Origin of the sequence: Devosia enhydra, assembly GCF_900119845.1 — a bacterium.
Taxonomy (GTDB): domain Bacteria; phylum Pseudomonadota; class Alphaproteobacteria; order Rhizobiales; family Devosiaceae; genus FPKU01.
In genome coordinates this window covers 276,387-332,814 of sequence record NZ_FPKU01000003.1, presented here as the reverse complement: position 1 = coordinate 332,814, position 56,428 = coordinate 276,387, and the positions used below count along the sequence as shown (strand labels likewise).

The window sequence follows — 56,428 nt, the reverse complement described above, 5'->3', positions numbered from 1 at the left end:
GTCGGCGAGATCGCGCACGAGCCCGGCCACATCGGCCTGCCCGAGCAGCGCCGGGGTTTCACGCACCGCCACCGCGCGCGGGCCGAAGCGTTCGAGCCCCAGCCCCAGCCCCTCGAGCACCGGAGCCGCCGCCGCCAGCCGCTCGCAATCCTCCTCCGGCAACTCCACGACCACCGGGATCAGGTGCCGCTGGCTGGCGATGCCGCCATCGGCCAGCGCGCGCTTCATCTTCTCGTAGACCAGCCGCTCATGGGCGGCATGCTGGTCGACCAGCACGAGGCCGGCGGGCGTTTCCGCCACGATGTAGTTTTCGAACATCTGCGCTCGCGCCGCTCCGAGCGGATGCTCGGCCACCGCGTCGGGCAGGGGCTCGGCGACGACCCGCGCCGAGGGTTCGGCGAGCCCGGCAATCCCGGCCTGCGGCGCACGAAACGCCGGAGAATAGCCTTGCGCCGGCGCGCGGAATTTCGGCTCGATATCGGGGTGCCAGCCCGTCGCCGCCGGTCGCGCCGCGTCCATTTCCGGGGCGCGAAAGGCATCGACCAGCGCCTCGCTGGTGCTGCCGCTGGCCCGATGCCCGGCCGCCGCCAGCGCCTCGCCCACGGCTCTGATCACCGCGCCCCGCACCCCGCCGGGGTCTCGAAACCGTAGCTCCGTCTTGGCCGGATGCACATTCACATCCACCTCGCCCGGATCGACCGATAAAAACAGCGCGATGGCCGGAAAGCGGTCGCGGAAGAGGTAGTCCGCATAGGCCGCGCGCACCGCACCCAGCAGCACCTTGTCGCGCACCGCCCGCCCATTGACGAAATAATGCTGTAAAAGGCTGTTGGCCCGGCTGAACGTGGGCAGGCCCGCCAGCCCCGCCACCACCACGCCATGACGCATCAGCCCCAGCGTCACGGCATTGGCCACGAACTCATCGCCCATCACATCGGCAAGCCGTGCTGCGAGCGCCCCCGGCCCGCTGCGCGCCGGCCAGTCCACCGGCATGCGGTCGGGCCCGTCGAGGCGGAACTGCACGCCCGGATTGGCCATGGCCAGCTTCTTGGCCACATCGGTGATGGCGCCGGCCTCGGCCTTGTCGCTCTTCAAGAATTTGAGCCGCGCCGGCACATCGGCGAAGAGATCGCGCACCTCCACGATCGTGCCCCGGTTCATCGCCTCGGGCACGATAGGGCCCGGCTGGCTGCCCGACACCGTGATCTTGAGCCCCGATGCCGCGCCCTCGGGCCGCGAGGCCACCGAAAGCCGCGCCACCGAGCCGATCGAGGCCAGCGCCTCGCCGCGAAAACCCAGCGTGCGGATATCCTCGAGCCCGTCATCGGCAAGCTTGGAGGTGGCGTGCCGCACCACCGAGAGCCGGAGATCGGCCTCGTCCATGCCGCAGCCATCATCGAGGATGCGGATCAGGCTCTTGCCACCGCCCGAAGTGGTGATGGTGATCCGCCGGGCCCCGGCATCGATGGCGTTTTCCACCAGCTCCTTGACGACGCTCGCCGGCCGCTCCACCACCTCGCCGGCGGCGATGCGATTGACGAGGTCCTGCGGCAACTGGCGAATAGGCAAGCGCGATTCTCCTTTGCGCCAGTATAGGCGAATTTGCCGGGCGCAGTCCCTCAGCCCCGCTTCTTCACCTCTCCCTGGGGGGCTTCGAGCCGTGCCGCAGGCCAAATCGCTCCGGTGGAGCGATTTGAGGCGAGAAGGCCATGAGAGCTACGCTCGAATGGCGCGAGGTCGGCCGAAGGCCGGGTGAGGGGGCCTTGCCGCAGCCTCGATGCCAGCCCTCAGCCCGCCAGCACCGCGATCACCGCCGCAATCGCCCCCGGCCCGCCGATCCGCGCCTGCCCGATGGCGCCGCGCCGGGCCCGCTCGGCGTCATCGCCCAGAAGCCGCGCCGCGGCGTCGGTCACCGCCTCGGGCGTGGCCGCAACGGTCAGCCGGGCCTCTCCGAACATCGCGGTCTCTTCGATCAGCCGCTTGCGCCTGTCGCCTTGCCGCATCAGGTGGATCACCGGTCGCCCGAGCCCGATCGCCTGCGTCACCGCCGTACCGGCCTGCCCGAGCACGAGGTCCGAGCCTTCGACCAGCGTGCCCAGCGCCCCGCGCGCGCAATGGATCTCATGCTCCCCCACAACGATCCGCCCCGCATCGGCCGCCTCGGCACCGGGGCCGGGCGGCACCGCCACCCCACCCACCGCAGCTGCCAGCGCGCCCAGTTCCACCCCATCGGCCAGTGCGAGGAAGAAATCGGGTTCGAGCCCCTCGGGCAGCGCCAGCAGGCCCCGGAGCTGGATTGAAAAGATCTCCGCCGCATCCGCCCGGCTGCCCGGCAAAAGCGTCACGGCGCGTCCCCGCCGCAGCCGCTCGGCCATGGCGAAGGGCGCGCGGGGCACCGTGTCCATCATCACATTGCCGGCAAAGCGCGCATCGATGCCGCCTTTTGCAAGGCTCTCGGCCAGGCGGGCGCTGCGGCAGAACACCGTGGCGCAGGTCCGCCTGGTGATCGCCTTTTCGAGCCCGCCATAGAGCCGGCCATGGCCCGTGCGATAGACATCGAGCCACACGATGCCGGCATGTCCGGTGAGCCAGCAGCCGAGCACGCCCATCATGTCGCCGATCACCAGCACGCGGTCATAGGCGTTCCGCGCCTGCCGCAGGAATGTGAGCCCCGGCGGAATGGTCGCGAGCCCGCCCGTCGCCACATCGCGCGCAACCGTGCCGGCCTTCACCCGCGAGCCCTGGCTCGCCAGCTCGGCACGGGGCCCCACCACCGAGCAGAGCCCGTCAAATGCCGCGCCCGGGCCCAGCGTCGGATAGGCTTCGGCATGGATCGAGGCGGGCAGGCGCGCGATAAGGGCTGCGGCGATGGAATCCTCGCCCATGCCGTTTGAAATCACCAGCAGGCGCCGCGCCGGCGCTGCCGGCATCGGCTCAGACCCGGCCAAGCCCGTGGCGGACAAACGCCTCATGGGCGGCCTTGGCGTCGACATAGGCTTCTTGCCGGTCGACATTCCAGTAGAGCAGTTCATCGAGCGGGATCGGCGTGCCGGTGATGGCGCAGCGCACGAAACTGCCCGGCCGCACCACGACATAATCGCCGTCGAGATAGCGGATCTGCGCCTCGGAGGGATTGAAGCTCTTGTCGAAAATGTTCATCGGCCGGCCTTTCTGGGCCTCCACATATAATGGAGACCGACCGCTATCAGAAGAGGCTTTGCTGCCGCGTCGTGCTGCCGGCATCGGGCGCCTCGCCCGCCTTGCGCGGCGGCTTCGGCTTGCCGCCGCCGCCCTCGATCACCGCGCCGATCTCGCCATCGGCAAATTCGAGTACCACCGCATCGCCCGGGTTGAGCCCCGCCTTGTCGCGCACGATCTCGCCGCCGCGCGTGACGAGCGCGAAGCCGCGCCGCAGCACGCCCTTGTGGCTCATGCTTTCGAGCAGCCGCCCCAGTCCCGCAACCCTGTCGCCCCGCCGCTCCAGCGTTCCGTGCAGTGCCGGCGCGATGCGACCGCCGGCCCGCTCGAGCCGCTCGGCGGCGTTGCCCAGCCGCTGCGACAGCAGATGCGGAGAGAGGCGCGGCGCCGTGCGCATCAGGCGGATCGATTTGAGCTGCGCCATGTGCCGCAATCCGGTGGCCAGCCCCGTCGCGGCGTGGTCGAGCCTTTGCCGCTTGGTGGTCAGCAGGTCCTGCGGACGCGGCAGGCCGGCCGCCGCTGCCCGCAACCTGTCGCGTGCCGAGCCGCCGATGCGCCGCGCTCCATGGCCCAGCCGCAGGTCCAGTTCGGCCACATAGCCGATGAGGTCGGCCCGCACCGGCACCGCCGCCTCGGCCGCCGCCGTGGGGGTGGGGGCGCGATGGTCGGCGGCAAAATCGGCCAGCGTCGTGTCGGTCTCGTGGCCCACCGCCGAGATCACCGGAATGGCGCTGCCGGCAATGGCGCGCACCACGTTTTCCTCGTTGAAGCCCCAGAGATCCTCGATCGAACCGCCCCCGCGCGCCACGATCAGCAGGTCGGGGCGGGGGATGTCGCCCTCCGGCAAAAGCGCGTTGAAGCCCGCGATCGCCGCTGTCACTTCGGCGGCCGAGGTCTCGCCCTGCACCCGCACCGGCCACACCAGCACATGGGAGGGGAACCGGTCGTCGAGCCGATGGAGGATATCCCGGATCACCGCGCCCGTGGGCGAGGTAATGACCCCAATGACGCGCGGCAGATAGGGCAGCGGGCGCTTCCGCTCGCGATCGAACAGCCCTTCGGCCGCCAGCGCCTTGCGCCGCTCCTCGAGCAGCGCCATCAGCGCGCCGACGCCGGCCGGCTCGATCTGCTCGATGACGATCTGGTATTTCGATGATTTGGGATAGGTGGTGAGCCGCCCCGTGGCGATCACCTCCAGCCCCTCCTGCGGCTTGAAGCGCAGGCGGGCAAAGCTCGTGCGCCACACCACGGCATCGATCGCCGCATCGGCATCCTTCAAGGTAAAATAGGCGTGCCCCGAGGCATGCTGGCCGCGAAAGCCCGAGATTTCCCCGCGCACCCGCACATGCCCGAACACGTCCTCCACCGTCCGCTTCAGCGCTCCGGCGATCTCCGAAACGGTATAATCGCCAGCATTGGTCAGCATGTCGCTCATGGCCCCGTCCTGCGCCATTAGGGGTGCGGGGTCAAGGGTGGGGCAGGGGGCCACTTCCCTTCTCCCCTCGTGGGAGAAAATGGCCCGCAGGGCCGGATGAGGGGTTCACCCTCTCGGCCCGAATCGTAACCCTCACCTCGCCCCCATGGTTCGGGACGCGCCGTGCGGCGTTCCTCACCATGAGATCGGGCTCATCCGGCCTCCCACAGCGTCTCATTCAGCTCTCGGAGAACCTCATTCTGAGGAGCCCCGCAGGGGCGTCTCGAAGAACGAGGTTCGGGCACTCACAACTCCCCGCTCCCCCGCCCAGAGCGCTCGCGCCCTTGTCCTTCCCCCGGTTTCATGCAAAAGCCCCTCCACGGGCCGGCGAGAGCCCCAGGGGAGGCCAAACCTTTGCGTGGTGGGGGCCAGATGCGGGTACTGGTAATCGGATCGGGCGGGCGCGAGCATGCCCTGTGCTGGGCCATCGGCAAGTCGCCGCGGCTGCGCAAGCTGTTCTGCGCGCCCGGCAATGCCGGCACGGCAGCGGTCGCCGAAAATGTCGGGCTCGATATCGATGATCCGCAGGCGGTGATCGCCTTCTGCGCCGCCGAGCGCATCGATTTTGTCGTCGTCGGTCCCGATGCGCAGGTCGTGGCCGGCCTCGGCGACAGGGTGCGCGGCGCCGGCATCGCATGCTTCTGCCCCAGCGCCGAAGCCGCCCGGCTCGAAGGTTCGAAAAGCTTCACCAAGGCGCTCTGCGACGAATTCAACATCCCCACGGCCCGCTACGCCCGCTTCGATGCCGAAGCCCCGGCGCTGGCCTATATCCGCAGCCAGCCCGTGCCCATCGTGGTCAAGGCCGACGGGCTTGCCGCCGGCAAGGGCGTCACCGTCGCCATGAGCCGCATCGAGGCCGAAGCTGCCGTGCGCGACTGCTTTGCCGGCGCCTTCGGGGCAGCCGGCGCCTCGGTGGTCATCGAGGAGTTTCTCGAAGGCGAGGAGGCGAGCGTCTTCGTGCTCTGCGATGGCGAGCGCACCCTGCTGCTCGAAACCGCGCAGGATCACAAGCGCGCCTTCGAGGGCGATACCGGCCCCAATACCGGCGGCATGGGGGCCTATTCGCCCGCTCCGGTGATGACCGATGCGCTCATCGCCCGCACCATGAACGAGATCATCGACCCCACGGTGCAGGGCCTCAAGGCGCGCGGCACCCCCTATCAGGGCGTGCTCTATGCCGGGCTGATGATCACCCGCGAGGGGCCCAAGCTCATCGAATACAATGCCCGGTTCGGCGATCCCGAATGCCAGGTGCTGATGATGCGGCTCAAATCCGACATTCTCGACCTGCTCGAAGCCGCCGCCACCGGCAATCTGCGCGGCCGGCACGCGGAATGGCGCGAAGAAGCCGCCCTTACCGTCATCATGGCCACCCGTGGCTATCCGGGCGCCTATGGCAAGGGCAGCGTCATCGCCGGCGCAGAGGGGCTCGACGACGAGACGCTGCAGGTCTTTCACGCCGGCACGGCCCGGATCGATGGGCAGCTGGTCGCCAATGGCGGGCGGGTGCTCAACGTGACCGCGCTGGGCGCCACGGTGGGCGACGCCCGCGCCCGCGCCTACGCCGCCATCGATGCCATCGACTGGCCCGAAGGCTTCTTCCGCCGCGACATCGGCTGGCGCGCCCTCTCGCGGGGGTAGGTCTTGCTATGAGCTGATTAAGGTCAGCCCCGCGATCGCGCAAACGGCAAGGCCCCCTCACCCGGCCTCCGGCCGACCTCTCCCCGAAGGGAGAGGTAAGAGGTGCGCAAGGCTCGGGAATGGCGGTTCTGGCAGGCGATTTAGTGTAGGCCCCTCTTCACCTCTCCCTTCGGGGGAGAGGTCGGCGCGATAGCGCCGGGTGAGGGGCCTTGGCCACACGCGCCAAATCCCGCATGTGACTGAGATCACAACTGGTTTCCCGCTTTCGCGGGAATGACGCCGTGGCATATCGGGGCTGAGCGCTAGGCGCGAATGGCAGGCAGAGGCGTCTCTAAGGGCGAGGTCCGGGTCCCCGGTGTGCCCGCCCTCGTCCTTCGAGACGGGGCTCCGCCCCTCCTCAGGATGAGGACTGCGCAGGCGCAGTAGGGGTAGGCCAAGTCCAGGCCACCCCCCCCATCCGCATTGAAGTCCGCCCCCCGCAGGCCTACCTTTGGGACAGCGTCTCAAGCAGAACCGGCCGCCGCCTTGTTCAAGAATCCCTTTCGCCCGCGCCGGAAGAACGGCCCCACGGCGCTCCAGAGGCGCGGGCAGCTCTATGTCGACCGGTTGCGCGGGCAGGCGCCGCCGCCCCGGCGCGATCCGGGCGCCATGCCGCGCATCGGGGTGGCGCTTGGCGGGGGGTCGGCGCGCGGGCTCTCGCATATTCCCTATATCGAGGCGATGGACGAGATGGGGCTCACTCCCTCGATCATCGCCGGCACCTCGATCGGGGCGCTGCTCGGGGCCGGATGGGCCAGTGGCATGAGCGGCAAGGCCCTGCGCGATCACAGCTTTTCGGTGCTCTCCACCGTCCAGACCATGGCCGGACGGGTGTGGAGCGCCCAGATCGGCGACCTCAACGGGCTCTGGCGCAACGGGCTTTCGGTGCAGCTCGACGGGCTGGCGGTGGTCAACGCCTTCGTGCCCGAAACCCTGCCGCAGAGCTTTGATGGGCTCAAGGTGCCGCTTTATGTGGTGGCGACCGATTATCACAGCTGGCACCAGGTGGTGTTCAACACCGGCCCTCTGCGGCCCGCCATTGCCGGCTCGATCTCGATCCCGTCCTTTTTCCGCCCCGTCTCCTTTGCCAATCACCTGCTCGTCGATGGCGGCGTGGTCAACCCTTTGCCGGTCGATCAGGCGGCCGATTGCGACGTGCTGGTGGCCATCGACGTCAATGGCGATCCCACGGCGCACCGCTATGTCGCTGCGCCCTCGGCGCTCGATACCTGGTTCGGCTCGGCCCAGATCATGATGCATTCGCTGATGGCGCAGATGCTGGCGGCCTATCCGCCTGATGTCTTCGTGCGCCCGCGCGTCTCGGAATTCGGCTTTCTCGAATTCTGGCGGGTCAAGGAGATCCTTGCCGCCGTCGAGGCCGACAAGGACAATTTCAAGCGCCAGCTGTCGCGCGCCATCGACGGCTTTATCGCCGATCCCGAAAGAACTGCCGCAACAGAGCCTCTGCGCGGCGTTCACCAGGACCGGAAATGACCTCGGGCGCGTGGTGGCAGGAGGGTTGCGCGAAAAGCCGCACGCCATTGTCGACCGCCCCTGCCTTCACATCCTCCGCCCCGTAATAAAGGCGGCGGATGCGGGCATGGGCGATGGCCCCGGCGCACATGGCGCAGGGCTCGAGCGTCACATAAAGATCGCAGCCATCGAGCCGGCCTGTGCCGCGCGCCGCGAGCGCCGCGCGCATCGCCAGCATTTCGGCATGGGCGGTGGGGTCGCCAAGCGCCCGCATGCGGTTGGCTTCGGCAGCGAGCACGACGTCCCCCTCCATCACCACGGCTCCCACCGGCACTTCGCCGCGCTCGGCCGCCTCTTCAGCGAGGCGCAGCGCCAGCTCCATGGGCGAGGGGCTCACTGAGCCTTTCCGTCGGCGATGGCGAAGGCGCGCTCCAGCACCCGGTCGAGCGCCGCCTTGAGTTCGGCGGCATAGGCCTCGTCGGAAACCGCCTTGTCGCTCATCCAGATCGGGCCCTCGGCGACGAAGGCGATGGTGGAAAAGGGATAGTTCATCTGCATCCGGTCCCACACCCGGGTCAGGATCTTGCGGCGCGAACTGGCCGTGGCGATGGCAAACACCGGCCGGCCCGAGCGGCGGGCGAGCGCGATCATCCCCAGGCTGACATTGCGGCCGGGTATGGGCGGAATGTCGGCGGTGGCAAACAGCGTCGTGCCGTCCTTTAAGGCCTTGAGCATGCCGCGAAAGGCCGCGAGCCCGCCCGAGGCCTGGGCGCGCGCGTCGCTGGTTCCGGCTGCCTCGATGGTCCTGTACCCGAACGAGCGCGCCATCGCCGCCGCCATCTGACCGTCGGGATGGTTCGAGATCAGCAGCGCCAGGTTCGAGGTGTCGGGAATGCAGGCATAGGCGAGGTTGGATTGCCCGTGCCAGGAGACCGCGATCACCGGCCAGTCGGCCTGCGCCTTCTGCCAGCAATCGGGCGGATCGTAGACGACCCGGGAGGTCATCCGGATGAACCGCAGATAGCCCCCGATCAGCACGGCGCCAAAGAGCCAGCGGACGAAGGGATGATCCTTGAGCCCGCGGGCGTGAGGCGTCGTGGCAGGCGCGGTCACGCCTGATCGTCTTCGGGGTTCAGCAGGCGATGCAGGTGCACCACGAAATAGCGCATCTCGGCATTGTCGACCGTCATCTGCGCCTTCTGCTTCCACACGGCCTGGGCGGCGGCGTAGTTGGGATAGACGCCCACGAGATCGACCTGGGTGAGATCCTTGAACACGATCTCCTCGCCGGGCTGCACTTCGCCCCCGATCACCAGGTGCAGAAGCTGCTTGGACGGGGTGGACTTTGTCGCAGTGGTCTTTGGCGCAGTGGTCATGGCGAACCGTTCTCCAGGGTTGTGTCCTGCGCCGCCGGCGGACAGCCATAGACCCGGATCAGCGCCTCATGCAGATAGGCTTTTAGCCATGGGTGGCCGATGGCGGCAAGCGCCCCGTGGCGGATTTCGGGCCGGTTGAAGCGCAGGGCACCCATGCACACATCGTCAAAGGCGATGCCCGCCTCGGCCAGGATGATGGCCGCCCCCGCGATATCCCAATCCTGCGCGCCGCGCCGCGCCACCGCCGCATCGAGCTTGCCGGTGGCCACCTGCACAAGGCGATAGGCCAGCGAGGGATAGGCCGGCCCGCGCGCGTAATGGAGCCCGGCGGCCTGCAATTCCTGATGCACCGCGCCGGGCGCCGGGATCAGCGGGGCGGTGCGGCCCGGCACGCGCTGGGGCACGAGCGGGCGGCCGTTGAGGCGCGCACCATCGCCCTTGCTGGCCTCATACATCTCGTCGCGCGCCGGGGCGTAAACCACGCCGGCCACCGCCACGCCATCCTCGACCACGGCAAGCGAGACCGACCAGCTGTCCTCGCCTCTAATGAAGCCGCGCGTGCCATCGATGGGGTCGACCACGAAGACGCGGCGAAAGCCAAGCCGCCCCTCGGGGATGTCGGCGGTTTCTTCCGAGAGCCAGCCATAATCGGGGCGGGCGGCGCGCAGATTGGCGAACAGGAACTGGTCGAGCACGATATCGGCTTCGCTGACCGGGGAGGCATTGTCCTTGGTCCAGCTCTTGAGGTCGCGGCGGAAATAGCCCGATGCGATGATGCCGGCCGCCACCGCGCTCGAGCGCAGCAGTTCGAGGTCTTCGGCATGGCTGGTGGCTTGGGTGGGGGGCATCGGCATCCGCTGGTTTCCGAGGCTGGGTTCTAGCGCTTTCCGCGCGCAAGGAAAACCACCCTTCCACCATGTGCCAAAACCGCGCCCAGAACGCGCAAGTCTTAAAAACCGTAACGATTGGAAGCGCTTGGGTTAACCGATCGCTGCACCCGGTGACGAGCCGCTAACCCTGCACAAAACTACGTAAACTTAACTCAGTTTCTTAAGCCGGGTGGAAAGGCGGGGCGCTAGATTGAGCCTCACAAACAGGGCCGGAGCAACCAGGCCCCTGATGATTGACAGTGAGGCACGAAATGAATTCTGGCATCGGCATTGAGGGTTCGAGCGTCGTCATGCTGTTCGGGGCCGAAAGGCCTTCCCGCGCGGCCACGGCACTGCGCCGCTTCGGGGCAGCCAATGACAACGGCCCGCGCGACCCCTCGCGCACCGTGACGGTCAGGCGCACGCTCGAAAAGAGCGGCGTCGCGATCAAGATCAAGGTTCCCGTGGAGGAGTTCATCGGCGTCGCCGTCTCCACCCGCATCTCCGAAGAGGGCGAGCTCACCAGCGCCATCGAGCTGGTGCATGGCGATCCCGAGCTCAACTACAAGGTGTTCGAGGAGACCGGCAACGCCCACGTCGTGGCCGAATGGCAGAACTGGGGCAAGAAGCTGCGGCTGCCGCTCTACATCAAGAGCGGCGATGGCGCGCTCTTGCCCTACAGCCAGACCGTCGATGGCGTCATGGTGGGACAGACCACCGAGCGCCGCCGCCTTGCCGCCGAAGCCAGCCGCCGCCCCCGCTTTCTCAACCGCCGCAAGCCCGGCGCGGTGGAAACCAACTGAATCACCCCGTGTGGCGAAACCTTTTTCCGCCCACACCGTTATTGGATAAACCCGGCAACGATCCCATGCACGTTTGACCTGCCGGCGCCTCGCTCCCGTAACATCGGGACGGCAAGGCTCTGAACTCGCGACCTCCAAAGCGCTAAGGGCCGGCTTCCGCAAGGAACCGGCCCCATTCTTTTTACCCGGACGATGACGCAAGCGGCGGCCAAGAAACCCCGAGGTTTCTTACCTCTTCTTTGGGGGAGAGATCGGCCGAAGGCCTCTATGCCGTCCCTCCCGACACCCCCTTATGTCCTCCATCGCGCCACCCCTGCCGGGTCGTCCCTGCGAAAGCAGGGACCTCCGTTAACCGGACGCGCGTCACAAAAGAGGGTCCCTGCTTTCGCAGGGACGACTCCGGGAATGGATCTGGATCGAGTGCCCGAACCCCATCCTTCGAGACGCCCCTGCGGGCCTCCTCAGGATGAGGTTCACTTAAGCACGCCGCTGTCCCTTTCACCGAACATCCCAAGCCCAACCCCACCCCCGCAGTCCTCATCCTGAGGAGGGGCGAAGCCCCATCTCGAAGGATGAGGTTCGCACCCCAGCACCTCTCTCCCTGAGAACCTCATCCTGAGGAGCCCCGCAGGGGCGTCTCGAAGGACGAGGTTCGGGGGCCTCCTGCTCACCGCTTCTTCCGACTGGCCAATTCCGCCAAGTTCCCGACCTGTCCCGCGATCAACGCCTCCTTCTTGGCGCGGCTCCAGCCCTTGAGCTGCCGCTCGCGCTCGAACGCGACCATGAGAATGTTGGTGGCCTCGGCGTAAACCAGCTCCACCGGCAATCGACTTCGGGTATAGCCGTCGATCAACCCGCTATTGTGCTCTGCCACACGGTGCTCGATCAGCTTTCGGGTATTGCCCACATAATAGGAACCGTCGGCGCAGCGCAGCATATAGACCACTATTTCCACCGCGCCGCCCCCGTCCTTCGAGGCTTTGCTTGCGCAAAGCACCTCAGGATGAGGGCCCGAGGGGCCAGTGGCAATAGACCTGTTGAGTTAGCCGCCCCAAGATCCTCATCCTGAGGCTTCCAAGCGACCCGCACCCCCGCAGTCCTCATCCTGAGGAGGGGCGAAGCCCCGTCTCGAAGGACGAGGAGCACCACCAACATTTCACCCGCACCAGCTCATCAGTTCCCCGATCGCGTCGCGGGCGCCCTCGGCGGTGAAGGTGGTGTCCACCATGCCGGTCTGGATGCGGATGAGCTGCCAGGCGTCGCGCATCGCCACCACGGCATCGAGCAGGGCGGGTTCGTCGAGCCCGTCGACGCTCGTGATCTGGGCAATGGAGGCGCTCGACATCGGGGCTTGCATCGCCCCGTCGACGCTGACCACCACGGGCCCGGGCGCCATTGTGCCCATGGCCAGCGCGCCGGCCAGCGACAGGGTCACCCGGTCGGGCTCGTCGAGCCAGCAGAACAGCGACAGCTTGTAGATGCCCGAGACATCCACGCTCTGCGCCTCGGCCCATCGTCCGTCCCGTCCGCTGCCGGTTTCGAACACCCAGGGCGCGGCCAGCGCCGGGGCACTCGAAGCAAGGAGGGCGAGGGCGATGACGGCGAGGCGGGTCATGGACGGTCCTTCAGATCAGCCAGTCGAGCACGAGGGCGAGCGTCAGGGCGAGGCCGGCCCAGTGGTTTGCCTTGAAGCGGACAAGCGCATTCGTCCCATCGCTGGGCACCAGCGTCACCACCTGCCAGACGAGGATGGCGACGACCGCGCCCATGCCCAATACGAAGGGCAGGCCCGCCCCGACCATGAAGGCGGCGATCGCCCAGAGCAGCACCGCCCCGGCGTAGAACCCCGCCACGGCCGGGGTGGCGTTGGCGCCAAAGAGCCGGGCGGTGGACTTGACCCCCGCCAGCGCATCGTCTTCCACGTCCTGCAGGGCATAGATCGTGTCATAGCCGATGACCCAGAGGATCGAGCCGATATAGGCGAGCACGGCGGGTAGCGTCAGCCCGGCATCCTGCGAGGCCCAGCCCACCAGCGCGCCCCAGGAGAACGCAAAGCCGAGATAGAGCTGCGGCCACCAGGTGATGCGCTTCATGAACGGATAGATCGCCACGAGCCCCAGCGAGGCGATGCCCAGCCAGATGGTGAACATGTTGAACTGGATGAGGATCAGAAAGCCTGCCAGCGACTGCGCCAGCATGAACAGCAGCGCGTGCCAGGGCGTCACCTGTCCGGAGGGGATGGGGCGCGAGCGGGTGCGGGCGACGCGGGCATCGAAATCCCGATCCACGATATCGTTGAAGGTGCAGCCGGCTCCGCGCATCATGATGGCGCCCACAAGGCAGAGGACGAGCGCCACGACGTCGAAGCCGCGCTGCGGATTTGCGATGGCGGCGAGCCCGAGTCCGAAGCCGCAGGGCCAGAACAGGAGCCAGAAGCCGATCGGCCGGTCCCAGCGCGCCAGCCGCGCATAGGGCTTGAGCCAGTCCGGTGCGAAGCGGTCGACCCAGTTGCCGCGCTGCGCGTCGGCGACGGTTCCGGGCGGCAGGCCGCCGGTGGCATTGGGCGTAGGGCTTTGCATGCTGGCCTCCTTGGGCTATTGCCGCAAGCGGACTTATCCCGCCCTGTCACAAAGGTTGCAAGATGCCCCGCAGCCATGCGTCACTTCCGCGCCTCTATGTCGACTTCGATCTTGGCGAAGCCATGACGGCGACGCTCTCGCGCGAGCATGTCGTCTATCTGGTCACGGTGCTGCGACGGAAGGAAGGCGACGGCGTCATTCTCTTTAACGGCCGCGATGGCGCCTGGGCCTGTAGGCTCACCGATGTCAGCCGCAAGGCGGTGACGGTGGAGGCGGAAGCGCGCGTCGCCGATCAGACCCCGCCCTCCTATCTCTGGTTCGGCTTTGCCCCGCTCAAGGTCGGGCGGCTCGACTATCTGGTGCAGAAGGCGACCGAGATGGGTGCTGGCATCATCCAGCCGGTGATGACGCGTTTCGTGCAGGGCGGGCCGCCGAAACCGGACAAGCTTTTTGCCAATATCGTCGAGGCGGCCGAGCAGTGCGAGGTGCTCTCTGTGCCCCGACTCGAAAGTCACGTGTCTCTTGTCGATCTGGTGCGGGATTGGACAGGATTTCACGGTGATCGGTGTTTGCTGTTCTGCGATGAATCGGCGCTCTCGGGCAGCCCCGTGGGGGCATTGCAGGGGCTCGATCCGGACCGGCGCGTCGGCGTGCTCATTGGTCCCGAAGGCGGGTTTTCCGATGAGGAGCGCGCGCTGCTCCTGGCGCAACCCTTTGTTCTGCCGATAAGTTTAGGCCCACGTATCCTGCGCGCTGATACCGCCGGTGTGGCGGCGCTCGCAGTGGTGCAGGCAACCATCGGTGATTGGCGATAAAGCCCATTGCTTTACCGGCGCTTGCCGCTATTGTCCGCCGGCCTTTCCGCGCGAGTTAGGGAGCAGCCATGCCCGGCGCCAACGATCCGTCCCCCCTTGTCGGCTCCTTTGCCGACCTCGTCGCCGTGTTGGCGAAAGGCGAAAAGCCGCGTGAGGACTGGCGGATCGGCACCGAGCACGAAAAGCATGTCTTTCATAAAAACCCAGTCCGACCCGTGACTTATGAAGGTCCGAACGGGGTCCGCGCGCTGCTCGACGGCATTGAGCGGCGCACCGGCTGGGCCCCGTTCTACGATGGCCCGAACCCCATCGGCCTGCGCAACGACGCCGCGGCGGGCGGCATCTCGCTCGAGCCCGGCGGCCAGTTCGAACTCTCCGGCGCCCCCCAGCCCGACGTCCACGCCTCGGCCGCCGAACTCGCCGCCCACCTCGCCGATTGCCACGCCGTGGCGGGCCCGCTCGACATCCATTTCCTTGGTCTGGGCACCACGCCGCTCTGGTCGGTCAGCGAAATTCCTGCAATGCCCAAAAGCCGTTACGGCATTATGGCCCCCTATATGGAGAGGGTCGGCACGCTGGGCACATCCATGATGTTCCGCTCCGCCACCGTGCAGGCCAATCTCGATTTCTCCGATGAAGCCGACATGGTCAAGAAGCTGCGGGTATCGCTCGCGCTTCAGCCTGTGGCGACTGCGCTTTTTGCCAATTCGCCCTTCGTCGATGGCAGGCCGTCGGGCTTCCTCTCGTTCCGCTCGCATATCTGGCTCAATACCGACAAAGCCCGCACCGGCATGCTGCCCTTCGTCTTCAAAGACGGCTTCGGCTATGCCGACTATGTCGAGCATGCCCTTGATGTGCCGATGTATTTCGTCATCCGTGACAAGCGCTACATCAATGTCGCGGGCGAGAGCTTCCGCGCCTTCCTCAAGGGCGAACTGCCGCAACTGCCAGGCGAACGCCCGACCCTCAAGGATTGGGAAGATCACCTCTCGACCCTTTTCCCCGAAGTGCGGCTCAAGCAGTTCCTCGAGATGCGCGGCGCCGACATGGGCAGCGAAGCTGCCGTCAATGCGCTGACCGCCTTCTGGACCGGCCTCCTCTATGATGCCGACGCGCTCGACGCCGCCTGGCAATTGGTGAAGGACTGGACCGATGAGGAGCGTCAGGCGCTTCGCGACGATGTCCCCGCCCGCGCCATCCATGCCCCCTTCCGCTCGGGTACCGTCCGCGACATTGCCCGCGAGGCTGTCGCCATCGCCCATTCGGGGCTATCCGCCCGCAACCAACGCAACGGGGCGGGGGAGAGCGAGGCGATCTTCCTCCAGCCTCTAGACCAGATCGTCGAGACCGGCCGCACCGAAGCTGAGCGCTGGCTCGACCGCTATAACGGCCCGTGGGCGGGCGATCTCAGCCGCATCTTCGACGAAGCCGAGATGTAAAGGGACCTCACTCGGCCGCCTCCGCCCGCTGCACCAGCCTGTCCTCGCCCTCGAGATTGCCCATGCTGTCCACGATGTGGTTGGCGAGCGCATCATAAATGCCGCCATAGGCATGGCTCGCCCGCATCAGCGCGATCTGCGCATCGCGCAGCCGGGGCAGGGACTTGTCCTCCGAGATCACCCGCATGCCCGGCTGGATGGCGCTTTCGGGCAGAAAACTCACCGCAAGATCGGTGAGCACGGCGCTCGAAATGGCGATGGCGTTCGATGACGTATAGGCAATGCGATAGTCGCGCCCGATGCGGTTCAGCGCTTCGACGGCATTCTCCTTCCAGCAGCAATTGATGCCGCCCGCTATCGGAAGGGGGTCCTGGCTCAGCGCCTGCCCACCATGCGACGCCACCCAGAACATCCGTTCGGTGCGGAACAACTCGCCATATTCATGGCTCGTGCCCTGGCTGAACACGATGAGATCGTATTTGCCCGACTTCATGCCCTCGAGCAGTTCCTCGGAGGGCTGGCAGCGGACGTCGACCACGATACGCGGATGGGTGCGCTGGAAGCTCGAGAGAATGACGGGCAACAGCTTCACCGCATAATCGTCCGGCACCCCGAAGCGGATCGAGCCGGACAGATCGCCATCGGAAAACAGGTCCATGATCTCGGCATTGAGCCGCAGCATGCGGCGAGCCCGGGCATAAAGCGTCTCGCCATGATTGGTCAGATGCACGCCGCGCCCGTCGCGGGTCAGCAGCGGGTGGCCCAGCCGCTCCTCGAGCCGCTTGATCTGCATGGACACTGCCGATTGCGTCTTGTTCACCCGTCGCGCCGCCTCGGTGAAACTGCCGCAGTCGGCGATGGCGCAAAAGCTCTGGAGCTGGTCGAGATCGAGGGGCGCGGACATGCTCGTCTTCATCACGTTCGATGATGGGGTGGATGAAATCTATTTGTTAGACTGATGGCTGGCAAGCGCCTATCCCCATCGTCAGCAGCGTCGCGATGGCGCTGCGCCGGCCCGGTTCCTGCCGCGCCGTTTCCCTGATCGGAGCAGTTTCATGGCTTACTTGCTGTCAAGCGAGCGGCCTGCCGTGGCCGCCGCATCCCGGAATCCGCTTCTGGCGATCCTGCGCTGGGCCGCCAAACTGCGCGCCGAGCGCCATCAGCGCCTCGCCTTTCGAGAGATGCTGGAGTTCGACGAAGCGCGGCTCGAAGATCTGGGGCTGACCCGTAACGATGTTCTCGAAGCCATGGGCGCCAGTGCCCCGCAGGCCGGGCTGCACCTGCAGCGCCGCCGCGCGCTTCGCTCCGCCATTTGGCTGGGCCGCTCGTCCTTCTGAGGACGTTTGGGCGCAGTCAAATATCCGGCTGGCCTTTCTCCTTATGGAGGTCGGCCGTGTTTCCCGACCAAACTGCCGGACAAGTCGCGCCGCAAGGCGCGATGCGTCCGGCCTTTTTCGACGCTTTCCGTGGAGAGCGCTTAGCCCGTCAAGGCAGGGCCGGTCAGGGGAGGTTGGTGAAGCCGTCACCGAACCCGGTCAGCGAAACCGGGATGCCGATGCCTTCCTCGGGCGTCTTGAACACCACGAAGATCGCGCTCGTGCCCGTGGAGAGCTGGGCGATGAGTTCGTCATCGAGCAGCACCTCGGCGACGCAGCCATTGGGCAGGCAGCGCACGAACATCACCCGGCCGATATCTGTGCCATCGATATTGAGCCCCAGCCCATTGGGCAGGAGCACGCCGAGCGGCGCCAGAACGCGCAGGAGGCGGGCCTGGCCATCTGCGGTCTTGAGCACGATGACGCTGAGGCCCACATTGGCCTGGTCCTCGGCCGTGACGTTCTGGATCAGCGCGCACTGCTCGGCGCTGGCGCCGGGCGGGGTATCGCAGCTCATCTGCCAGTCGCCATACTGGGCGCGAACCACCCCCTGGGCCGAGGCCGAACCGACGGTGATGGCAGCCAGCGCGATCGCGGCGATGAGGAGGGCGAGGTGACGCGCCATGAAAACGCTCCGCTAGAGAATCGGGCAGGGGCCGCGGCTCACCCCTTGTGTCGATCAGCCATGTCCGGCTTGTCAATTGTCGCGGGCCCGCGCAGCCGCTGATGGGTATAAAGTGCGGCAGGGATGAGGCGCGTTGCGCCGCCGGGCGCAATTTGACGCACAACCGCGCCAAGGCTGTGAATTGCCTTGGCTGCCGCGATGTGATTAAGCATCGGGCAAATGCCTTGACGCTCCGGCCATGAGTCGAAGCGGCAGTTTTGCCGTCTTGATCGCGCCGCCGTCCGGGCCTAAGCCGGAAACACGGGAACTCTAGGGGAATTAAGTGACCGGAAAGCTCATTGCAGCGCTTGGCTCCGCCCTGTCAGCAACGCTTCTTGCAGGCGCCGCCTGGGCCCAGGAGCTCGGCCAGCCCCATCCCGGGCAGATCGGCCTGCAGACGTCCGTGACGCCGATCATGGATTCGATCGTCGCCTTTCATGACGGCATCCTTCTGTGGACCGCGGTGCTGATCACCCTGCTGGTGCTGGCGCTGCTCGTCATCGTGATGGTGCGGTTCAACGCCAAGTCCAATCCCAAGCCGTCGGCCACCACGCACAACACCCTGATCGAAGTGATCTGGACGGTTGCGCCCATTCTCGTGCTCGTGGTCATCGCCATCCCGTCTTTCGGAGTCTTGACTGACCAGATGACGGTTCCCGACGGCGAGCGCAAATATCTGGGCTCGAACATCTTTTCGTTCGGCGAAGTCGATGTTCCGGCCGCGTCGGTGACCATCAAGGCCACGGGCGCCAGCTGGTACTGGAGCTATGAATATGTCGATCAGGGCCTGACCTTCGACAGCAATATCCTGTCCGAGGAGGCTCGCCTCGCCGAAGCCAACCCGCAGCCCCGTCTGCTGGGCGTCAACAACATGATGGTTGTGCCGGTCAACACCACCGTGCGCCTGCAGGTGACATCGGCCGACGTGATCCACGCCTTTGCCATGCCGTCCTTCGGCATCAAGACCGACGCGGTGCCGGGCCGGCTCAACGAAACCTGGTTCAATGCCCGCGAGACTGGCGTGTTCTACGGCCAGTGCTCGGAGCTTTGCGGCAAGGATCACGCCTTCATGCCGATCGGCATCCGTGTCGTGACGCAGGAGCAGTATGACGCTTGGATCGCCGCGTTCGAGGCCTCCAGCGATGTTCGGGAAGCCAACGCCACGCTGGTTGCGCAGGCGAGCTGAGCCCGATTTAGAGACAACAGCGAAGACATATAAGTCGAAGGGAACGCTGCCATGGCCAATGTCGAGGCCCATCCACTTGAGACCCACCAGGGTCACGATCACGGCCATGCCGACCATGGGCACGCTATTCCCACGGGCTGGCGCCGCTACCTGTTCTCGACCAACCACAAGGACATCGGGGTCATGTACCTCGTGTTCTCGATCATCGCCGGCATCATCGGCGGAGCGCTCTCGGGCGTGATGCGCATGGAGCTGCAGGAGCCGGGCATCCAGATCTTCCACGGTCTGGCCGCCATGACCTATGGCCTCGAGGGCGATTCCGCGCTCGATGCCGGCAAGCAGATGTACAACGTGTTCACCACGGCCCATGCGCTGATCATGGTGTTCTTCGTGGTGATGCCCGCCACCATGGGCGGCTTTGCCAACTACTTCGCGCCCCTGATGATCGGCGCGCCGGACACCGCGTTCCCGCGCATCAACAACATCGCGTTCTGGCTGCTTCCCGCCGCCTTCGCGCTGCTGATGATGTCGCTGTTCTTCGAAGGCGCGCCGGGCATGATGGGCTTCGGCGGCGGCTGGACGATCTATCCCCCGCTCTCGACCTCCGGTCATCCCGGGCCGGCCATGGATTTCGCGATCCTCTCGCTCCACATCGCGGGTGCCTCGTCCATCCTGGGCGCCATCAACCTCATCACCACCATCTTCAACATGCGCGCCCCGGGCATGACGCTGCACAAGATGCCGCTCTTCCCGTGGTCGGTGCTGGTCACCGCGTTCCTTCTGCTGCTGGCCCTGCCGGTGCTGGCGGGCGCCATCACCATGCTGCTGACCGACCGCAATTTCGGCACGACCTTCTTTGCGCCTGAGGGTGGCGGCGACCCGGTGCTCTTCCAGCACCTGTTCTGGTTCTTCGGCCATCCCGAAGTGTACATCATGATCCTGCCGGGCTTTGGCGTGGTCAGCCACATCATCTCGACCTTCTCGCGCAAGCCGATCTTTGGTTATCTCGCGATGGTCTACGCCATGGTCGCCATCGGCGTGGTCGGGTTCGTGGTGTGGGCGCACCACATGTACACCACCGGCCTCAGCCTCGACGTGCAGCGCTATTTCGTGGCCGCCACTATGGTGATCGCGGTGCCGACGGGCGTGAAGATCTTCTCGTGGATCGCCACGATGTGGGGCGGTTCGATCACCTTCCGTCCGCCCATGCTCTGGGCCATCGGCTTCATCTTCCTGTTCACCGTCGGTGGTGTGACGGGCGTGATCCTCGCCAATGCCGGTGCCGACCGGGCCCTGCACGACACCTATTACGTGGTGGCTCACTTCCACTACGTGCTGAGCCTGGGCGCGGTGTTCTCCATCTTTGCCGCATGGTACTACTGGTACCCCAAGATGTTCGGCATCATGTACAACGAGGCGCTTGCCAACGCGCATTTCTGGATCACCTTCGTCGGCGTGAACCTGATCTTCTTCCCCCAGCACTTCCTCGGGCTGGCGGGCATGCCGCGCCGCTACATCGACTATCCCGATGCATTCGCGCTGTGGAACCGCGTCTCCTCGATCGGCTACTACATCACCTTTGTCGGCCTTCTGGTCTTCCTCTACGTCATCTTCGAATCCATGCGGAAGAAGCGTCAGGCTCCGGCCAATCCCTGGGGTGAGGGTGCGACGACGCTGGAATGGACCCTGTCCTCTCCCCCGCCGTTCCACCAGTTCGAGACCCTGCCGCGTATCGGCACCGAAAAGGCCCATTGAGGCAAAGGCGAAAGGCAAAGGCGTGGCGTATCTTGATGACAGCAGGGATATCGCGTCCGTAGCGACGTCGGGCCGGGTGGAGGATTACTTCTCCCTGCTCAAGCCGCGCGTGATGTCGCTGGTCATCTTCACCGCCTTTGTCGGCATGCTGCTGGCTCCGGGTGGCATCAATCCGGTGCTGGGCACCATTGCCATCCTCTGCATCGCTCTGGGCGCCGGCGGTTCGGCGGCGCTCAACATGTGGTATGATGCCGATATCGACCGCGTCATGAGCCGCACCCTCAACCGGCCCATTCCCTCGGGCCGGGTGGAGCCCAGCGAGGCGCTATCCTTCGGGCTCATCCTGTCGGTGCTGTCGGTCGTGACGCTCGGGCTGGCGACCAACTGGTTCGCGGCCGCATTCCTCGCCTTCACCATCTTCTTTTATGCCGTGGTCTACACCATGTGGCTCAAGCGCTCGACGCCGCAGAATATCGTGATCGGCGGGGCAGCCGGGGCGTTTCCGCCGATGGTCGGCTGGGCCGTGGTCACGGGCGGCGTCAGCATCGAAAGCACGCTGCTGTTCCTCATCATCTTCCTCTGGACGCCGCCGCATTTCTGGGCGCTGGCGCTCTACAAGCAGGGCGATTACGGCGCGGCCGGCGTTCCCATGCTGCCCAATGTCGCCGGTGAACGCGCGACGCGGCTGCAGATCCTGCTCTATTCCGTCGTTCTGGTGGCCACTACGCTCGTGCCCCCGATGATCGGGTTCGGCGGTTGGCTCTACACTGCCGTAGCCGCGGTCTCGGGTGCGTCGTTCCTCCTTCTCGCCTGGCGCCTCTATCGCGCGCCGGCTGAAGTCGAGATGAAGCGCATCGCACGCAAGCTCTTCACTTTCTCGCTCAGCTATCTGGCGCTGATCTTTCTGGCGCTGATCACCGATCACCTCTTATCGCTGGTAGGAGCATGAGCATGGCCGAACCCGTCACAGACCGTCGCCTGACCCCGGCAGAGCAGGCCTCGCGCCGTCGCCGCTCCATTGCGCTGGCGCTCGCACTCGTGGGCATGGTGGTGCTGTTCTACGTGCTGACCATCGCCAAGCTGGGGCCGTCGCTTTTCGACCGAGCATTGTGAGGCAGGCATGACTGATCAGGCTCTCCCAAACATCCCGGCCACCCGCAACAACCGGCGGGTCCTCGTCCTGCTGTTGGCGCTGGTCGCCAGCATGGTGGGCGTGGCCTATGCCGCCGTGCCGCTCTATCAGCTCTTCTGCCAGGTCACCGGACTCGGTGGCACCACGCAGGTCGCCGATGGCAACCCCAAGGGCGTCATCGCGCGCGAGATGACCGTGCGGTTCGATTCCAACGTCCATTCGGGTCTCGACTGGCAGGTGCGCCCGGCCGCCCGCATCACCGACCGCATCGGAACGGTGGAGACGGTGAACTATGTCGCGACCAATCTGTCGGACAAGACCGTCACCGGCACTGCCGTGTTCAATGTGACGCCGGAGAAATCCGGAATTTATTTCAACAAGATGGAATGCTTCTGCTTCACCGAGCAGACGCTCGGGCCCGGCGAGACCGTCGAGATGCCGATCACCTTCTTTGTTGATCCCGACCTTGCCAAGGACAGCGAACTCGACACGATCCGCGAGATCACGCTCTCCTATACCTTCTACCCCGCAGAGAATGAGGGACGCTGAAATGGCAGCGCATGCCAAGCCGAACCATGACTACCATCTCGTCGCTCCCAGCCCGTGGCCGGTAGTCGGCTCCGTCTCGGCCTTCGTGATGGCCGTCGGCGCGATCTTCTGGATGCGCGACTGGACGCCATGGCTGTTTTTCATCGGTCTGGCCGGCGTGCTCTACACCTTCTACGCCTGGTGGGCGGATGTGGTGAAGGAAAGCCTTGCGGGCGACCATTCCCGCGTCGTCCAGCTGCACCATCGCTATGGCATGATCCTCTTCATCGCCTCTGAGGTGATGTTCTTCGTGGCCTGGTTCTGGGCCTATTTCGATGCCTTCTTCCGCATCGGCGATCCCGAGCAGCCCGGCCGCGTCGAGGCCACCGGCGGTGTCTGGCCGCCGGCCGGCGTCGAAGTGTTCGACCCCTTCCACCTGCCGCTGTTCAATACGCTGATCCTTCTGACCTCGGGCACCACCGTGACCTGGGCGCACCACGCAATCCTGCATGGCGATCGCAAGGGTCTCAAGCAGGGCCTGGCGCTGACCGTCGCGCTCGGCGTGCTGTTCAGCTTCGTGCAGATCCTCGAATACACCCAGGCTGGTTTCAGCTTCTCGGGTAATATCTACGGCGCCACCTTCTTCATGGCGACGGGCTTCCACGGCTTCCATGTCTTCATCGGCACGCTGTTCCTGCTCGTTTGCCTCGTGCGGGCTCAGGCCGGGCACTTTACCCCGCAAAAGCATCTCGGCTTCGAGTTTGCCGCCTGGTACTGGCACTTCGTGGACGTGGTGTGGCTTTTCCTCTTCGCCTCGATCTATGTCTGGGGCAGCTGGGGCGTGCCGATCCATCATTGATGGATCGCGCTTCAACCGATCGACCTCAGGGGGCGCGGCCATGTGGTCGCGCCCGCTGCATTTGGAGGCCTGCATGACCGGCTCCGAGCCATCGCCCATCCTTGCCGGCTTGTCGTGCCGCTGCCCCCGCTGCGGCCAGGGCCGACTGTTTCGCGGCTATCTCAAGGTGGCGCCGCGCTGCGAGCGATGTGACCTCGACCTCGCCTTCGCCGATAGCGGCGACGGGCCGGCCATTTTCATCATCTTCATCGTGGGGTTCCTCGTCGTGGCCTTGGCAGCGATCACCAGCAGCCTCGTGTCGCTGCATCCACTGGTTCACCTGGCGATCTGGCTGCCCGTCACCCTGGCGCTCTGCCTGGCGCTGCTGCCGCCCTTCAAGGGCGTGATGATTGCGCTGCAATACAGGCACGGCGCCGAGGAAGGGCGGCCATTGTGAGCGGGGCGCGTGTCACCGGCCGAAGCCGGCTGCTGTTCTGGAGCTTCATCATCCTGATGCTCGGGCTGACCGGCCTGTTCGTCGCTTTGGGCAACTGGCAGATGCAGCGGCTTGCGGAAAAGGATGCCCTGATCGCCAGTGTCGCCGAGCGGGCCGAGCTTGCCCCCAGCCCCGTTCCCCATCCCTCGGAATGGGACGCGGTGGCGCCCGATTATTTCAACTATCGGCCCATCACGCTCACGGGCACCTATCGCCACGATCAGACGGTGCTGGTGTTCACCAGCCTGCCGACAGGCGAGGCGCGCTATGGCGGCCCTGGCTATTGGGTGATGACGCCGCTTCTGTCCGATCGGGGCGGCGTCGTTTTCGTCAATCGCGGTTTCGTCCCCGAACAGATGCGGGCGCAGTTCGCCGAGGGCGGCGCGGGGCCCGAGGGTATCGTGACGCTCACGGGGGTCGGGCGATCCTCGGAGGCGGCTTCGAGCTTCACCCCGGGGCCGGACCGGCAGCGTGGCATCGAATGGGTGCGCGACACCGGCCGTCTCCTCGCGATGACCGATCTCGACGGCGAGCCGGTCGCCAGTTTCTATCTCGATCTGCCGCCGGGCCCTCGCGGCGCCCTTCCGCAGGGCAGCGTTTCGGCACCGAGCTTTTCCAACAACCACCTGGGCTACGCCATCACCTGGTACGGCTTCGCCGCAATCACGCCCCTGCTGCTGCTGGGCTGGATCTGGCGACAGACGCGGCGCCCGGCAGGGGGAAGGCGGCCGCGAACGTCCTCCGGCGGATCGCCATCCTGACAAAACTTGCGATCGGGCCTCCTATTCACTAGGGTGCCGCCAATCCTGAGCGAGGGCGCTTCCCTTTCATGCAGTTCGTTTCTACGCGCGGTCGCGCGCCCGCTTTGTCCTTCTCCGATGCGGTTCTTGCTGGTCTGGCGTCCGATGGCGGGCTGTATGTACCGGTAAGCTGGCCGCGCATCTCGCCGGACGAGATTGCCGGATACGCCAATCGTCCCTATGCAGAAGTGGCGTTCGACATCATTCGCCGCTTTGCCGGCGCGGATATCGACGAAGCGACGTTGGGCGATATCGTCGAGGGCGCCTACAAGGGCTTCCGGCACGCCTCGGTTGCGCCCCTGGTCGAGATCGCGCCGGGTCATTTCGTGCTCGAGCTTTTCCATGGCCCCACCCTTGCCTTCAAGGATGTGGCCATGCAGTTTCTTGCCCGGACCATGGACCATGTGCTCGCCCGCCGCGGCACCCGCGCGACCATTGTCGGGGCAACCTCTGGCGACACGGGCTCTGCGGCGATCGAGGCGTTTCGCGGGCGCGAGACCACCGACATCTTCATCCTGCATCCGCGCGGCCGCACCTCCGAGGTGCAGCGCAAGCAGATGACGACGGTGCTGGACGACAACGTCCACAATATCGCGCTCGAAGGCGATTTCGATGACTGCCAGGACATCGTCAAGGCGATGTTCCGCAACGCGCCCTTCCGCGATGGCGTGAAGCTTTCGGGCGTCAACTCCATCAACTGGGGCCGCATCGTCGCCCAGATCGTCTATTATTTCACGGCCGCTGCCGCGCTGGGGTCGCCGCACCGGCAGGTGATCTTCTCCGTGCCGACCGGTAATTTCGGCGATATCTTCGCCGGCTACTGCGCCCTGCGCATGGGTCTGCCGATCCGACAGCTGGTGATCGCCACCAACAGCAACGATATCCTCAATCGTGCCCTGCGCACGGGCCGCTATGAGCGGGCCGGGGTGATGCCCACCATAAGCCCATCGATGGACATCCAGGTTTCATCGAATTTCGAGCGCCTTTTGTTCGAAGCGACGGGGCGCGATGCCGGTCTGGTCAACCAGATGATGGATTCGCTCGGCCAGTCGGGCGGCTTCACCATACCCAATCAGGCCCTCAAGCTGATCGCCAGCCAGTTCGACAGTGCCAGCGCCAGCGAAGCGGTGACCGCCCGCACCATGCAGGGTGTCTTCGCCGCGTCGGGCTATCTGCTCGATCCGCACACGGCGGTTGGGGTTGCCGCTGGCTCTCCGCTGGCCGGCGGGCGTGAACCGCTCGTGACCCTCGCGACCGCCCATCCGGCCAAATTCCCGGATGCGGTGCGCGAAGCGACCGGCATTGAACCCGGCCTGCCGGCATGGCTGGCCGATCTGATGCATCGCCCTGAGCGCATGAGCGTTCTGCCGGCGGATGCAGGCGAGGTGGAAGCGTTCATCAAGGCGCGCACCCGCGTTATGGAGGACCGCACGTGACGGTGAGGAGCACCACCCTCGACAACGGCATGACCGTTCTGACCGACGACATGCCGCATCTCGAAAGTGCGTCGCTCGGCATCTGGGTCAAGGCCGGTTCGCGCAGCGAGACCGAAGACGAGCATGGCATTTCGCACATGCTCGAGCACATGGCTTTCAAAGGCACCACCACGCGCAATGCGCTGGCGATCGCCGAAGCCATCGAGAATGTCGGTGGTGATCTCAATGCCGCGACGTCTGTGGAGCACACCGGCTATTTCGCCCGCGTGCTCAAGGAGGATGTCGGGCTTGCAGCCGAAATTCTGTCGGACATCCTGCAGAACTCGCTTTTTGATCGCGAGGAGCTCGAGCGCGAGCGCCAGGTGATCGTTCAGGAAATCGGCGCCGCGCGCGACAATCCCGACGACCACGTCTTCGATCTCTTCCAGTCGGCCGCCTATCCCGACCAGCCGATCGGTCGCACCATTCTGGGGACGACGGAATCGGTGCGCGCCATGACCCCGGACACGATCCGGGCCTATATGGATCGCAATTATGTCGGCGAGCGCATGGTGCTGTGCGCGGCCGGCAATGTCGATCACGACCGGCTGGTCGATATCGCGCAGGACCGGTTCCATACCTTGAAGCCATCCGGAGCGCCCGAGCCGGTCAAGGCCAGCTATGTGGGTGGCGAAGAGCGGCTGCTGTCCGATCACGAACAGGCGCACATCGTTCTGGGGCTCGAGGGCCGGGCCTATAATTCCGATGGTTTTTACGCCGCGCAGATCCTCGCCTCGATCCTGGGCGGGGGCATGAGCTCGCGGCTCTTCCAGGAAGTGCGCGAAAAGCGCGGCCTCTGCTACTCGGTCTATGCCTTCCACTGGGCTTTCGCCGACAGCGGCATTTTCGGGGTCGCCGCATCGACCGGCGAGGGCGAGGTGACCGAGCTTCTCCCCGTCGTGCTCGATGAGCTGCGCCGCGCCACCAAGACCATCTCCGACGAGGAAGTGATCCGGGTGCGCAACCAGATTCGGGCCGGGCTCCTGATGTCGCTCGAAAGCCCGTCCTCCCGCGCCGGCCAGCTCGCCCGCCAGCAGATCCTGTGGGGCCGGCCTATTCCGCTCCAGGAAACCGTCGATCGCATCAACCGCATCACCGCCGATCGGGTCAAGCAGGTCGCCAGCCAGATCTTCGATACCGATCGCGTTTCGCTGGCCGGCATCGGCCCCGTGGCCCGGCTGCCCGATTATCGGGCCATCGGCGCACAGCTCAAGAACTAGGCCCGGGGCGGTGCTGCTCTCCTGGCTCGCGCGCGAGGATCAGCCGGTTCTCGAGGGCAGGCGCGTGCGCCTGCGGGCCCCGCGGCTTGGCGATCATGGCCAATGGCAGGCGCTGCGCAGCGAAAGCCGCGATTTCCTGCGCCCGTTCGAGCCACGTTGGGGCGAGGCCGATCTGGCGCAACGGGTCTATGCCGCGCGCCTGCGACGGGCGCGCGAGGAGGCGCGTGCCGGCACCGATTACGGCTATTTCATCTTCATCATCGACGACAAGGGCGCCGAGCAGCTGGTGGGCGGGCTGACGCTTTCCAATATTCGGCGGAGGGCCGCGCAGTTCGTTACCCTCGGCTATTGGATGGGCGAGCGCTTTGCCGGCAAGGGCTTGATGACCGAGGCGGTCGCCACGGTGCTTCCCTTTGTCTTCGGGCCGCTCGATCTCCACCGCGTTCATGCCGCTTTCCTGCCCCACAACACCGCCAGCCGCAGGGTGCTCGAAAAGAACGGCTTCCGTGAGGAAGGCTTTGCCGAGAACTATCTGCAGATCGACGGCCGCTGGGCAGACCATGTCTTGTTCGGCTTGACGCGGGAGCGCTACATGACCCACACACTGGCCTTCCGCCGTTGACCGCTTGTGGCGCCAGCCGAAGCCCGGTACCTAGGTCTGCCGACCAACAACGCCCGAGGGCCGATTTGCCGCTGCTGCGCCTGATCCGCATATTCGCGATGTGTCTTGTGTTCGCGGTGATCGGGGCACTGCCTGTCTCGGCTTTCGAAGTCATCACCATTCCCGAAGACGTCAATGCGGTGAACCTCACCTCGGTGGTGGACGTCGAGCCGGGCGAGGGAGGACGCATCCAGCTCTCCACTGCGGCCGGCGAGGATGGCATCATCCGCCGCATCGAGGTGCTGGCCACACGCTCGGGCAGCAACCCCAATTGGGCGCTCTTTGCCCTGCGCAACGATTCCGACGTGCAGATGGAGCGGTTGCTCGTCGCGCCCTTCTTCCGCCTGCCCAATTCGGGTGTCTTCCGGCCCGACCTCGGCGCCGAACGCATCCGCACGCTCACCCCCAGTGCCGGTCTGCGCCCGGTGCGCCTCACCGACCGCGAGGCCGACGTTTTCGAGATCACGCTCGACCCGGGCGCGACGGTCACCTTCGTGGCCGAGCTGGCGAGCGGGCAATTGCCCGAGCTCTATCTCTGGAAGGCCGATTCTTACCGCGACTACGTCAACTCGTTCACCCTGTTCCGGGGCACGGTGCTCGGCATTTCGGGCCTCGCGGCGGTGTTCCTGACTATCATGTTCGTGGTCAAGGGGCGCGGGATCTTTCCGGCGACCGCAAGTTTTTCCTGGGCGGTGCTGGCCTATCTGCTCATCGATTTCGGCGTTTTGGGTCCGCTCCTGGGCATATCCAACGGCGCCATGCAGCCCTTCCGCGCGGCCGCGGAGGCGGCCATCGCCACCACGCTCTTTGCCTTCCTCTTCATCTATCTCAATCTGCACCGATGGCATCTGCGCTTCATCCATCTGGCTCTGGCGCTGGTCATCGTCTTCCTCGCGCTGTTCGGCTTTGCTTTCTTCCAGCCCGAAATCGCCTCGACGGTGGCGCGGCTGGTGCTGGCGCTGCTGGCCATCACCGGGCTCTTCCTCATCCTGCTGCTTGCGCTGCGCGGTTATGATCGCGCCGTGCTGCTGGTGCCGACCTGGATCATCTATATCGCGCTCATCATCTATGCCTGGATGGTGCTGACGGGGCAGGTGACCAACGACGTTGCCCAGCCCGCCGTGGCCGGTGGCCTCGTGCTGACCGTCATGCTCCTGGGGTTCACCTCGGTGCAGCACGCCTTTTCCGAAGGCCAGGTCTCGATCGGCACGCTGTCGGAAGTCGAGCGTCGGGCACTCGCGCTCACCGGGTCGGGTGATTTCGTCTTCGACTGGAACATCGAGCGCGATCGTGTCAGCGTTTCGGACGAGCTCTGCATCCGGCTCGGCGAAAAACGCGGCGCGCTGCGCGGATCGATCAAGCGCTGGCTCGACCGCGTCCACCCCGAGGATCGCGATCGCTTCCGCACCGCCTTCGACACGCTGGTCGAACTGCGCCGCGGCAAGGTCTCCGCCGATATCCGCCTCACCTCCCATGACGGCAATTTCCGCACCTTCCGCATGCGGGTGAAGCCCGTGCTGGGTGGCGATGGCCAGGTCAACCGCATCGTCGGCACGCTCCAGGATGTCAACGAGGACCGCGCCAGCCGCGAGCGCCTCCTGCACGATGCCGTGCATGACAGCCTCACCGGCCTGCCCAATAAGCAGCTCTTCCTTGATCGCCTCGAGCGCGCGCTGGTGCGGGCGCGCACGCCCAACGGCATCAAGCCGGCCGTCTTCCTCATCGATATCGATCGCTTCATGGAGATCGAGGAGCGCGTCGGCCACTCGGCCGCAGACTCGGTGCTCTTGGCCATTTCGCGCCGCATCGCCCGCGTTATGCGCCCGCTCGATACCGTGGCGCGCCTCAGCGGCGACCAGTTCGCCGTGATCCTCTCCTCGGAAGCCGCGGCCGGCAAGATAGCCGAAACCGCCGAGCAGATCCGCAAGGCGCTGAAATCGCCATTCAATTTCGGTGAGCGCGACCTGACCGTCACCTGCTCGATCGGCGTCACCATCTATGACGGCAACCCGGCCACCGCCGCCGACGTGCTGCGCGATTCCGAGCTGGCGATGTATTACGCCAAGCGGCTCGGGGGCGATCGCATCGAGGCCTATCGCGCCTCGGCCCGCTCGATCGCCGCCTATACCCGCGCCAGCGAGGAAGACCTCGATCGCGGTCTGCGCCATGGCGAGTTGCAGGTGCAGTTCCAGCCGATCATGGACATCCATTCGGGCGAGATCGCCGGGGTCGAGGCCCTGATGCGCTGGACCCATCCGCAGCGCGGCATCGTCCCGCCCGAGGAGTTCGTGGCGCTGGCCGAGCGGTCGGGCCTCATCGAGCGTCTGGGGCGTCTCGCCTTCGAGCAGGCCGCCGGGCAGATGCGCGACTGGCTCAACCAGCTCGCCGTGCCCGAGGATTTCTACGTCTCGGTCAATCTCTCGCCCAGCCAGCTGGCCACCGAGACGCTGCTCAACGACATGCGCGCGCTCGTCTCAGAGCACCGCAATGTCGCCCCGCACCTCAAGCTCGAGATCACCGAAAGCCAGGTGATGACCAATCCCGAGCACTCCGCCTATATGCTCGAGGCGCTGCGCGCCCTGGGCCTGGGGCTGGCGCTCGACGATTTCGGCACCGGCCATTCCTCGCTGAGTTATCTGCACCGCTTCCCCTTCGACACCATTAAGATCCCGGCCCCCTTCGTGCAGATGGGCGAGGATCGCGGCATGGCCCACACCCAGGTGCCCATCATCCGCTCCATCGTCGCGCTCGCGACCGAGCTCGACCTCGCGGTCATCGCCGAGGGCGTCGAGACCATGGACGAGATCGAGCGGCTCCAGCAGCTCAACTGCCAGTATGCCCAGGGCTTTGCCTTTGGCGCGGCGATGACGGGCCAGGAAATGACCAAGCGGCTGCAGGCGCAGTTCGGTCGCTGACGATCCTCGTGCTGCGCAGGACGGTCGGCTCCAGCGCCCCCTCGCCCCTCAGGGGAGAGGGCCGGGGTGAGGGGTGAAGCCTCGCAGCAGTTCGCCGTCATCGATCCCGACTAAGCGTTTCGGCAGCAGCTAAGGCCGGTCGGCCCGATTCCTGCTGCGCCGGACGCTCAGCCGTGCCCGGCTTCCGTGCTGAGGCTCGCGCGGGTGATCCCGAGCTGCTTGAGCGCCAGCAGATAGCGGTCGGCAAGCGGGGCGCCGAACAGCAGGTCTCGCGAGAACGGCACGGTCAGCCAGCCATTGCTCTTGATCTCGCCCTCGAGCTGACCCGGGCTCCAGCCGCAATAGCCCAGCGCGAACAGCGATTGGCGAGGACCTTCCTCTTTGGCGATGGCCTTGAGCACATCGAGCGTGGCGGTGAGGCAGATTTCCTCGTTCACGACATAGGAATTGCCGTCGCGGAAATAGTCCGACGAATGCAGCACGAAGCCGCGCCCCTTCTGCACCGGGCCGCCGCGCAGCACCTCGCGCTGGCGCACATCCTCGGGCAGGCGGATCGCGTCTTCCTGCGTCGTGATCTTGAGCTCCTCCAGCACGTCGGTGAAACGCATCTCGGGCAGGGGGTGATTGACGACGAGGCCCATCGCGCCCTCATCGCCATGCCCGACCATGTAGATCACGCTTTCGCGGAACCGCTCGTCGCCCATATCGGGCATGGCGACGAGAAACTGACCCTTGAGCGACTGCATCGGACCCTCTCCATCATCAATCCCGGTCGCTGATCTTACCCCTCCCGCCGCGACATGCCTAGGGCGGGTCCGGCGCGGCAGGCCTGCACGCGCCGCACGATCACGCGAATTTAAAGCCTGTTGATAGGTTCCTCGCTAGGCTTGGCTACCCTATCCTTGGCGGCCAGTACCGGAACCCATGCCATGCGTCGCCCGTCCGCAAAGAGCCCAGCTCCGCGCCTCGTCCCGAGCCTTGTCCTGCTCGGCAGCCTCCTGGCATTCCCAGCCTCTGCCGGGGAATCGCCCTGGCACGAACTGGCTCCGGGCGTCTCGGCGCGTCTCGTCTCGGCCGACCGCGTCGAGCAAGGTACGCTGCAGGCCGGGGTGGAGATCACCATGCCCGCCGGCTTCAACACCTATTGGCGCGTGCCGGGCGAAACCGGCATCCCCACGGCGCTCGACCTGTCGCGTTCGGTCAATGTCGAGGCCCACGCCATCGCCTGGCCCTATCCCGAGCGCGAAACCGCCAAGGGCTTTGTCGACTACATCTACCGCGATCGGCTGCTGCTGCCATTGACCCTGACGCTCTCCGGCGAGCCGGCGACGCTGTCGGTCGAACTCAGCGTCGGCATCTGCTCCGATATCTGCATTCCGGCCCAGGCCGCGCTGAGCCTCGATCTGGCGACCCGGACCGCCGATCGCCGTCAGGCGCTGGCGCTCACGCAGGCCGAAGCGCTGGCACCGCTGCCCTGGCCCGATGCCGCCCCGCCCGTCGCGATCCTGCCGCCGGGTGATGATTCGAAGCTCCTGCGCCTGCGCGTCGACCCCGATCGCGTCGATGTCGGCTCCATCATCGTCGATCTGGGGGCAGGGGGGCCGATATTCGGGGTGCCGCAAAAAAGCCCGGAACCAGACCTAGTGCTGGTGCCAATGCTGGGGAAGAAGACGGTTCAATGGCTTGCGGGCCGATCTGTAACCGTTACCTTCATCACCCCGCAGGGCGCCTACGAAATCTCGCAGTCTGTTCCACAGGCGGAGTCGACTGTAACGCCCGAGTGATCTAGGGTTTGCCGCGCTTTTGCTTAAGGGGCGCGCGAGGGAGCGTTTGTGATGATTCAGCCTGGCGATGTCATTCCCGCCATTCCGGTCAAGCATGTCACCGCGGCAGGCGTAACCGATGAGACGGCAGACAAGGTGCTGGGCGGCGGCCGGGTGGTGTTTTTCGCCGTGCCGGGGGCCTTCACCCCAACCTGCCATGCCAATCACCTGCCGGGTTTCGTCGATAACGCCTCGAAGTTTTCCGCGGCGGGCGTTGATCGCATCGTGTGCGGCGCAACCAACGATCACCACGTCCTCAAGGCCTGGGCAGAGGCCACGGGCGCTCTGGGGTCGATCGAATTCCTGTCCGATGGCAATGGCGCGCTGGCCAAGGCCATGGGGCTCGACAAGGACCTGTCCAAGGCCGGCATGGGCACGCGCTTCTCGCGCCTTGCCATGATCATCGACAATGGGCGGGTGGAACGGCTATTCCTTCAGGAAGAGCCTGGGGTCACCACCAGCGGGGCACCATCGGTCCTGATGGCGCTGGAAACGGCCCGCAGCAAGTAAACGTGCGTAGGGGGAAGTCGGGCATGCGCGACAGCACCAGGGCGGCCACCGGCCGCGTCTTCAGCCTTGTGGGCGCAGGCCTTCTGGCAACCGCTCTTTCGGCCTGTTCGATGGGCAATCTCTTCGGCGGAGGCGGGGCAAGCCCCACGGCCGCGCTGGCCAATACGAGCGCCACATCCGAGGAGATCGCGCGCTCGGCCCCGGTGTTGCCGGCCATTGCCACCGAATGTCCGCCCATCAAGGTGCGACCGGGGCAGGAGGCGCTGTTCTCCTACGTCAATAATGCCGAACCCAACCCCCGGCGTCTGCGCTTCCAGGCCGTGCTCGACAAGCAGTCGCGCAATTGCGTGGTTTCCAACGGGCTGATCACCGTGCGCATGGGCGTCGTCGGCCGCCTGCTGCTCGGGCCGGCCGGGCAGAACGAACAGGTCAATCTGCCGCTGCGCTTCTCGGTCGAGCGCGAGGATGTGGCGCTCTATTCCGAGCGCTACGACATTCCGGTGCAGGTGAGCCCCGCGGCCCAGTCGGCGGAATTCGTCAAGGTCGTCGAGAACGTCAACATTCCCTATCTCGGCGGCGAAGACATCACCATCTGGGTCGGCTTCGAAAGCGGCCGCAGCTAAGCGAATAGCTTAACCTCCCGATTGTGGCGGCTCCTCCCCCGATGGGAGGGACGCTGCGCCATGCCATACCGCCCGACCGTCAGGATCACGCGTCACCGCGCCATGCCATTGACTCTTTGCGGATTTGTCCGCAAAGCTCCCCCCGACTGCGGGAGAGATCGCCGGCTCATCGGGCCCGCGACGCCGAAGGAGCAACCGCCCCCGGAAACTCTCAGGCAAAAGGACCGCAGTCGGTATCGACATCTGGAAAGCGGGCGCGATTGCGCCCCACCGAAGGAGCAACCGGCCCCAAGGGTCCGGGAAATCTCTCAGGTTAGCGGACAGAAGGGGGCACCAAGGCGAAACGCTCACGCGTTGCGTCCCTGCGTGCCATGAACCTTTGGGTCCCTGATGTCCGAATCCTCTGCCGAGCCTCTCAAATCCGTCCTGCTCGATGCCCGCCACCGCGCGCTGGGCGGCCGCATGGTGCCCTTTGCCGGCCATGAACTGCCGGTGCAATATCCCAGCGGCATCATGGCCGAGCACAAATGGACGCGCGAGCAGGCCGGCCTGTTCGATGTCTCCCATATGGGCCCCGCCTTCGTGACGCTCTCTCAGCCCACGGGCGATGCCGATGCCGATCACGCCGCCATTGCAGCCCTGGTCGAGCCGCTGGTCTGCGGCGATATCGCCGGCCTCAAGCCCGGGCAGATCCGTTACACCCTGCTGCTCAATGAGCATGGCGGGGTGCTGGACGATCTGATGATCGCCCGCTCGCCGCTGGTGGGTGGCGAGCTCTATATCGTGGTCAATGCTGGCACCAAGGATGCCGACTATGCCCGCTTCGCCGAGGCCCTGGGGAGCCATGCGACCATCGCCCGCTCCGATGGCCATTACGCCCTCCTTGCCCTGCAGGGTCCGCAGGCTGCCTCCGTGATGGAAGGCCTCGTGCCGGCCGCGACCGCGCTCGGCTTCATGAATTACGGCGCCTTCGAATGGGCTGGAGAGACCCTCTTTATCGCCCGCTCCGGCTATACCGGCGAGGATGGCTTCGAGATTCTGGTGCCCCGCGCCGCAGCCGAGGCCCTCTGGGATGCGCTTGTGGCTGATCCCCGCGTCAAGCCCATCGGGCTCGGCGCCCGCGATTCGCTGCGCCTCGAGGCCGGGCTGCCGCTTTACGGGCATGACCTCGATCCGGGCTTCTCCCCGGCTGAAGGCAACCTCTCCTTCGCCATCGGCAAGCGCCGTCGCGCCAGTGCCGATTTCCCCGGCGCCGGTCGCATCCTGCGCGAATTGTCGGGCGCTCTCGGCCGGTTGCGCGTCGGGCTGCTGGTCGAAGGCGCGCCGGCGCGCGAGGGCGCCGAGATCACCGATGAGACTGGCGCCGTCATCGGCACGGTGACGAGCGGCGGCTTTGCCCCCAGCCTCGGTCGGGCCATCGCCATGGGCTATGTGCCCCCGAAGTTTTCCGAACCCGGCACGCGGCTCGGCGTGCTGGTGCGCGGCCGCAGCCAGGCCGCCACCGTCGCGCCCATGCCCTTCGTGCCGCACCGTTATTTCCGCAAGCCCGCAAAGCAAGGCCTCTGACATGACCACCCGCTACACCGTCGATCACGAATATATCCGTCTCGATGGCGCCGAAGCCGTCGTCGGCATCACCCCCTATGCGCAGGAGCAGCTGGGCGACATCGTCTATGTCGAGCTGCCCAGCGTCGGCCAGGCCGTGAAAAAGGGTGACGAAGCCGCCGTCGTCGAATCGGTCAAGGCCGCCTCCGAGATCTACGCGCCGGCCTCCGGCACCGTGGTCGCCGTCAACGACAGGCTCTCGGGCGAACCGGGCCTCATCAATCTCGATCCAGAAGCCGGCGGCTGGATCTTCAAGCTCAGGCTCGATGATGCCTCGGAGCTCGAAGCCCTGATGGATGCCGACGCCTACGCCGCACACACAGCTTGAGCCAGAGATGCGTTACCTTCCCCATTCCGACGCCGAGCGGGCCGACATGCTCGCCCTTATCGGCGGGCCCGATGCCGATGCGCTGTTCAGCGCCGTGCCGTCCGACCTGCTGCTGCGCCAGCCGCCGGCACTGCCCGCCCATTCCCCTGAATTTTCCGTCGAAGCCCGCATGCGCGCGCTTTCGGCCCGAAACCACGCGGCCGGCGACGGCCCGTTCTTCATCGGGGCGGGCGCCTATCGCCACCATGTGCCGGCGACCGTCGACCACCTTATCCAGCGTTCCGAATGGCTGACGGCCTATACGCCCTACCAGCCCGAAATCTCGCAGGGCACCCTGCAGATGCTCTTCGAGTTCCAGACGCAGGTGGCCAACCTCACCGGCATGGAAGTGGCTAACGCCTCGCTCTATGATGGCTCCACCGCCACGGCAGAGGCCGTGCTGATGGCCCGGCGCCTGACGCGCCGCAACCGCATCCTGCTCTCCGGCGGGCTGCATCCGCATTACCGCGACGTGGTCCGCACCTATCTGGGCGATGACGACGACCTCATCTGCCTGCCGGCCTCGCCCGTAGGCCAGGGGGACATCCTTTCCCGCCTCGACGACAAGACCGCCGCCATCGTCATCCAGACCCCCGACTTTTTCGGCCATCTGCGCGATCTCAAGGCCGCCGCCGATGCCATCCACGCCGTGGGCGGGCTGCTGATCGTGGTGGTCACCGAAGTGGTGTCGCTGGGCCTACTCGAAGCGCCCGGCGCGCTCGGTGCCGATATCGTGGTGGCCGAGGGCCAGTCGCTCGGCAACGCGCTCAATTTCGGTGGCCCCTATGTTGGGCTCATGGCGACGCGCAAATCCTTCATCCGGCAGATGCCGGGCCGCCTTTGCGGCGAGACGGTGGATGCCGAGGGCCAGCGCGGCTTTGTCCTCACTCTCTCCACCCGCGAGCAGCATATCCGGCGTGAGAAGGCGACCTCTAATATCTGCACCAATTCGGGCCTCTGCGCGCTCGCCTTCACCATCCATCTCTCGCTTCTGGGCGAAGCGGGGCTGGTGCGGCTGGCGCGGCTCAATCACGCCCGGGCCGGCGCGCTGGCCGATGCGCTCGCTGCCATTCCCGGCGTCACGCTCCTCAACCGCACCTTCTTCAATGAAATGACCATCCGCATCGGCCGCCCGGCCGCCCCGGTGGTCGAGGCGCTAGCCCGGCGCGGCATCCTTGCCGGCGTGCCGGCCTCGCGGCTCCTGCCCGGCGAGCCCGAGGTCGATGATCTCATCATCCTGGCCGCCACCGAACTCACCAGCAGCGAGGATATCGCTGCGCTCTCGGCCGCTCTGGCGGAGGAACTGAAATGAGCATGAACACCCAGGGACGTCCCACCGGCATCGGTTCGGGCGGGGCAGGGGGCAATGGCTCCTCGATGCTGCCCAACGAGCCGCTGCTTTTCGAGATCGGCGATCGCGAGCATTCGGGCGTCGACCTCCCCGAGGTCGAGATCGTCACCGATCGGCTCGGCGGCTTTGACCGCGCCTCCGCGCTCGATCTGCCCGGCCTCACCGAGCCCGAGGCCATGCGCCACTACGTGCGCCTGTCGCGTCTCAACCACTCGATCGATTCGGGCATGTACCCGCTCGGCTCGTGCACCATGAAGCACAATCCGCGCCTCAACGAGAAGATGGCGCGGCTCCCCGGCTTTGCCGACATCCACCCCCTCCAGCCCGTCTCGACCGTGCAGGGTGCGCTCCAGCTGATGGAAGAGCTGTCGCACTGGCTGATGACCCTCACCGGCACGGCCGCCGTGGCGCTCTCGCCCAAGGCTGGCGCGCATGGCGAGCTCTGCGGCATGATGGCGATCAAGGCCGCCCATGAAGCGCGTGGCCAGGCCCACCGCACCGTGGTGCTGGTGCCCGAAAGCGCCCACGGCACCAATCCGGCCACCGCCGCCTTCCTCGGCTACAGCGTCAAGCCGATCCCGGCGCGCGCCGATGGCACGGTCGATGCCTCGGCCGTCGTTGCGGCGCTGTCGCCCGACGTCGCGGCCATCATGCTCACCAACCCCAACACCTGCGGGCTGTTCGAGCCGCAGATCCGCGAGATCGCTGCAGCCGTGCATGAGGCGGGCGCCTATTTCTACTGCGATGGCGCCAATTTCAACGCCATCATGGGGGTGGTGCGGCCGGGTGATCTTGGCATCGATGCCATGCACATCAACCTGCACAAGACCTTCTCCACCCCGCATGGCGGTGGCGGGCCCGGTGCCGGCCCGGTCGTGCTCTCCGAAGCGCTGGCGCCATTCGCGCCCGTGCCCTTCGTCCGCAAGGCCGGCGACGGGCTCGAACTCGTCGAGCATCCCCAGGAGACCGCGCTGGGCCGCATCACCGCCTTCCACGGCCAGATGGGCATGTATGTGCGGGCGCTCACCTACATGCTCTCGCATGGCGGCGACGGGCTGGCCCAGGCGGCGCGCGATGCGGTGCTCAATGCCAACTATATCCGCGCCCGGCTGGCTGACGTCTTCTCGCTGCCCTTCCCCGACTATCCGGCGATGCACGAGGTGCTGTTCGACGACAGCTTCCTCGAGGGCAGCGGGGTCTCGACCCTCGATTTCGCCAAGGCGCTGATCGACGAGGGCTTCCACCCCATGACCATGTATTTCCCGCTGGTCGTGCATGGAGCCATGCTGATCGAGCCTACCGAAAGCGAGAGCCGGCAGACGCTGGATCACTTCTGCGACGTGATGCTCGATCTCGCCCGTTCGGCCAAGGCCGGGGACAAGGAACGGTTCACCGCCGCCCCCACCCGTGCCCCTCGCCGCCGCCTCGACGAAACCCGAGCCGCCCGCACCCCCCGCCTCACTTGGTCCCCCCCGGAAGACCTGCCCCAGGCCGCCGAATAGGGCGGGGGGTGCCCATCGCGACAGGCCCAATCAAGCCCGCCGCTCTTCCCTTCTCCCCTCGAGGGGAGAGGGGGCGCAGGGCCGGATGAGGAGTTCAGACTATCGGCTTCAGCCAAGAGCCCGCACCCCTCACCCCAACCCTCTCCCCGGCGGGGAGAGGGGGCGCAGGCACTGCGCAAGCAGCGCTGAATTGCGAGCTCTTATGGTTTGAGACGCGCCTATGGGGCTGTTGAGGGTTAGTACTCTCGGTGGTTCAGGGACGCCATCTTACCTCTCCCTTCGGGGGAGAGGTCGGCGCGCAGCGCCGGGTGAGGGGGCCTCGCCGCTTGCCAAATCCCCGAACGTTTTACCCTGAGCCACTCGTCGAGTAATGAGGTTCGGTGCTCAGACGAACTTCGAACAGGCCCAATCAAGCCCGCCGCTCTTCCCTTCTCACCTCGAGGGGAGAGGGGGCGCAGGCGCCGTGCCACAAAAGCCCCTAAAGACTAGCGAGCCCTCGCGATGGGGACGCCAGCGGCACCACCCGAAAAACAAAAAGGCGGGCAACGGGCCCGCCTCCTGCAATCACTAGTGAAATCCGACCTAGTTCAGCTTGCTGCCCACGTCGCGGATGGCGCGGTCGACCATGGCGTCGTTCTGGGTTGCCATCTGCTGGGTAAGGAGCACGCGGGCCGCTTCCACTGCAACGTCCGCAGCGCGGGCGCGCACCTCGGCGACGGCCTGCGACTCGGCCTGCGCGATCTTGTCTTCGACCGCCTTGGTGCGGCGGGCGATGAGGGCCTCGAGCGATGCGCCGGCTTCGGCGGTGAGGCGGAAGGCTTCCTCGCGTGCGGCGAGAACGATGCTTTCGGCTTCCTTCTCGGCCTCGTCGCGCTTGCGCTCATACTCTTCGAGCATGGCCTTGGCCTCGACGCGGAGCCGATCGGCTTCGGCCAGGTCGGTCTCGATCTTCTTGATGCGGGCGTCGAGGGCTTTGGCGATGATCTTGGGCACGCCGAAATAGAGCGTCATGCCGATGAAGATCAGCAGGGCGACGAAGGCCCAGACGGTAGCGGCGGAGGTTGCGTCCATACCGAAGCTGAGCATGGCTTACTCCTTGCTGGCCTTAGCCACGGCGGCGTGGGCTTCCGCCTCGCTCACCGGGCCGGAAATCTGCGCCACGAGGGCCTGCACGGTCTCGGCGGCGATCTCGTCGACCTTGCCCATGGCCTCGACCTTGGTGGCCGCGATCGAGGCTTCGGCGCCGGCAATCTTGGCGGCAAGGTCCTGCTCGACGCGGGCCCGCTTGTTGTCGATGTCGGACTTGATGCCGGCGCGGGTTTCCTCGGCCATGGCATGGGCCTTGGCGCGCGCCGCAGCCAGAGCCGCTTCATAAGAAGCGATGGCTTCGTCCGTCTTCTTGCGCGAATGCTCGGCAGCAGCCAGGTCGCCATCGATGCGGGCCTGGCGCTGGTCGATGATGTTGCCGATGCGCGGAAGCGCCACGCGGCTCATCAGCACATAGAGCAGGGCAAAAGTGATCGCGAGCCAGATCAGCTGGCCGGCAAAGGTGGAGGAGTCGAAAGGCGGGAAGACTTCGGAATGACCCGAGTCATGCACCTCGCCATGCGTCCCCGCGAGATCGGGCGACAGGGCGTGGTCGCCGCCGACCTCCTCGAATTCCACGGTGGGGGTTTCCGGCTGGGCGGTTGGTCCACCCTGAGCCTGAGCCACGAGCTGGCCTGCCATCGGCTTAACTGCTCCGCATCAGCACATCCGGTGTCAGCCGGACAGGAAACTGCCGGCGCGCCCGCGGGCGCAGCCGGCCGTCAGGCTTCGTCCTATCGGATCACACCGCGAACAGCAGCAGGAGCGCGACGAGGAACGAGAAGATGCCCAGGGCTTCGGTCACGGCGAAGCCGAAGATCAGGTTGCCGGTCTGGCCAGCAGCGGCGGCCGGGTTGCGCAGGGCGCCCGACAGGAAGCTGCCGAAGATGTTGCTCACGCCGATAGCGGCGCCGGCCATACCGAAACAGGCAATGCCAGCACCCAGGAACTTTGCGGCTTCAGCTTCCATCATGTTTTCCTTTCGAGGAGTAGGACGAAGTCTACGCGGCGCCGGACCATCCGTTTGCGCCGGAATTGGGGGATCAGTGCGAGGGGTGGATCGCGTCGTTGATGTACATGGACGCAAGCACCGCGAACACATAGGCCTGAACAACCGACACCATGAGTTCGAGCACCGTGATGGCAACCGCCATCAGCAGCGGCAGGATCGCGCCGAGCACGCCGAAAAAGCCGAGCGAACCGAGCGTCACCACGAAGCCGGCGAACACCTTGAGGGTGATGTGGCCGGCCAGCATGTTGCCGAACAGTCGGACCGACAGGCTCACCGGGCGCGAGAGGAACGAGATGACCTCGATCGGCACGACGATGAAGAGGATCGGGAAGGGCACGCCGGCGGGCACGAAGAGCTTGAGGAATTTCGGTCCGTGGCGGAAGAAACCGTAGCCGATGACCACGGCCATCACGAGCGCGGCAAGCGCGAAGGTGACGATGATGTGGCTGGTGACGGTGAAGAAATAGGGCACCATGCCGAAGAGGTTGGCGACCAGAACGAACATGAAGAGCGAGAAGATGAAGGGGAAGAACTTCATCCCTTCCTTGCCCGCCGATCCGCGCACCATGTTGGCCACGAATTCGTAGAGCATCTCCGAGAGCACCTGGGCGCGGCCCGGCACGATGCTGCGCGGCGCGGTCGACCAGAGCAGGTAGCCGCCGATGGCAGCCACGGTCAGCGCCATGAACAGCGCCGAATTGGTGAGGGCAGGGCCACCTTCGCCAAACGATACGAGATCGTAGATGGCAAACTGGTGGATCGGGTCGACTACGTTCGGATCGGCCAAGTTCTCAACCCCCGGGGGTGTCTATCGCTGTTCGTCATTGGGCCGACCGAGATCGGCGCCGTCCTGCGGCTGGGCCGCCTTGTTCATTTCCGCCACCGCGCGGGTGACGTTGAGAATACCGGCGGCGAAGCCAAACAGCAGCATCACCAGCATGATCCACGGCTGCGTACCCAGCCACAGATCGAGCAGGTACCCCAGTGCCGCACCGACCAGGATCGCCGCGGCGAATTCCGAACCGATGCGGAAGCCTCGTCCCAGCGCGGACATCTGGCCCGAAGACCGGCCATCGGCCTCGGCCGGGCCCATTTGCCCACGCTTGGCCGCCGCGATGCGTGCCGCGAGATCCCGGGTCACCCCGGCGTCGCGCTTCACGTCACGAGGCGCCGTCCCGTTCTCGTCTCGCGGCGGTGTCATCGCGATCCTCGCTCAGGCCGACGCTGCCTTGAAAAAAGGCCCCCGTCCAGTTGGCGCGCAACATAGTGACGGCACCCCGGAGTGTCAAGCAGCGCCAATAGTGTGCAAGCCTTTGGAATTCCTGCAATTTATACTTGTCATGCCCCCTGCGGCACCTTGTCCGCCCCGCGATTCCCCCGCCTCTCGCCGCAGCGGGTGCCCCTAGGCCCTGTCGGTGAAGGCCTCGGCCTGCCGCAGATCGACCGAAACCAGCTGGCTCACGCCCCGCTCGGCCATGGTCACGCCATAGAGGCGGTCGACCCGGCTCATGGTGATGGGGTTGTGGGTGATGACCAGAAACCGCGTCTCGGTGCGTTTGCGCATCGAATCGAGCAGCGTGCAGAAGCGCTCGACATTGGCGTCGTCGAGCGGCGCATCCACCTCATCGAGCACGCAGATCGGGGCGGGGTTGGTGAGGAAGACGGCAAAGATCAGGCTTAACGCCGTCAGCGCCTGTTCCCCACCCGAAAGCAGCGTCATGGTCGAGGGCTTTTTGCCCGGCGGACGCGCGAAGATTTCGAGCCCCGCCTCGAGCGGATCGTCGCTTTCCACGAAGCGCAATTCGGCCGTGCCTCCGCCGAACAGCGTGGTGAAAAGTTCCCGGAAATACGCATTGACCCTGTCGAAGGCCTCCGACAGCCGGGCCCGCCCCTCGCGATTGAGGCTCTGGATGCCGGATCTGAGCGTCGCGATGGCGGCGATGAGGTCGTCGCGGTCGGTCACCATCTGGTCGAGTTTTTCCCGCACCTCCTCGCTTTCGCGCTCGGCGGCGAGATTGACCCCGCCCAGCCGCTCGCGCTCGGCTTTGAGCCGCTCTATGCGCCGCTCGGTATCGGTTTCTCCCGGCAAGGCATCCTGAGGCCGGATGCCGGCCACCTCGGCAGTCCGGCTGGCCTGGATGCCGAGCGTTTCGTGCACGAGCCGCTCGATCTGCTGGCGCTGGGCTGAAAGACCGGCGATTCGCTCATCGAGACGCCCCAGCTGCTCGCGCGTGCCCGACAGGGCGTCGGCGGCGAGGCGCTGGGCCTTGTCGGCCTCGGTGAACCGCGTTTCGGCCTCGGCAAGCGCGTCGCCCGCCACGCGCCACGCCGTCTCTGCGTCGCGCAATTCGGCATCGAGGCCCGACTGCCGTTCGTCATGCAGATCGGGAGCGGCCCGCGCTGCTTCCAGTTCCTGCTCCAGGCCGCGATGCCGCTCGGCCAGTTCGGCGGCATGGTTGGCGGCGGCGACGCGGCGTTTTTCCCACGCTGCGCTTTCCTCACCGATCTGGCCGATCCGTCCCTCGCGCAGTCGCGCTTCCGTCTCGAGGGCGGCCAGAACCAGCCTTTCCTGCTCCGCTTCCAGTTTCCGGCTGCGCACGACGGCATCGGCCGCCGCAACCGCCTGCGCGGCCTGCTCTTCCGCTTCGGGGGCTTCGACACCTGCCCGCGCCGCCGCCACCGCGCCTTCGGCGTCAAGAACCGCAGCCGCCAGCTGCCGGGCCGCCTCGGCGAGCGTACCCCGGCGCGTCGCGAGCGTCCCCGTCGCCTTCTGCGCCGAATCGAGATCGGCCTGCGCCGCAGCGATGGCCTTCTGCGCCCGCCGCCAGCTTTCGCGCAGCCGTGTCTCAGCCTCCCGTGCGATCGAGAGCTCTGCGGCGGCGGCTGATGCCGTCTCGGCGGCGGCAACCCGATCGCGCCACATCGTGGTGATCTCGGCATCGAGATCGGCAAGCCGGTTGCGCTGCGCCAGCCTTTGCGCGGCGGCGCTCGGCGCATTGGCTGCGGCGCGCAACCCGTCCCAGCGCCAGGTCGCGCCGGCTTTCGTCACCAGCATCTGGCCCGGGCGCAGCAGGGGTGCGAGGCGCTCGGCCGCCGCCTCGTCCACGAGCCCGATCTGGTCGAGCCGGCGCCTCAGGGCATCCGCCCCGGTCACCACCAGCGAAAGCGGTGTCGCTCCATCGGGAAGGGCAGGGTCGCCCTCGGCTGGTCCGGCCTCGCCCCAATGGATCGGCGCCCTCGGATCGGCGGGCTTGTCGAGATCGTCCCCGAGCGCGGCGCCCAGCGCCTGCTCGTGGCCGGGCATAACCGTGAGGGTCTCGGCGATACCGGCCCATTTCCCACCGCCGGCTGCCGCCTTGAGAATTCGCTCGAGCGTCGTCCGCTCGGTTTCAAGACCCTTGAGCGCCGTATCAAGCTTTTGCAGCGGCGGACGCGCCCTGTCGACGCGCTGCTGGGCAAGCCGCGCCGCCTCTTCTGCCCGGATCGCTTCGGCCTCGGCAGCTTCTGCTGCCTGCCGCGCCGCATCGAGAGCCGCCTGCCGCGCGGCCACCCCGTCATCGGCGGCGATGCGTCTTTCGATGTCCGCCAACGCCTCGCCGGCCGCCTTGGCTTCGCGCGCAAGCCGGCCCTGCCGGGCCTCGGCCTCGGCCAGCGCCTGCGCCGCCTGTCCCCGTCGCGCGCGAATCGCCGCCAGCGCCTCGCTCGCCTCCCGCGCCGCCGCCTCGGCCTCTGCGACGGCCCTTGCCGCCGAAGCGCTTGCCACCTGGGCCTCCGCCAGCGCACCGATCGCCCCATCGCGCTGGGCGATGAGGGCGGCCTTTTCGCTGGCGTAGCGAGCGAGAGCCTCGGCGCTTTCGGTAACCAGTTCGGTCTCGCGGTTTCTGTCGGCCTCGGCCTGCTCCAGCCGTCTTTGCAGCTCGGCCAGCCGGCCGGCTTCACGCTTGCGCTCGGCTTCGGCCTGCTCGATGAGGATCACGAGGCGCTGCCTCGTCGCTGCGGCAGCCACTTCGGCCTCGCGCCGGGGCTGCACCGCCTGCCGGGCGAGAAACAGCACCTTCTGCGCCTCGAGCTCGAGATGGGTGGCGTCGGCAAGCTGGCGGGTCAGCCGGCCCTGCTCGGCCTCGGCCTCTTTTTCGGCCACTCGCGCCTTCACCCAGCGCACATGGAAAAGCGCCGCCTCGGCCTTGCGGATATCGCCCGACAGGGCGCGATAGCGCACTGCGAGTCGCGCCTGGCGCCTCAGCGTTTCAAGCTGCTGTTCGATCTGGGCGATGACGTCGTCGACGCGCAGCAGATTTTGTTCGGCCGCCCGCAGCCGCAGTTCCGCCTCGTGCCGGCGCGAATGCAGGCCCGAAATCCCGGCGGCCTCTTCGAGCAGGGCTCGCCTCTGCGTCGGCTTTGCGGCGATCAGCTCGCCGATCTGGCCCTGCCGCACCAGCGCCGGGGAATGGGCCCCGGTCGACGCATCGGCGAACAGCAACTGCACGTCGCGGGCGCGCACCTCGCGGCCATTGATGCGATAGACCGAGCCCGCCTCGCGCTCGATGCGGCGGGTGACTTCGAGCACGTCGGCGGAATTGAGAGGGGCGGGCGCGGTGCGGTCGGAATTGTCGAGCACGAGCGTCACTTCGGCCGAATTCCGCCCCGGCCGGTTGCCCGAGCCCGAGAAGATGACCTCATCCATCCCCGAGGCGCGCATCGCCTTGTATGAGCTTTCGCCCATCACCCAGCGCAGCGCTTCCACGAGATTGGATTTGCCGCAGCCATTGGGCCCGACAACGCCGGAGAGCCCGGCTTCCAGATGAAGCTCGGTGGTGTCGCAGAAGGATTTGAAGCCGGTAAGCGAAAGGCGCGTGAACTTCATCACGCGCCTCCTGGCAGTGTAGAGATGATTCTGGGCTTACTGGCTGTTGGCCGGCGCCATGGCATTGGCCGGAGCGGCCGGAGACATGGTGTTTGCCGGAGCGGCCGGGGCAGGGCTGTTGGCCGGAACCGCAGCAGGCGCCGTGGTGTTGGCCGGAGTTGCAGGCGTGCTGTTGGCCGGAGTCGCAGGCGCTGCGGGCGCGGCGCTTTCGGGGGGCAGCAGCGGGTCGATCTCGGCGGCAAGCTGGTCAATCGTCTTGTCCCCGGTCAGCTGCTTGCCATTGATGTAGAAGGTGGGGGTGCCCTCGAGGCGGAACTCCTCCAGCGCCTGGTTGCGCATGGTGTCGATACCGGTGGCCAGCTCCTGATTCGTCAAGGCGGCGTCGAAGCTCTCCTCGGTGAAGCCGAGCTGCATGGCCTGGGCGAGCAGCGCGTCGCGCGGCCGATCCGACGACATCCAGGCCGCCTGCGTGGCGAAATAGGATTCGAGCACGGTGTGGTACATCTCGGGCCCGGCCGCCTCGGCCAGCATGAACACCGCCGTGTCGAGCACGTTGCGCGAGAAGGGGCGCACGATGAACTTCACCTTGCCGGTGTCGATATAGCGCTCCTTGAACGTCGGATAGACCGTGTTGTGGAAGGTGGCGCAGTGCGGGCAGGTGGGCGATGCGTATTCTATCACCGTCACCGGAGCCGTCTCGGCGCCCATCACATGGTCGGGCAGGGCCACCTGCATCAGCTGGTTGATGTCGAAGACATCCCCTTCGGCGGCGTGGACACCACCGGCCATCACGCCGAAAAGGACGGTCGCGGCTGTCGAAACGAGCAGGTCACGGCGATTGATGCTCACGGGGTGGGGCTCCTTGTTCAATTTGCGCGCACACTACACGCGCCCATTTCGGCGGCAAGGGGGCAAGATCGCGCTGAACCATCAAAGCGCAGTGAACGATCACGAACAGAGCGTTCATAAGAAGAGAGCGTTCAACTACGCGCCCCTTGCCGCACCACGCCCGCGCCCAGAAGCCTGAGCGCCTCGCGCAGCCCCTCATCCTCCACCCCCGCAAGGCGCTGCTCAACCCGCTGCAGGGCTTCGGGCGCAACAGCGGGCCTCGGCGCGGGCGGGCGGGGCGGCTCGCTCATCGGCGTCGCCGACAGCCGCACCTGCCCCACGAGCAGATAGCCATAATAGCGGTTGATGGCCGAGGCGATGCGCTCGCCCTCATGGGCCAGTGCCAGCTGGTGGCCGGCCATGCAGCGCAGATAGAGCGTTGCGCCCTCATGGCTTCCTTTGCCCGCCCCTTGCCCCTTGTCGCTGCGCGGCCAGGCCAGCCGGTCCGGCATGGCCACGCGGTCATAGGGGGCAGGAGCCATGCTCGCCCAGTGGGCGAGAAGGTCGCGGCTGGCAAAGCCGCGCTTTTTCAGTACCGGGTCGAGCATGCCGGTTATGGCCTCGGCCAGCGGCACCACGCGGTTGCGCCGCTTGTCCGCCGTCTTCTTTGGGGCCATGTAGGTGTCCTTGTCTTCCGCCGGCTCTGCGGCGCACATCCCGGAACTCTATGCCGAAATCCCCCGCCCGCCAAATCGATGCCGCTCCGCTCGACGCCGCTGCCGTCCTCCAATGGTACGATCGCAACGCCCGCGACCTGCCCTGGCGGGTGCCGCCGGCGGACCGCGCGCGTGGCATCGCGCCTGATCCCTATCGCATCTGGCTCTCCGAAGTCATGCTGCAGCAGACCACCATCGCGGCCGTCAGAAGCTATTACGCGCGCTTCACCGCGCTCTGGCCCAGCGTCGCCGATCTCGCTGCCGCCCCGCTCGACAGGGTGCTCGTGGAATGGGCCGGGCTCGGCTATTACGCCCGGGCGCGCAATCTGCATGCCTGCGCCCGCGCCGTGGTCGAGCGCCATGGTGGGGTTTTTCCTACCCGCTCGGCCGAATTGCTCGCGCTGCCCGGCATCGGCGCCTATACCGCCGCAGCGATTGCCGCCATCACGGGAGACGAGGAGGTGGCGGTGCTCGATGGCAATGTCGAGCGCGTGCTGGCCCGCTATCTCGCTCTGCCCGTGCCCGTGCGCGAGGCCAAGGAGGGGCTCCGCGCCTACCTTCAGGAGCAGGTGCCCCAGCGCGCCGGCGATTTCGCGCAGGCGATGATGGATCTGGGCGCCACCATCTGCGCCCCGCGCTCGGCGCTCTGCATGCTCTGCCCGCTTCAGCCGGGCTGCCTCGGCACCCGCGCCGACCCGCTGGTCTATCCGGTCAAGGCGGCAAAGCCCGAGCGGCCGGTGCGTTTCGGCCACGCCTTCGTCATCCGTGATCGCGATGGCGACATCTATCTGCGCCGCCGGCCGGAAAAGGGCCTGCTCGCCCGCATGGCCGAAACCCCCACCACGCCCTGGACGGACGAGGCTCTGCCCGTCGTCTTCCCCTTTGCAGCCGATTGGCGCGCGCTCATGCCCATCACCCATGTCTTCACCCATTTCCGGCTCGAACTCTCGGTGTGGACGGCAGAGGCGCCCGTCCCCGCCGATCTCGCCGAAGGCTGGTGGGCCGCGCCGGAGGGGCTCGACGACGAAGCCTTGCCCAGCCTCTTCCGCAAGGTGCTCGCCAGCGCCGGCCTCTGAGCGGCGATCAAACAAAATCGCCGCCGGCCCGTGGGCCGGCGGCGCAATTGCCTGATGCTTGGAGGTCTTCAGGCGAACGGGGTCAGGCCGGAACCTGCGCGAGGCGCGAGCGTACATCGGTGCGCAACACGTCGATGGGCGCGAGGCGGCCCTGTAATTCGGTGTGCCAGAACGTCCAGCCATTACAGGCCTCGGCGCCCTGCACGAGCGCGCCGACCCGGTGGATCGAGCCCTGATGGCTGCCCGACACGAGCGAACCATCAGCCCGCACCATGGCCGAATAACGGCCGCGCATGTCGGTGAGGCGGGTGCCGATGGCGATCATGCCCATCTCGATGAGCGACCCGAAAGCCACGCGCGGCGCCTGTCGCTTGGGCACCCCGGCCTCCACCGCCTCGGGCGCGGCCGGGCGGATGGCGGCGAGGCGCTTCAGCGCCGCATTCACATAGGCACGTTCCCGCTCGATGCCGATGAAATGGCGCCCGAGCTTGCGGGCCACTGCGCCGGTCGTGCCGGTGCCGAAGAAGGGATCGAGCACCACGTCGCCGGGCCTGGTCGTCGCGGTCAGGATGCGGTGCAGCAGCGCCTCGGGCTTCTGGGTCGAATGCACCTTGCCGTCCGCCTCGTCGCGCAGCCTCTCGGCGCCCGAGCAGATGGGGAAGAGCCAGTCCGAGCGCATCTGCAGATCTTCATTGCCGTGCTTGAGCCCCTCATAGTTGAAGGTCACGCGCGACTTGCGGCTCTTGGAGGCCCAGATCAGCGTTTCATGGGCGTTGGTGAACCGTGTGCCGCGGAAATTCGGCATCGGGTTGGCCTTGCGCCAGATGATGTCGTTGAGCATCCAGTAGTCGAGATCCTGCAGCGCCGTCCCGACCCGGAAGATGTTGTGGTACGACCCGATGACCCAGATGGCGCCATCGGCCTTCAGCACCCGGCGGGCGGCGCGCAGCCAGTCGCGGGTGAAGGCGTCGTAATGGGCAAAGCTCTCGAACTTGTCCCACTGGTCGTCCACCGCGTCCACCCGGCTCTGGTCGGGCCGGGTGAGGCCCTCCGAAAGCTGGAGGTTGTAGGGCGGGTCGGCAAAGATCAGGTCCACCGAGTTCGGCGGCAGCGCATCCATGTGGGCGATGCAGTCTCCCACGAGGATCGTATCGATCGGCAGACGATGGTCGAAGACCTCAGCGGCCTCCGCGCGGCGTGCGGTACGCAACATGCACTTAACCCCGGCGCAATTTGACTCGAACTTTATCCACCGAGTCGTAAGCCGTTAGGGTTAAACGCGATTTAAGCGTTAGGGTTAGGAAAGGGTAAAGGCCTCGCGGCGCGCCGCCGCCGCTTCCAGGCAGGGGGCGAAATCCATGCGATGGTGGCGCCCCGGCCCGTGCGTTGCCAGCGCCGAAAGATGCTGCGGGCTCGAATAGCCCTTGTGGCTCGAAAAGCCGAAGGCCGGCTCGTCGCAATCCATGATCGCGCACATCCGGTCGCGCGTGACCTTGGCGATGATCGAGGCGGCAGCGATCGAAACGCTGAGCCCGTCGCCCCCGATCACGGCTTCCGAGAAGCAGGGCAGGCCCTGCGGCACGTCGCGCCCGTCGATGAGCGCATAATCTGCCGCAACCGCCAGCCCCAGCACCGCCCGCCGCATGGCCCAGAGCGTCGCGCCCCGAATATTGTAGCGGGCGATCACCTGGGGCGGCGCGATGACCACCGCCACATGAGCCGTTGCCATGATCTGCGCATGCAGCGCCTCGCGCTTTTGCGCCGTCAGCTTCTTGGAATCGTCGAGCCCTTGGGGGATGCGCGCGGGGTCGAGCACCACGGCCGAAACCACCACAGGCCCCGCCAGCGGACCTCGCCCGGCCTCGTCCACCCCGGCAACGCAGAGACGGCCGGACGCCATCAGCGCGGCCTCGCGGCAAAAATCCGGGGCAGGGGAAGCGCTGAGGGGCTGGGACGAATCGCGTTTCGGCATGGCCGGAGCATTCTTCGGCTTTGCGGCCGAGGCAAGGCCCGAGCGTTACGGCCCCGCCCGCGACCGTCGGGCCTCAGAACAGCTCGAGCTGTGCCCGCGCCGGTTCGGGCGCCTTGAAGAGATCAGTGCGCAGCGGTACGGGCTTGCGCATGAGCCCGTAGCGCTTGCGCGCCGCATCGAAGCGCTGCCGCAGCAGCACCGCATAAGGGCCTTCGCCCGTCATGCGCGACCCGAAGCGCGGATCGTTGTCGCGCCCGCCGCGCGTGTCGCGCACCAGCGCCAGCACATGCTTGACCCGATCGGGATAATGCCGCAGCAGCCATTCGCGGAAGATGTCGCGCACCTCGCCGGGAAGGCGCAGAAGGATCATCGAGGCCCATTGCGCGCCCTGGGCCGCCGCCGCATCGAGGATGCGCTCGATTTCCATGTCGTTGATCGCCGGCACTACCGGAGCGACATTGACCGAAACCGGCACCCCCGCCTCGGCCAGCAGCCGCACCGCTTCGAGCCGCTTTTCCGGGCTCGAGGCCCGCGGCTCCATCCGGCGCGACAGCTTGTGGTCCATGCTGGTGATCGACAGGGTCACCTGCGCCAGCCCCTCGCGCGCCATGGGCACCAGCAGGTCGAGATCGCGCACCACCAGCGCCGACTTGGTCGTGATCATCACCGGGTGCCGCGTTTCGGCCAAAACCTCCAGCACCGAGCGCATGATCTTGTGTTTGCGTTCGGCCGGCTGGTAGGGGTCGGTATTGGTGCCGATCGCGATGGGCTGCACCTTGTAGCGCGGATTGGCCAGTTCGGCGCGCAGCCGCTCGGCCGCATTCACCTTGAGATAGATGTCGCGCTCGAAGCTCAGGCCCGGCGAGTGGCCGAGATAGGCATGGGTGGGCCGGGCAAAGCAGTAGGAGCAGCCATGTTCGCAGCCGCGATAGGGGTTGATCGAGCGATCGAACCCGATATCGGGGCTGTCATTGCTGGTGATGATGCTCCTGGCCCGCTCCACATGCTCGATGGTCTCGAACGGCTTGAGCGGGTCTTCGGCCGCCCAGCCATCGTCGAAGGCTTCGCGCACATGCGTCTCGAACCGTCCGCTGCGATCGGACTGGGCGCCCCGGCCGCGATTGCGCAGCGGATCGACCAGCGGCCGGTCGACAAGGTCGGCATCGCGGCTGCGGCTCAGCCGCTCCAGGGCTTCGAAGGACGGGGCCACGGTGAGCGCCATCGGACATCTCCATATGCGAACCGGGGACGAATCGTCACTCGGTTAACGGAGCTTTACCGGTAGCAGTTCCACGTGAACAAAACAAGAACGAACGGGCGGGGATAACTTTCCACCCGTTCTCCAGGGCCTATTTCTCGTTGAGCCTGGGCAGCAGTTCCACGAGATTGCAGGGGGTGTGCTGGCTCGAGAGCTGATAGCGCAGGATGCCTTCCCAGGCGTCTCGCACCGCGCCGCGCGAGCCGGGCAGGACGAAGACGTAAGTGGTGCCGATCACCCCGCCCGTGGCGCGGCTCTGCAGCGTCGAGGTGCCCACATTATTGGCCGAATACATGTGGAAGAGCACAGAGAAGCCTTCCATCCGCTTGTCGAACAGCGGCTCGATGGCTTCGGGCGTCACGTCGCGGCCCGAAAAGCCGGTGCCGCCGGTGGTCAGAATGACATTGATCTCGGGGTCGGCCACCCAGGCCTGAACATGGGCGCGGATCTCCTGCCTGTCGTCCTTGCACACGGCGCGCACGGCGCAGACATGGCCGTCGGCTTCCACCATGGTCTTGAGCAGTGCACCCGCCGTATCCGTCTCGAGCGTGCGCGTATCCGATACGGCCAGCACGGCGAATTTGAGCGGAACGAAGGGCTCCTTGTCGTCAAGGACGGCCTTGAACATCATGCGTCTCCTGGTCGGGCTTGTCCTCGTCCGAACGCGGATCGAGGGCGATGGTCTGTGGGGTGGATTTGGCCGAGCCGGTCGCCATCGGGCGGAAGCGAACCCGGCCGGTCGCGTCGCGGATCGGGCGGATGCGCATGCGCAGGAAGGCAAAGACGGCCACGAGCCCATGAAAGGTCGTTGTGACCACGAACAGCGCCACCTCGCCCAGGGCGCTCATCAGCCAGCTGGCGACGGCGGGGCCGATGGCAAGGCCGATGCCGAGCACCAGCAGCATGCCGCCGGCGACGCGACCGAACTCGCCCTCCTTGGCGAAGTCGTTCGCATGCGCCACCGCGATGGCATAGATCGAATAGGCGGCAAAGCCATAAAGGCCGAAGAGGAAATAGAGCAGCACGCCCTCGGGCGGGTTGAACACCAGCATCAGCGAGCCAGCGAGTGCCGCGATGCCGCCCAGGGCGATCAGCACCATGCGGCGGTCGAACCGGTCCGAAAGCCGCCCGAACGGGATCTGCCCGATGGCGCCAAGCATGATCGTCACCGAAAACAGGAACGCGATATTGGCCGCCGTCATGCCGCGCGCATAGCCGAACACCGGGGCCAGCGTGCCGAAGGCGCCATTGGCCATGCCGACCGAGAAACTGGCGATCACCGCCACCGGCGAGGTGCGGTACAAAAGGCCAAGGTCGATCTTGGCGCTGCTCATAGGGCGGGGCTGCGGCGTCGAGGTCATGGCGCTGGGCACCAGCGCGCAGATGAAGCTGATGGCGCCCACCACGAACGGCACATAGCCGGCCGTGCCCGTCACCGACATGGCCAGCTGCCCCAGCGTCGAGGCGGCAAGGTTGATCGCGGTGTAGATCGAAAAGATCGTTCCGCGCGAACGGTTGTCCGAAACCTCGTTGAGCCAGCTCTCCACGATCATCGCCGCGCCGGCAAAGCAGAAGCCCGACAGCGCGCGCAGCAGGATCCAGGAGACGTCGTTGATCAGCAACAGGTTGAGCAGGATGGTGACGGTGCCCACAGCCGCCATCACCGAATAGGCACGCACATGGCCCACCTTCTGCACCATGCGCGGCACGGTGAGCGAGCCGGCCATGAAGCCGACCGACCAGCCGGTGCCGATCAGGCCCAGGGCGAGCAGCGAGAAGCCTTCCTCGGCACCCCGGACGGACAGCAGCAGCCCCTGCAGCCCACCCCCGAACATGAGCAGGGCCGAGCCGATGAACAGGGCGTAGATCTTGACGACAGAAGACATGGCGCTTTCGCTTGCGGACCGCTGGACGGCAGCTCGTGCCGAAGGGTCTTCTTGATGGGCAAGTCCTCCGCTTGCCGATCAAGAAAGACTAAATTCGGGCGCGCATTTCAACCCGGCAGAAGATTTTCTTTTTGCAGCGCCTCGCGCACGCTCAACAGGTCCTGCCAGGCCTGCCGCTTGGCCGAGGGCGTGCGCAGCAGGAAGGCCGGGTGCAGCGTCGCCATCGCCCTGACGCTGTGACCGCCCAGCGTCAGCTCTTTCCACTGCCCGCGAATGCGGGTGATCCCGACACTGGTTTCAAACAGCGCCTGGGTCGGCACGTTGCCCAGCGTCACCACCACGCGCGGCGCGGCCAGCGCCACCATGCGGTGGAGGAAGGGCAGGCACACCGCCAGCTCCTCGGGGGTGGGGTTGCGATTGCCCGGCGGGCGCCAGGGCACCATGTTGGCAATGAAGACCTTGTTCCGATCGAGCCCGATGGCGCCCAGCATGCGGTCGAGCAGTTGCCCGGCCCGCCCCACGAAGGGCTTGCCGATCTTGTCCTCCTCGCTGCCCGGAGCCTCCCCGATCAGCATGATCCCCGCATCCGGGTTGCCATCGGCGAACACGAGCTGGGTCGCCCGCGCCTTCAGCGAACACCCATCGAACCCCGCCATCGCCGCCTTGAGCGCATCGAGGCTGTCGGCTGCGTTGGCGAGTGCTTCCGCTTCGCGCGGATCGCCCCCGATCAGCGGCACCTGCATCGGAGCCATCGGCACGGCCGGGGCGGGGGCCGCGACCGCGGGCCTTGCGAGTCCGGGCGCGGCGTCCTTTGGCTGCGGCTTCTGCCTGAGGCTCGCCGCGAAGCGATCCACCGGCTCGTCGCCCACCGCCACGTCCACCCCGGCAGCACGGTACCATTCCAGAACCGCATGGAGTTCTGCCGGATTTAGCGGTCGATTTGCCATCATGAGTTCTGTTATGTCACAGCCGCAATGAGGCTGCCACCCGCAGGACCAAGGACGTGACGCCCGTGACAGAAGCTTCCCCCGAGCGCGAGAGCATCGAGACCGATGTCGTCATCGTCGGGGCCGGCCCCGCCGGGCTCGCCGCCGCCATCCGCCTCAAGCAGAAGGCGCCGCATCTCTCGGTCACAGTGGTCGAAAAAGCTGCCGAGATCGGCGGCCACATCCTTTCGGGCGCCGTCATGGATCCCGTCGGCATGGACGAACTCATCCCCGGCTGGCGCGAAAAGGGCGCCCCGGTGGGTCCGAAAGTCACCGCCGACACCTTCCATTTCCTCACCGCCAAAAGCGATATCGCCTTCCCCGCCGCCCTCGTGCCCCCGCTGATGCACACGCCTGACGGCGTCATCACCAGCCTCGGCGATCTCTGCCGGTGGTTGGGCGAACAGGCGATGGAGCTGGGCGTCGACATCTTCCCGATGACAGCCGCAGTGGATGTGGTCAAGGACGCCTCGGGCGCCGTGCTCGGCATCGTAACCGGCGATCTCGGGGTTGATCGCGAGGGCAAGCCGAAATCCGCCTTCGCCGCCGGCATCGAGCTGCGCGCGAAATACACCCTCATCGGGGAGGGCGCGCGCGGCTCGCTCGCCAAGCGCCTCATCGCCGGCTACGAGCTTGCCGCCAACGCCTCGCCGCAGAAATATGGCCTCGGGATCAAGGAGGTCTGGGAGATCCCCGCCGACCGTCACCAGCCCGGCCGCGTCGACCATTATCTCGGCTTTCCGCTCGATCCGCGCACCGGGGGCGGTGGCTTTTGCTACCACGCCGCGGGCAACCGCATCTATCTGGGGCTGGTGGTGCATCTCGATTATGCCAACCCCACCCTCTCGCCCTTCGACGAGTTCCAGCGCTTCAAGACCCATCCCTCCATCGCCCGGCTGCTCGATGGGGCCAAGCGCATCTCCTATGGCGCCCGCGCGCTCACGGCAGGCGGCTGGCAGTCGATCCCCGACCTCGCCTTCCCGGGCGGCGCGTTGATGGGCTGCGCGGCGGGTTTCATGAACGCCCCGCGCCTCAAGGCCATCCACAACGCCATCCGCTCGGGCATCGCTACCGCCGATGTCGTGGCCGGCGCCATCGCCGAGGGCCGTGCTCATGACCGGCTCGATGCCCTGCAGAAAGCCGTGCTCGAGAGCGGCATCGCCGCCGAACTGAAGCCCGTGCGCAACATGAAGCCGCTGTGGAGCCGCTTCGGGCTTTATTTGGGGGTGGGCCTGGCCGGTATCGAGATGTGGATGCAGAGCCTCTTCAAGGGCTCGCCGCTGGGCACGCTGCGCCATGCCAAGCCCGACTACGCTGCCCTCAAGCCCAGGGCAGAGGTTTCGCCCAAGGCCTATGAGCGGCCCGACGGCGTCACCCGTTTCGACCGCACCTCCTCGGTCTTTCTCGCCAATCTCTCCCACGACGAGGATCAGCCCGTGCATCTGCGGCTCGCCGATCCGGCGATCCCGATTGCGCGCAACCTGCCCGTCTATGGCGAGCCGGCGCCGCTCTATTGCCCGGCCGGGGTCTATGAGGTGGTCGAGGAAAATGGCGCGCCGCGCTTTCGCATCAACGCGCAGAACTGCGTGCACTGCAAGACCTGCGACATCAAGGATCCGGCCCAGAACATCACCTGGGTTCCCCCTGAAGGGGGCAGCGGGCCCAATTATGTCGGCATGTAGAGGCGCGATCGGGGCAGGGGCCTTGCGGCACAAGTTCGTGTGAGCCGGGCTGCCCTCTTGCGCGGCAGTCGCAAAATCGCCACTGTTTGCTTGACCCCCTAGCTCCGAAGATCCCGATCCCGGAGGCCTTGTGCCAGTGACTGTCCTTCCGCGCCGCCTGCTCCACACCTGCCTCGCCATTCTGGGCGTGGCGGTCTTTTCGGCGCCGGTTTTGGCGCAATCCACCTTCGGCGTCGCTCCCATCACGGCGACGGGAGGATTCCTCGCCGGCCAGCAGGCGATGCAGGATCTGCGCACCACCGAGGCCGCGCGCTATCTGCGCCGCGCCGCCGATGAGGATTACGACAATCCCCTCATCATCGAGAGCGCCATGATCGCGCTCGCCGCTGCCGGTGATATCGCCCATGCCGCGACGCTTGCGGGCCATTTCATCGACCTCACCGAAGGCAGCGACGTGGCGAGCCTCATCGCCGGCACCGATGCGGTCAAGGAAGGGGATTATCCGGCCGCCTTGGTCATGCTCGAGGAT

At 66.5% G+C, this 56,428-nt stretch carries 56 protein-coding genes and 1 riboswitch (2 of these 57 only partly in view); of the genes, 28 read left to right on the top strand and 28 right to left on the bottom strand.

Annotated elements, in window-relative coordinates; genetic code table 11:
• The 4 genes from mutL to xseA form a co-directional block, all read right to left on the bottom strand.
• Nucleotides 1-1,569 carry the 5' portion of a DNA mismatch repair endonuclease MutL gene (gene mutL, locus BT183_RS16380; RefSeq protein ID WP_072345513.1) on the bottom strand. 237 nt of this gene lie to the left of the window's left edge, so 1,569 of the gene's 1,806 nt are visible here — the first part of the coding sequence; its start codon is at nt 1,567-1,569; its stop codon lies beyond the left edge, outside the window.
• A 218-nt stretch (nt 1,570-1,787) separates the two neighbouring features.
• Nucleotides 1,788-2,930, bottom strand: a complete 1,143-nt coding sequence (locus tag BT183_RS16375; protein ID WP_072345511.1) for a glycosyltransferase family protein — start codon at nt 2,928-2,930, stop codon at nt 1,788-1,790.
• Between the two features lie 4 nt (nt 2,931-2,934).
• Nucleotides 2,935-3,159 carry a DUF2093 domain-containing protein gene (locus BT183_RS16370; RefSeq protein ID WP_072345509.1) on the bottom strand — a complete coding sequence of 75 codons (225 nt, stop codon included), beginning with the start codon at nt 3,157-3,159 and terminating at the stop codon, nt 2,935-2,937.
• Nucleotides 3,160-3,205: 46 nt separating this feature from the next.
• Nucleotides 3,206-4,633 (bottom strand): exodeoxyribonuclease VII large subunit, encoded by a 1,428-nt coding sequence (xseA, locus tag BT183_RS16365; protein WP_084603671.1) that lies wholly within the window; start codon nt 4,631-4,633, stop codon nt 3,206-3,208.
• A 411-nt stretch (nt 4,634-5,044) separates the two neighbouring features.
• Between xseA and purD the strand changes: the two genes are divergently transcribed.
• Entirely contained in the window at nt 5,045-6,313 is a 1,269-nt protein-coding gene (gene purD / locus BT183_RS16360) for a phosphoribosylamine--glycine ligase (protein ID WP_072345505.1), read from the top strand.
• Nucleotides 6,314-6,838: 525 nt separating this feature from the next.
• Nucleotides 6,839-7,846 carry a patatin-like phospholipase family protein gene (locus tag BT183_RS16355; RefSeq protein ID WP_084603616.1) on the top strand — a complete coding sequence of 336 codons (1,008 nt, stop codon included), beginning with the start codon at nt 6,839-6,841 and terminating at the stop codon, nt 7,844-7,846.
• Here BT183_RS16355 and BT183_RS16350 read toward each other — a convergent pair.
• From BT183_RS16350 to BT183_RS16335, 4 genes are read right to left on the bottom strand one after another with little or no spacing between them, the layout of a single operon-like run.
• Nucleotides 7,779-8,207 carry a nucleoside deaminase gene (locus BT183_RS16350; RefSeq protein ID WP_072345503.1) on the bottom strand — a complete coding sequence of 143 codons (429 nt, stop codon included), beginning with the start codon at nt 8,205-8,207 and terminating at the stop codon, nt 7,779-7,781. The genes BT183_RS16355 and BT183_RS16350 overlap by 68 nt on opposite strands.
• 11 nt (nt 8,208-8,218) lie before the next feature.
• Nucleotides 8,219-8,938: a lysophospholipid acyltransferase family protein gene (locus BT183_RS16345; RefSeq protein ID WP_072345502.1), complete on the bottom strand. Its 720-nt coding sequence runs from the start codon at nt 8,936-8,938 to the stop codon at nt 8,219-8,221.
• A complete protein-coding gene (locus BT183_RS16340) occupies nt 8,935-9,201 on the bottom strand; it encodes a DUF4170 domain-containing protein (RefSeq protein ID WP_072345500.1) in 267 nt (88 codons plus the stop codon). Before BT183_RS16340 ends, BT183_RS16345 begins: the two co-directional genes overlap by 4 nt.
• Nucleotides 9,198-10,049: a 3'(2'),5'-bisphosphate nucleotidase CysQ gene (locus BT183_RS16335; protein ID WP_072345498.1), complete on the bottom strand. Its 852-nt coding sequence runs from the start codon at nt 10,047-10,049 to the stop codon at nt 9,198-9,200. Before BT183_RS16335 ends, BT183_RS16340 begins: the two co-directional genes overlap by 4 nt.
• 293 nt (nt 10,050-10,342) lie before the next feature.
• Between BT183_RS16335 and BT183_RS16330 the strand changes: the two genes are divergently transcribed.
• Entirely contained in the window at nt 10,343-10,873 is a 531-nt protein-coding gene (locus BT183_RS16330) for a DUF6101 family protein (RefSeq protein ID WP_072345496.1), read from the top strand.
• 667 nt (nt 10,874-11,540) lie between these two features.
• Here BT183_RS16330 and BT183_RS16325 read toward each other — a convergent pair.
• From BT183_RS16325 to ubiA, 3 genes are all read right to left on the bottom strand, one after another.
• Entirely contained in the window at nt 11,541-11,828 is a 288-nt protein-coding gene (locus BT183_RS16325; protein ID WP_072346293.1) for a GIY-YIG nuclease family protein, read from the bottom strand.
• Between the two features lie 201 nt (nt 11,829-12,029).
• A complete protein-coding gene (locus BT183_RS16320) occupies nt 12,030-12,488 on the bottom strand; it encodes a hypothetical protein (RefSeq protein WP_072345494.1) in 459 nt (152 codons plus the stop codon).
• A gap of 10 nt (nt 12,489-12,498) precedes the next feature.
• Nucleotides 12,499-13,452: a 4-hydroxybenzoate octaprenyltransferase gene (gene ubiA / locus BT183_RS16315; protein WP_072345492.1), complete on the bottom strand. Its 954-nt coding sequence runs from the start codon at nt 13,450-13,452 to the stop codon at nt 12,499-12,501.
• A gap of 62 nt (nt 13,453-13,514) precedes the next feature.
• On the opposite strand from ubiA, the gene BT183_RS16310 reads away from it, so the two are divergent.
• Together BT183_RS16310 and BT183_RS16305 are read left to right on the top strand one after the other, a co-directional pair.
• Nucleotides 13,515-14,267: a 16S rRNA (uracil(1498)-N(3))-methyltransferase gene (locus tag BT183_RS16310; RefSeq protein WP_072345490.1), complete on the top strand. Its 753-nt coding sequence runs from the start codon at nt 13,515-13,517 to the stop codon at nt 14,265-14,267.
• Nucleotides 14,268-14,335: 68 nt separating this feature from the next.
• Nucleotides 14,336-15,706, top strand: a complete 1,371-nt coding sequence (locus BT183_RS16305) for a glutamate--cysteine ligase (RefSeq protein WP_072345488.1) — start codon at nt 14,336-14,338, stop codon at nt 15,704-15,706.
• Between the two features lie 7 nt (nt 15,707-15,713).
• Here BT183_RS16305 and BT183_RS16300 read toward each other — a convergent pair whose 3' ends face one another.
• Complete coding sequence (locus BT183_RS16300; protein ID WP_072346291.1) at nt 15,714-16,610, bottom strand: LysR family transcriptional regulator; 897 nt, start codon at nt 16,608-16,610, stop codon at nt 15,714-15,716.
• 151 nt (nt 16,611-16,761) lie between these two features.
• Between BT183_RS16300 and BT183_RS16295 the strand changes: the two genes are divergently transcribed.
• Nucleotides 16,762-17,043: a hypothetical protein gene (locus BT183_RS16295; RefSeq protein ID WP_072345486.1), complete on the top strand. Its 282-nt coding sequence runs from the start codon at nt 16,762-16,764 to the stop codon at nt 17,041-17,043.
• 163 nt (nt 17,044-17,206) lie between these two features.
• Here the strand turns inward: BT183_RS16295 and BT183_RS16290 are convergent, their stop codons facing one another.
• Nucleotides 17,207-17,707: an invasion associated locus B family protein gene (locus BT183_RS16290; RefSeq protein ID WP_072345484.1), complete on the bottom strand. Its 501-nt coding sequence runs from the start codon at nt 17,705-17,707 to the stop codon at nt 17,207-17,209.
• 322 nt (nt 17,708-18,029) lie between these two features.
• Here BT183_RS16290 and coxB point away from each other — a divergent pair, with 322 nt between their 5' ends.
• From coxB to BT183_RS16235, 12 genes are all read left to right on the top strand, one after another.
• Nucleotides 18,030-18,932, top strand: a complete 903-nt coding sequence (gene coxB, locus BT183_RS16285) for a cytochrome c oxidase subunit II (RefSeq protein WP_072345483.1) — start codon at nt 18,030-18,032, stop codon at nt 18,930-18,932.
• A gap of 51 nt (nt 18,933-18,983) precedes the next feature.
• A complete protein-coding gene (gene ctaD, locus BT183_RS16280) occupies nt 18,984-20,687 on the top strand; it encodes a cytochrome c oxidase subunit I (protein WP_084603614.1) in 1,704 nt (567 codons plus the stop codon).
• 22 nt (nt 20,688-20,709) lie between these two features.
• Nucleotides 20,710-21,636: a heme o synthase gene (locus BT183_RS16275; RefSeq protein WP_072345481.1), complete on the top strand. Its 927-nt coding sequence runs from the start codon at nt 20,710-20,712 to the stop codon at nt 21,634-21,636.
• Between the two features lie 2 nt (nt 21,637-21,638).
• The gene (locus BT183_RS20835) at nt 21,639-21,800 is read left to right on the top strand and encodes a hypothetical protein (protein WP_177282596.1); all 162 of its coding nucleotides are present in this window, start codon (nt 21,639-21,641) and stop codon (nt 21,798-21,800) included.
• Nucleotides 21,801-21,807: 7 nt separating this feature from the next.
• Nucleotides 21,808-22,368: a cytochrome c oxidase assembly protein gene (locus BT183_RS16270; protein ID WP_072345479.1), complete on the top strand. Its 561-nt coding sequence runs from the start codon at nt 21,808-21,810 to the stop codon at nt 22,366-22,368.
• Between the two features lies 1 nt (nt 22,369).
• The gene (locus BT183_RS16265) at nt 22,370-23,206 is read left to right on the top strand and encodes a cytochrome c oxidase subunit 3 (RefSeq protein WP_072345477.1); all 837 of its coding nucleotides are present in this window, start codon (nt 22,370-22,372) and stop codon (nt 23,204-23,206) included.
• Between the two features lie 73 nt (nt 23,207-23,279).
• A complete protein-coding gene (locus tag BT183_RS16260; protein WP_072346287.1) occupies nt 23,280-23,642 on the top strand; it encodes a DUF983 domain-containing protein in 363 nt (120 codons plus the stop codon).
• Nucleotides 23,639-24,442 (top strand): SURF1 family protein, encoded by an 804-nt coding sequence (locus tag BT183_RS16255; protein WP_072345475.1) that lies wholly within the window; start codon nt 23,639-23,641, stop codon nt 24,440-24,442. The genes BT183_RS16260 and BT183_RS16255 overlap by 4 nt, the downstream gene beginning before the upstream one ends.
• A 68-nt stretch (nt 24,443-24,510) precedes the next feature.
• On the top strand, nt 24,511-25,917 hold the full coding sequence (thrC, locus tag BT183_RS16250) for a threonine synthase (RefSeq protein WP_072345473.1): 1,407 nt from the start codon (nt 24,511-24,513) through the stop codon (nt 25,915-25,917).
• On the top strand, nt 25,914-27,176 hold the full coding sequence (locus BT183_RS16245) for a M16 family metallopeptidase (protein ID WP_072345471.1): 1,263 nt from the start codon (nt 25,914-25,916) through the stop codon (nt 27,174-27,176). The genes thrC and BT183_RS16245 overlap by 4 nt, the downstream gene beginning before the upstream one ends.
• Nucleotides 27,177-27,186: 10 nt before the next feature.
• A complete protein-coding gene (locus tag BT183_RS16240) occupies nt 27,187-27,798 on the top strand; it encodes a GNAT family N-acetyltransferase (protein ID WP_342078973.1) in 612 nt (203 codons plus the stop codon).
• A 65-nt stretch (nt 27,799-27,863) separates the two neighbouring features.
• Nucleotides 27,864-30,752, top strand: a complete 2,889-nt coding sequence (locus tag BT183_RS16235; protein WP_244545362.1) for an EAL domain-containing protein — start codon at nt 27,864-27,866, stop codon at nt 30,750-30,752.
• A 167-nt stretch (nt 30,753-30,919) separates the two neighbouring features.
• Here the strand turns inward: BT183_RS16235 and BT183_RS16230 are convergent, their stop codons facing one another.
• On the bottom strand, nt 30,920-31,498 hold the full coding sequence (locus tag BT183_RS16230; protein WP_072345468.1) for a YqgE/AlgH family protein: 579 nt from the start codon (nt 31,496-31,498) through the stop codon (nt 30,920-30,922).
• Nucleotides 31,499-31,681: 183 nt separating this feature from the next.
• Between BT183_RS16230 and BT183_RS16225 the strand changes: the two genes are divergently transcribed.
• The 7 genes from BT183_RS16225 (at nt 31,682) to gcvPB (ending at nt 38,533) form a co-directional block, all read left to right on the top strand.
• Nucleotides 31,682-32,536: a protein-disulfide reductase DsbD domain-containing protein gene (locus BT183_RS16225; protein ID WP_072345466.1), complete on the top strand. Its 855-nt coding sequence runs from the start codon at nt 31,682-31,684 to the stop codon at nt 32,534-32,536.
• Nucleotides 32,537-32,587: 51 nt separating this feature from the next.
• A complete protein-coding gene (locus BT183_RS16220) occupies nt 32,588-33,085 on the top strand; it encodes a peroxiredoxin (protein ID WP_244545361.1) in 498 nt (165 codons plus the stop codon).
• 23 nt (nt 33,086-33,108) lie between these two features.
• Complete coding sequence (locus BT183_RS16215) at nt 33,109-33,708, top strand: hypothetical protein (protein ID WP_072345462.1); 600 nt, start codon at nt 33,109-33,111, stop codon at nt 33,706-33,708.
• Nucleotides 33,709-33,847: 139 nt separating this feature from the next.
• Nucleotides 33,848-33,945, top strand: a riboswitch (glycine riboswitch).
• A 153-nt stretch (nt 33,946-34,098) separates the two neighbouring features.
• Complete coding sequence (gcvT, locus tag BT183_RS16210; RefSeq protein ID WP_072345460.1) at nt 34,099-35,274, top strand: glycine cleavage system aminomethyltransferase GcvT; 1,176 nt, start codon at nt 34,099-34,101, stop codon at nt 35,272-35,274.
• Nucleotide 35,275: 1 nt separating this feature from the next.
• Nucleotides 35,276-35,641, top strand: a complete 366-nt coding sequence (gene gcvH / locus BT183_RS16205) for a glycine cleavage system protein GcvH (protein ID WP_072345458.1) — start codon at nt 35,276-35,278, stop codon at nt 35,639-35,641.
• A gap of 7 nt (nt 35,642-35,648) precedes the next feature.
• The gene (gene gcvPA / locus BT183_RS16200; protein ID WP_072345456.1) at nt 35,649-36,992 is read left to right on the top strand and encodes an aminomethyl-transferring glycine dehydrogenase subunit GcvPA; all 1,344 of its coding nucleotides are present in this window, start codon (nt 35,649-35,651) and stop codon (nt 36,990-36,992) included.
• Complete coding sequence (gene gcvPB, locus BT183_RS16195) at nt 36,989-38,533, top strand: aminomethyl-transferring glycine dehydrogenase subunit GcvPB (RefSeq protein ID WP_072345455.1); 1,545 nt, start codon at nt 36,989-36,991, stop codon at nt 38,531-38,533. Before gcvPA ends, gcvPB begins: the two co-directional genes overlap by 4 nt.
• Nucleotides 38,534-39,115: 582 nt before the next feature.
• Here gcvPB and BT183_RS16190 read toward each other — a convergent pair.
• The 8 genes from BT183_RS16190 to BT183_RS16155 form a co-directional block, all read right to left on the bottom strand.
• On the bottom strand, nt 39,116-39,619 hold the full coding sequence (locus tag BT183_RS16190; protein ID WP_342078972.1) for a F0F1 ATP synthase subunit B family protein: 504 nt from the start codon (nt 39,617-39,619) through the stop codon (nt 39,116-39,118).
• 3 nt (nt 39,620-39,622) lie between these two features.
• Nucleotides 39,623-40,261, bottom strand: coding sequence for a F0F1 ATP synthase subunit B family protein (locus BT183_RS16185; protein WP_084603613.1), 639 nt, complete (start codon nt 40,259-40,261; stop codon nt 39,623-39,625).
• 100 nt (nt 40,262-40,361) lie between these two features.
• Entirely contained in the window at nt 40,362-40,589 is a 228-nt protein-coding gene (locus tag BT183_RS16180) for a F0F1 ATP synthase subunit C (protein ID WP_072346282.1), read from the bottom strand.
• Between the two features lie 73 nt (nt 40,590-40,662).
• Entirely contained in the window at nt 40,663-41,418 is a 756-nt protein-coding gene (locus BT183_RS16175; RefSeq protein WP_072345451.1) for a F0F1 ATP synthase subunit A, read from the bottom strand.
• A 21-nt stretch (nt 41,419-41,439) separates the two neighbouring features.
• Entirely contained in the window at nt 41,440-41,790 is a 351-nt protein-coding gene (locus BT183_RS16170; protein ID WP_244545360.1) for an AtpZ/AtpI family protein, read from the bottom strand.
• 243 nt (nt 41,791-42,033) lie between these two features.
• The gene (locus BT183_RS16165; protein WP_072345447.1) at nt 42,034-45,495 is read right to left on the bottom strand and encodes a chromosome segregation SMC family protein; all 3,462 of its coding nucleotides are present in this window, start codon (nt 45,493-45,495) and stop codon (nt 42,034-42,036) included.
• Between the two features lie 36 nt (nt 45,496-45,531).
• A complete protein-coding gene (locus BT183_RS16160) occupies nt 45,532-46,344 on the bottom strand; it encodes a DsbA family protein (protein ID WP_143145856.1) in 813 nt (270 codons plus the stop codon).
• A 131-nt stretch (nt 46,345-46,475) separates the two neighbouring features.
• Nucleotides 46,476-47,000, bottom strand: a complete 525-nt coding sequence (locus BT183_RS16155; protein ID WP_177282594.1) for a DUF721 domain-containing protein — start codon at nt 46,998-47,000, stop codon at nt 46,476-46,478.
• Nucleotides 47,001-47,050: 50 nt separating this feature from the next.
• On the opposite strand from BT183_RS16155, the gene BT183_RS16150 reads away from it, so the two are divergent.
• Nucleotides 47,051-48,115 (top strand): A/G-specific adenine glycosylase, encoded by a 1,065-nt coding sequence (locus tag BT183_RS16150; protein WP_072345440.1) that lies wholly within the window; start codon nt 47,051-47,053, stop codon nt 48,113-48,115.
• A gap of 82 nt (nt 48,116-48,197) precedes the next feature.
• On the opposite strand, the gene BT183_RS16145 is transcribed toward BT183_RS16150, so the two are convergent.
• The 6 genes from BT183_RS16145 to BT183_RS16120 all read right to left on the bottom strand — a co-directional run bounded on the left by BT183_RS16145 (nt 48,198) and on the right by BT183_RS16120 (nt 54,178).
• Nucleotides 48,198-49,328, bottom strand: coding sequence for a site-specific DNA-methyltransferase (locus BT183_RS16145; RefSeq protein WP_072345438.1), 1,131 nt, complete (start codon nt 49,326-49,328; stop codon nt 48,198-48,200).
• An 84-nt stretch (nt 49,329-49,412) separates the two neighbouring features.
• Complete coding sequence (locus tag BT183_RS16140) at nt 49,413-50,087, bottom strand: ribonuclease HII (protein WP_072345436.1); 675 nt, start codon at nt 50,085-50,087, stop codon at nt 49,413-49,415.
• A gap of 73 nt (nt 50,088-50,160) precedes the next feature.
• Nucleotides 50,161-51,309, bottom strand: a complete 1,149-nt coding sequence (locus tag BT183_RS16135; protein WP_072345434.1) for a PA0069 family radical SAM protein — start codon at nt 51,307-51,309, stop codon at nt 50,161-50,163.
• Between the two features lie 127 nt (nt 51,310-51,436).
• The gene (gene moaB, locus BT183_RS16130; protein WP_072346280.1) at nt 51,437-51,973 is read right to left on the bottom strand and encodes a molybdenum cofactor biosynthesis protein B; all 537 of its coding nucleotides are present in this window, start codon (nt 51,971-51,973) and stop codon (nt 51,437-51,439) included.
• The gene (locus tag BT183_RS16125; RefSeq protein WP_072345432.1) at nt 51,954-53,231 is read right to left on the bottom strand and encodes an MFS transporter; all 1,278 of its coding nucleotides are present in this window, start codon (nt 53,229-53,231) and stop codon (nt 51,954-51,956) included. The genes moaB and BT183_RS16125 overlap by 20 nt, the downstream gene beginning before the upstream one ends.
• 107 nt (nt 53,232-53,338) lie before the next feature.
• Nucleotides 53,339-54,178 (bottom strand): uracil-DNA glycosylase, encoded by an 840-nt coding sequence (locus tag BT183_RS16120; RefSeq protein ID WP_342078971.1) that lies wholly within the window; start codon nt 54,176-54,178, stop codon nt 53,339-53,341.
• Between the two features lie 56 nt (nt 54,179-54,234).
• On the opposite strand from BT183_RS16120, the gene BT183_RS16115 reads away from it, so the two are divergent.
• Both BT183_RS16115 and BT183_RS16110 read left to right on the top strand, forming a co-directional pair.
• Complete coding sequence (locus BT183_RS16115) at nt 54,235-55,899, top strand: electron transfer flavoprotein-ubiquinone oxidoreductase (protein ID WP_072345428.1); 1,665 nt, start codon at nt 54,235-54,237, stop codon at nt 55,897-55,899.
• Nucleotides 55,900-56,035: 136 nt separating this feature from the next.
• On the top strand, nt 56,036-56,428 hold the start of the coding sequence (locus BT183_RS16110; RefSeq protein WP_072345426.1) for a tetratricopeptide repeat protein. Its footprint extends 1,404 nt past the window's final position; the window shows 393 of its 1,797 coding nt (coding positions 1-393); its start codon is at nt 56,036-56,038; the stop codon falls past the right edge of the window.

Bases quoted from the DNA above. Each gene is read 5' to 3' on its own strand.
- moaB (WP_072346280.1), bottom strand. From the start codon at position 51,973: ATGTTCAAGGCCGTCCTTGACGACAAGGAGCCCTTCGTTCCGCTCAAA.
- BT183_RS16265 (WP_072345477.1), top strand. From the start codon at position 22,370: ATGGCAGCGCATGCCAAGCCGAACCATGACTACCATCTCGTCGCTCCC.
- BT183_RS16330 (WP_072345496.1), top strand. From the start codon at position 10,343: ATGAATTCTGGCATCGGCATTGAGGGTTCGAGCGTCGTCATGCTGTTC.
- BT183_RS16145 (WP_072345438.1), bottom strand. From the start codon at position 49,328: ATGTTGCGTACCGCACGCCGCGCGGAGGCCGCTGAGGTCTTCGACCAT.
- BT183_RS16290 (WP_072345484.1), bottom strand. From the start codon at position 17,707: ATGGCGCGTCACCTCGCCCTCCTCATCGCCGCGATCGCGCTGGCTGCC.
- BT183_RS16300 (WP_072346291.1), bottom strand. From the start codon at position 16,610: ATGTCCGCGCCCCTCGATCTCGACCAGCTCCAGAGCTTTTGCGCCATC.
- BT183_RS16310 (WP_072345490.1), top strand. From the start codon at position 13,515: ATGCCCCGCAGCCATGCGTCACTTCCGCGCCTCTATGTCGACTTCGAT.
- ctaD (WP_084603614.1), top strand. From the start codon at position 18,984: ATGGCCAATGTCGAGGCCCATCCACTTGAGACCCACCAGGGTCACGAT.
- BT183_RS16155 (WP_177282594.1), bottom strand. From the start codon at position 47,000: ATGGCCCCAAAGAAGACGGCGGACAAGCGGCGCAACCGCGTGGTGCCG.
- BT183_RS16190 (WP_342078972.1), bottom strand. From the start codon at position 39,619: ATGCTCAGCTTCGGTATGGACGCAACCTCCGCCGCTACCGTCTGGGCC.
- ubiA (WP_072345492.1), bottom strand. From the start codon at position 13,452: ATGCAAAGCCCTACGCCCAATGCCACCGGCGGCCTGCCGCCCGGAACC.
- BT183_RS16260 (WP_072346287.1), top strand. From the start codon at position 23,280: ATGACCGGCTCCGAGCCATCGCCCATCCTTGCCGGCTTGTCGTGCCGC.
- gcvPB (WP_072345455.1), top strand. From the start codon at position 36,989: ATGAGCATGAACACCCAGGGACGTCCCACCGGCATCGGTTCGGGCGGG.
- BT183_RS16135 (WP_072345434.1), bottom strand. From the start codon at position 51,309: ATGGCGCTCACCGTGGCCCCGTCCTTCGAAGCCCTGGAGCGGCTGAGC.
- BT183_RS16295 (WP_072345486.1), top strand. From the start codon at position 16,762: ATGGCTTACTTGCTGTCAAGCGAGCGGCCTGCCGTGGCCGCCGCATCC.
- BT183_RS16375 (WP_072345511.1), bottom strand. From the start codon at position 2,930: ATGCCGGCAGCGCCGGCGCGGCGCCTGCTGGTGATTTCAAACGGCATG.
- BT183_RS16225 (WP_072345466.1), top strand. From the start codon at position 31,682: ATGCGTCGCCCGTCCGCAAAGAGCCCAGCTCCGCGCCTCGTCCCGAGC.
- BT183_RS16340 (WP_072345500.1), bottom strand. From the start codon at position 9,201: ATGACCACTGCGCCAAAGACCACTGCGACAAAGTCCACCCCGTCCAAG.
- BT183_RS16215 (WP_072345462.1), top strand. From the start codon at position 33,109: ATGCGCGACAGCACCAGGGCGGCCACCGGCCGCGTCTTCAGCCTTGTG.
- gcvH (WP_072345458.1), top strand. From the start codon at position 35,276: ATGACCACCCGCTACACCGTCGATCACGAATATATCCGTCTCGATGGC.
- BT183_RS16180 (WP_072346282.1), bottom strand. From the start codon at position 40,589: ATGGAAGCTGAAGCCGCAAAGTTCCTGGGTGCTGGCATTGCCTGTTTC.
- gcvPA (WP_072345456.1), top strand. From the start codon at position 35,649: ATGCGTTACCTTCCCCATTCCGACGCCGAGCGGGCCGACATGCTCGCC.
- BT183_RS16165 (WP_072345447.1), bottom strand. From the start codon at position 45,495: ATGAAGTTCACGCGCCTTTCGCTTACCGGCTTCAAATCCTTCTGCGAC.
- BT183_RS16140 (WP_072345436.1), bottom strand. From the start codon at position 50,087: ATGCCGAAACGCGATTCGTCCCAGCCCCTCAGCGCTTCCCCTGCCCCG.
- BT183_RS16320 (WP_072345494.1), bottom strand. From the start codon at position 12,488: ATGACCCGCCTCGCCGTCATCGCCCTCGCCCTCCTTGCTTCGAGTGCC.
- BT183_RS16125 (WP_072345432.1), bottom strand. From the start codon at position 53,231: ATGTCTTCTGTCGTCAAGATCTACGCCCTGTTCATCGGCTCGGCCCTG.
- BT183_RS16120 (WP_342078971.1), bottom strand. From the start codon at position 54,178: ATGGCAAATCGACCGCTAAATCCGGCAGAACTCCATGCGGTTCTGGAA.
- BT183_RS16220 (WP_244545361.1), top strand. From the start codon at position 32,588: ATGATTCAGCCTGGCGATGTCATTCCCGCCATTCCGGTCAAGCATGTC.
- gcvT (WP_072345460.1), top strand. From the start codon at position 34,099: ATGTCCGAATCCTCTGCCGAGCCTCTCAAATCCGTCCTGCTCGATGCC.
- BT183_RS16370 (WP_072345509.1), bottom strand. From the start codon at position 3,159: ATGAACATTTTCGACAAGAGCTTCAATCCCTCCGAGGCGCAGATCCGC.
- BT183_RS16270 (WP_072345479.1), top strand. From the start codon at position 21,808: ATGACTGATCAGGCTCTCCCAAACATCCCGGCCACCCGCAACAACCGG.
- BT183_RS16305 (WP_072345488.1), top strand. From the start codon at position 14,336: ATGCCCGGCGCCAACGATCCGTCCCCCCTTGTCGGCTCCTTTGCCGAC.
- purD (WP_072345505.1), top strand. From the start codon at position 5,045: ATGCGGGTACTGGTAATCGGATCGGGCGGGCGCGAGCATGCCCTGTGC.
- BT183_RS16185 (WP_084603613.1), bottom strand. From the start codon at position 40,261: ATGGCAGGCCAGCTCGTGGCTCAGGCTCAGGGTGGACCAACCGCCCAG.
- BT183_RS16230 (WP_072345468.1), bottom strand. From the start codon at position 31,498: ATGCAGTCGCTCAAGGGTCAGTTTCTCGTCGCCATGCCCGATATGGGC.
- BT183_RS16350 (WP_072345503.1), bottom strand. From the start codon at position 8,207: ATGGAGCTGGCGCTGCGCCTCGCTGAAGAGGCGGCCGAGCGCGGCGAA.
- thrC (WP_072345473.1), top strand. From the start codon at position 24,511: ATGCAGTTCGTTTCTACGCGCGGTCGCGCGCCCGCTTTGTCCTTCTCC.
- BT183_RS20835 (WP_177282596.1), top strand. From the start codon at position 21,639: ATGGCCGAACCCGTCACAGACCGTCGCCTGACCCCGGCAGAGCAGGCC.
- BT183_RS16335 (WP_072345498.1), bottom strand. From the start codon at position 10,049: ATGCCCCCCACCCAAGCCACCAGCCATGCCGAAGACCTCGAACTGCTG.
- xseA (WP_084603671.1), bottom strand. From the start codon at position 4,633: ATGAGCGACATGCTGACCAATGCTGGCGATTATACCGTTTCGGAGATC.
- BT183_RS16150 (WP_072345440.1), top strand. From the start codon at position 47,051: ATGCCGAAATCCCCCGCCCGCCAAATCGATGCCGCTCCGCTCGACGCC.